This is a genomic window from Ruegeria sp. AA3, assembly GCF_056542905.1.
This window is the reverse complement of record NZ_JBQGAQ010000018.1, coordinates 1-57,671: the sequence shown is the minus strand read 5'-3', so window position 1 is coordinate 57,671 and position 57,671 is coordinate 1. Positions and strand designations below refer to the sequence as shown.

Here is a 57,671-nt window from a genome sequence, read left to right as displayed (position 1 = left end):
GGGCCCCGACAGCAACGGCCAGCGTGAGCTTATTTCGGGCAATACGCTGAGTCATAGTGCGTCAGGTGATCAAGATACCGACCATGGGGACGATGGGCATGATGGCCACGACACCGATGACGGGCAGGGAACCGGTGACAGCGGTGGACATGACGGTCATGATACTGATGACGGACAGGATTCTGGCGGGCATGATGGGCACGATAGCGGCGACCATGGTTCAGGCGGCGGCTCTGGCAGTCATGGTGGACACAGTGACGGATACATCCCGCCGCCAACGGATCCAAGCGAAGTTGACGCATACGTAGCAGCAGTCAAGGCGCTGCCAGACGCGCATGCCCATGGCGACAATGCCGGCATGGCTATGGGACACATGCAGCTTCTGGATCTTGTGGAGCGCGCCGAAGCTACGCATGTCGCAATTGGCGATGGCGATTGGTTCGATCCAGCCACGTGGCACAACGGAATTATACCGGAAGAGGGCGCCAAAGTTCTGATTCCAGAAGGCATCTCGGTTCTATATGACGGAGAAAGCGACGAATCCTTATTCTCGGTTCGTGTGGACGGAGAGTTGGCTTTTGCCACGGACGTGAACAGCAAAATCTTGCTGGACACGATGGTTGTTTCCCCAACAGGGCGGTTGGAAATCGGCACGGAAGAAAATCCGGTTGAGGCCGGAGTAGACGTACAGATTGTCATCGCCAACAACGGCGACATAAATACCAGCTGGGATCCGTCTTTGTTGTCTCGCGGTGTTCTTTCACACGGTGAGGTGGAGATTCACGGAGCCGAGAAAACAAGCTTCCTCAAAGTTTCTGACGCGCCGATGGCTGGCGACACGCAAATCAGCCTGGCAGAAATCCCAGAAGGCTGGGAGATCGGCGATACGATTGTGTTGAGCGGCACCCATAAACAGGGCTGGTATTGGGACAATGATGTTCGCGCAGTAATTCATCACGAAAGTGAAGACGAAGAGGTCGTTATTACTGCGATTGACGGCAACACTATTACCCTCGATCGCGCGCTGCAATACGATCACGATACACCCCGGGATGATTTGTCTGCTTATGTCGCGAATATGTCTCGCAATATCACATTCTCTAGCGAAGATGGCGAGGGAACCGAGGTGCACCATCGGGGACACGTGATGTTCATGCACTCGGATGATGTGGATGTACGCTATGCTGCTTTTGATGACCTGGGGCGGACAGATAAGTCGACACCTGCAGATGATGCCAGCGCTTTCGGCACGATAGAGCCCGATAGTAACGTCAAAGGACGCTATTCTTTCCACTTCCACAAAACCGGGACCGAAAATCAGGAAGATCCCGCCATAGCTATTGGCAATACGGTCAGTGGTTCGCCCGGCTGGGGGTTTGTACACCACTCAAGCCATGCCTATTTCACCAATAACGTCGCCTTTGATGTCTTTGGCGCAGCGTTCGCGGCCGAAGATGGCGATGAAACCGGAATATGGTCAAGCAATATGGCGATCAATTCGGAGGGCATAGGTTGGGGAAGTTGGACAGCAAAAGAGCTAACCGACGTCGCTCGGCACGATAATGGGCGCACAGGAGACGGTTTCTTCTTTGCTGGCAGGTTAGTTGAAGCATCTGAAAACGTAGCTGTAAACACTACACACGGATACGTTTGGATGCATCGATCTGCACAAACAGATCCTCTTAGTGACAACCTAGATCAATCAGAAATTGCTTATGGCAGTCAGACGATGGACGCTGATTCTGCGGTTGTTCAGGGATTTCATGACAACGAAGCTTTTGGAACCGAAGTCGGTCTAATGGTTATAAAATCGAACCCACACCAGAACCATGATGTACGAAATATCTTTGATGGGTTCCTAAATTGGGAAACAAGCAACGGGATCGAGGTACAATATACTTCACACTACACATTCCTAAATGCGGATTTGATCGGTACACAGAGTAGTGAGCCATTCAACAGAGTCCAGACAGGTTTTAAATTGGGTGGGAATGCTTTCGACATAGTTGCAAATGATTTAGACATTAGTGGCTTCAAAGATGGTATAAACCTTGAGCAGCCCTTCCACTTTGGATCTAATGGAAAAGATCACGATAATATTTTTATAGACCTGTCAATAAATGACACCGAAACAGATTTCATAGGTTTCAACTCAGACCATCACTCAATCCTCTCCTCGAACCAACTGAATGAGGGACGTATAAGCTTTATTATGACGGGCGACACCACCATTTCAGAAGGTGAATCCCTATATTTTAATGGCATCAAGACAGATTCTATAGGAAGCCGCGATCGCCAATTCGAGGGTGATATTCAAGAGCTTAATTGGCACCACGATATAGCGCCCTTTATTGCCAATGAAGGCTACTATAAAACGGAGTCCGGTCAAAATATTCTTCTAATCGAAGATTTTATTTCCGATCGCGCCACCGGGGAATTACATAAGTTTAGCCACGTTATCACTCTGGACATGACTGATGAGCAAATTCAAAACGCTTATTCTGTTAATTTTTGGGGCGGTGCCCAATACAACGGGATTATCTCTTTCGACGGGGTGGCGGCCAGTGCTCAAGATGATCAGTTTATTACGCAGTTTGGGCAAGATATTCTAATCGATGTTACAGCAAACGATTCCCACCCTGAAGACGATCTTTTTTACGTGGACGGCCTGTCCACAACACCCAACGGGAACGTATATCTTCAGGAAGATGGTCAACTGCTTTATCGCCCAAATCCAGATTTTTCTGGTACCGACAGCTTTGACTATTGGGTAACAGACGGCGATGGTCTGTTTTCTCAAGCAACTGTAACGATTGAAGTTCTAGACTTTTAGATACTCACCCAGATCGCGTTCTAACCCAGCCCAAAAACGCTTTATCCGGGCTTCTCAGCGGTTTACGGCCACTGCTGACCCACCAAGCCTGCCAGTCGCTTTCCAGAGCATAGATATCCCAGCCTGGTGCAAGACGTCGTGCTTGCTCCAGGGTTTCGGGTTTGAGGTGCAGCTTGCTTGCGGCATCCACCAGCACATCGCGGCGACTGACACGGATAATATCACCGGGCTCTTCTTCGAGGTGGTAGTCCGGCAAGTGATCGGCGGCGATCATATCCCGCACCATCTTACGGAACACCCGGCGCGGTGATGCTGATCCGGATTTCTTCAACAACGTCTCAACCGACACCCGCCACTCGGGCTGGCGGCCGCAATGCTTGCGGGCCAGTTCGTAGATCCGCCGCTCCAGCGGTTTGCGCAGGCGGAAGTAATCGCGGCTGAGTGTCAGGACCGATTTGGCCAGCACCGCCCGGAACAGCCAATCCGATAGCTTGACCGAAACACTGACCATCCGCCCTGCCCGCGTGTGGCGCACGATCTCCCAGCTTTCGATCAGGCCGAAGCCTGTGGTTGTCTCGACCCCGCCGGTCACCATGTTGGTGGTGATGCGCGTACCTGCGAGACGCTCGAACGCCTCGCGCAACCGTTTGTAGCCGTCACCGCTGGTTTCCCGGTTGGTCGCCACCAGCAGATCATGCGCTTTCAGATGCACGACCCGACTGACCGCCCGGCCTGCGTTGATCGCCGCCATCAGCTGGCTGATACAGAAAATCAGGATATCCTTATCGTGGATCGTCGCCAGCCCCCGAACAGACGGCGTGACGGTGATTTCCACCCCGTTATGCTCATAGTTCAGGATGCGTCGATCCGGGCGCGTGGAGAGCGAGAACATTGGATGCTCCATCGATCCCATGTCCGTTTTGGGCAGCGCATCGAAGATATCGCAGACAAAAAAATCCGCGGTCGGATACCGGTCCGGCATCAACCCTCCTGCGCCAGCGGGCACATTCCTACTCATGAAAAATCAATCAGAACTGAAGTGCTCCAGCTCATACCTCTGCCCCTGACCTGCCCGATTCTTTTTTCGTGGTTTTATTGGCGCTTACCCTAAAGTTATCCACAGGCCGGGTAAAGCGCCCGATCGTGGGATCAGAGTCGGTCTAACGTGGGATCAGAGTCACTTGATCGTGGGATCAGATTCACTTGGACACGAAGAGGAGCAATAAATATATTATTTTTCAAAGCTTTATGAAGAAGCCCTATGATCTGTAACTAATAAATAACCATATTTTAACTAAAAAAAATTTGGGCCTCTTCAAAACCAGCCATTTTCCATAAATACAGTCCTTTGATTTGCTTAGAAAATATCGGTTGATGTCGGTAGTTCTTCCATATGCTATGTTTTGTGTTACAATCGTGAAAACACAGCATATCGAGCAAAAGACACATGGCGATATCTTCGAAAGACAGGCTTCCACCCTATTTCAACATTGATCCAGACACTGCTCTTGCAGAGCTGGGGAGCCCCTCTACTACAGCCAGTTTTGCGGCTATTGCGAGTGCCTGCACTCAGGGGCGCGAAGACCTTGCAAGCCGAGGTCTCGAAGATGGAGAGGCGCGACAACTGCGTTTATTTTCCACTTGGGAAATCACCCGCTATCTGATCCCGGTTGCCGCACCCCATTTTCGCCGAGTCCTAAAGGCCAATCCGGATTTGCCACAGGGCCGATCGGAATCTGAAGGTGGAGCCAAATGGTTTACCCTGGATGAGGTGCTGCGGCTCCGCACTCATTTTGCGTCAGAAGGATCAAAGGCCAAAGAGTATCGCCCTTATCGACCCGAAGGATTGCCCGCCAAGCTGGTGTCTGTCGCCAATTTCAAAGGCGGCGTCGGCAAGACCTCGACTTGCGCACACCTGGCCATGTCGGCAGCCCTGGACGGCTACAAGGTGCTGGTAATCGATCTGGATAGTCAGGGATCAATGACGTCTATCTTTGGCGGCAAGGTCACGGATGAATGGCAAACTGTGTTTCCCCTACTGGCCCGCCACTATGCCGGATACCTGCGCCGAGAAAATCAGGGGCGCCTGGACCGGGGCGAGCCCCCCCACCCTATCGATGATACCCTGATGGAGGCGCTGGACACCCGCGCAAGCAGCCTAATCCAGAAAACCCACTGGCCCAATATCGATCTGATCGGGGCACAGTTGAACCTCTATTGGGCTGAGTTTCAGATCCCGGTCTGGCGGATGCAAGCCCGGGGTTGGAAACTGTGGGATGCACTGACCGAAACACTGGAGGCAGATGGTATTCTGGATGAATATGATCTGATCTTCATCGATACCCCTCCCGCGCTTGGTTATCTGACGATCAACGGCTTGGCTGCGGCCGATATTCTGCTGGTGCCTATGGGCGCCTCGTTCCTGGAGTTTGATTCCACAGGGCGGTTCTTCGACATGCTGCATTCCACCTTCCAATCGATCGAGGAGGGCGAAAACATGGCCGCCCGCGCGCTTGGCCGCGATGAGATGGCGTTTGAATGGGATGCGGTGCGCACGGTCATCACCCGCTATGACGGCACGCAACAGGCGGAACTGGCCGGGTTGATGCAATCTTATCTGGGCAGCGCCCTGTCGCCTCACCGGCAGGAATTCACCGCACTGATCGGTCAGGCCGGAGAGCAGGTGAACGGCATCTATGAGGCCGATTACCGCGATTTCAACCGCGAGACCTATGCCCGCGGGCGAGAAACCTTTGATGAGACCTATGCTGCCTTCAAGCGGCTGGTGCTGGGCGTCTGGCGGCGTGAGGAGTTGGCGTTGCAGGCCGCAAATCAGCCCGAGGTGGCGGAATGAGCCCCCTGCCCGGCCGATGTTTCGCGCGCGAAACGCTTTCTGTGGCTCTGCAAACCACGCGGTGCACCGTACGTTGCAGTAACGGGATTGAGCAGAACAGAGGCTATCACGGGCAGATGAGGAGGATTTGACATGGCAAAACGCAAACGGCTGACCCCCGCCCGTGCCAATTATCTGCCTGAAGAGGCAGCGGGCGCGACACTCGAGACAAAATCCATGTTCCCACCAGTGCTCTCTGCGCCGCCTATTGCGCAGGTTGCTGGCGACACGGCACTGCAGGCCGCCGTGGACGACCTGAGCTCTGAGATCCGCACGGCCCGTGCTGAAGGACGTTTGATACAGCAAATACCGCTGACCGCCATCGAGGAAACCTATCTGGTGCGTGATCGGATCGTGGTGGACGGGGATGAGATGTCAGCACTGGTGGAAAGCTTGCGCGCCCGAGGCCAGCAAACCCCGATCGAGGTGGTCAAGCTGGCCGAGGACCGGTTCGGCCTGATCTCTGGCTGGCGCCGCCTGACCGCGCTAAAGGCGCTGTATGCGGAAACGGGTGATGAGCGTTTTGCGACTGTACAGGCGTTGCTCAGACGTCCCGAGAATGCCTCGGATGCCTATCTGTCGATGGTCGAGGAGAACGAGATCCGTGTTGGGCTGTCTTATTACGAGCGGGCGCGGATCGCAGCGCGCGCGGCCGAGCAGGGGGTTTATCCAGACGAGGCCTCGGCTCTGCGCGGGTTATTCTCGACCGCCAGCCGTGCCAAAAGATCAAAAATAGGGTCTTTTATTGTGATCTACCACGCGCTTGATGCAGACCTGCGATTTGCTGCGGCAATACCCGAACGGTTGGGACTGGCCCTATCCAAAGCTCTCAAGGAAAATCTGAATCTGGGTGATCGTATTTCGCAGAGTTTGAGAAATAATCCCCCCAAAAATGCGGATGCCGAAGCAAGGGTGCTCGCTGATCTGATTGTCAGAGACGGGCGTGATAAGTCGCCTCGGAAGCCTGTCGCGGAGAACGGTGCAGAGCCAGATGAGATAGTGGGTGGCATCCGAGTTCAGCAGACAGATCAGGGGCAGAAACTGGTGTTGAGCGGCCCTGACATAGATGCCAAATTCATAGATCGACTGAAGCTGTGGCTGAAATCTCAGGCCGATTGATGTTTCGCGCGCGAAACACTGTGCGATTCAGGCTTAAAAGTTGGTTCCTGGCTCCGAGGGCTTGCGGTTGCGTTGCCTTAGAGGAAAGCTGAAACACATACTCTACATTCCTGCGTCCGAAACAAATCATGGAGTGCGTCGCCAGCTGGCTGAGGCGCGCTGGAGCGAGAATGCCGAGTTTGACAATTTCAGATCGCAACAGCCTTTCCAAATGAATGTGGCTTGCGGTTATCGTCGCGTTCACCCCAACAGATCTGTGGCTGGATTCTCTGCAATATCGACGTCATCGTAGTATTTCTGTGCCTGGGCCAGGGAGCGGTGCAGAGACAGGCGCATGGCGGCCTGGATCGGGGCACCGTCCAGCGCGGCCTGAGTCAGAAAGCCTGAGCGCAGCCCGTGGGGCGAGGCGAAGCCCTCGGGCAACCCCGCCAACCGAAGGCGATGTTTGACGATCTGCGCGATTGCGTCCGGGCTGAGGCGGCGTTTCAGTACCCGGTCTGCTTTCGAGACGGGGCGAAAGAGGGGGCCATCTTTGATCTCGCTCACCTCGATCCAATGCACTAGCGCCTGGGCCGCGCGGCCCTTGAGCACCAGCCGGGGCGTCTCGCCCTTAGTTGTGGTCTTGGTCTCCAGCAGGGAAATCCAGACCACGCCGGTCTTTTCAAACTCTTTGAGGCTGACATCCTCGCGCATCAACCCAGTGATCTCAGAGCGCCGGCGCCCGCCGCTGGCCCAGCCCAGCATCAGGAGCGCCCGGTCGCGGCAATCCCGGCGCGAGCCGCGACAGGTGTCCAGCAGCTGCTCCAACACATGGCGGGTGATCGGATGGGCAGATTTCGGGGCAGGTGGCCGGGCAGCGGCGCGGCGGGCCTTGGCTCGGGCCTGTTTCACCTGAGGGCTGGCAAACGGGCTGGCGAGGTTCTTCATCCGGTGAAAGGCCAGCCACGAGGCGATGCGCCGGTCCAGCGTCGACGGGGCCGGGCAGGCGAGGGACTTGCGCAGCCTTTGTGCGATCAGTGCCTCCGCAGCCTGACGCGCGCGGTCCTCGTGCGGGGCGTCGTTTAGATCGCGGGCATGATCGAGGATGAAGGCCAGCGCCGTGGCTTCAGTTTCGGGCCACCGCAACGCCAGATCGAACCGCGCGGACTTCCAAGCCGTGATGTAGAGCAGATCGCGCTCATAAGCCCGCAGCGTATTGGCGGGCGTGCCACGCACATAAAGATCAGTGAGTGCTTCCTGATCCTCTGCTGAGAGGGCAGGGGAGGGGGCGGGGAGGTATGGCGCTAAGGCGGTCATCGCGCCATTCTACGCCGGTTTTTCGCAAAAATCAATTATACATGATAAGCGATACTTATCGTTATAATAAGCAAAAAATAATTCTAAGAAAGTAGTGAGTAATAAGCTTCAATTTTGCGCATTACATGGACCTGTTGCAAATTTTCTTACTGATCGAAAAGTTGACACCGACCCGTGGCTCATACCGCCAGTTCCGCAAATTGACGAAGTCGGATCCTGCGGGTGAATGACTTTCGGTAAAATCAGTCGAAAGTCAGTTCATGATTTCCTTCAAAGGCGCTCTATATCCGAAGGATGTGATCCTGTTCGCGGTGTTCTTCTGTGTCCGATACGGCGTGTCATACCGGGACTTAGAAGAAATCATGGCCGAGCGCGGTGTTTCAGTGGACCACACCATGCTAAACCGATGGGTAACACGGTATTCTGGGCAATCGCTGAGGTAGCACGTCGCTGCAAAGGGTCATGTGATCGTTCGTGGAGAATGGACGAAACTTACATCAAAGTTAAAGGTGCGTGGGTCTATCTCTACCGAGCGGTCGATAAACACGGCAAGATCCTTGATTTCATGCTTTCACGGCGCAGAAACAAACCAGCTGCCACCAAGTTCTTCGCCAGGATGTTGGAGATCAATGGATTGCCGAGGAAGATTGTGATCGACAAGAGCGGTGCCAATACCGCTGGCATCAAGGCCATAAACAAAATGCTCAAAGGCTTTGGCTGCCCGATCCCAAATGAGATGGTGAGGCGGAAATTCCTAAACAACATCATTGAGCAAGATCACAGACTTATCAAACGCCGGATCCGACCAATGCTCGGCTTCAAATCGTTTGAATCTGCTTCCGCTACGCTGGATGGGATTGAAGTGGCGCAGATGATCCGAAAGGGTCAGTTAGGACTCGGATTCTGTCCGTTCAAACAGTTTGCGGAACTAGCCATCTAAACACAGCAAGTATAGGGCCGCATTCAGACTTCAGAAAAGAATGCGGCAAAGCCGGTTGCACCTCTGATCGTTCTATTCGTCTTGAATAGCCTCCCTGCATTCATTCGATTGGGTAATTGCGCGCAGTTTGTTGTAAGAACCGTCTGAGATTGGGCTATCGCCCGCCAGCGCCCGATACCATCATCTCGATGGATCACAGGCCGATGATGCACTGACAATCAACCTGGACCAGTCAGATGAGGCTGCTCACTATATCATATCTAATTTACCGTATAGAGGTAATTTTACACAGCTACAAAGTATTGCTGCGTATATCTTTTTAGGAATGGTCTTAACAGTCTTCTAGCCTCCCGCTTATACGCGCGCACTGGGTCAGCCGTACATTGAACCGTAGTTGTACTAACTCTCTTGAACCCAGCTTCCTGCGCGATTTTTTCCTGTGTTTCAGGCGTAAAGGCATTTATGTGACCAAGGGGGTTAATAAGCCTGTAATCAACTAAGTTTTTTATGTCATTAACTTCTGGGCAATTGGGTGTTTCTAGAACTAGAATACCACCCACTTTCACAAACTGTCTGATTTCTCTAAGAATCTCTAGAGGGTGCGATAAATGCTCTAGCACTTCGAACAGAACAGCAGCATGAAAATAACCATGTGCATATTCTTCTTTCACTTGACTTAAGTTACCTAGAAAATCTATTAACTTCGTTTTATTGCGTGCGGCGGAAAACTCAACACCTACACACTCAAAACCAAAGTTGGCCGCGGTTGAAAGAAATCTTCCTTCCCCACAACCGAAATCTAATATTCTGATCGGATCTTCATTGCGTAAATTCCTTGTAAGGCGTTCAATCTGAAGAATTCTTTCTACTGCATGTATACCTTTTTCAAAATCGGACTGAAACCCAAAATTTCCTAATTTACGTGCATGCTCATCAATTGCTTCACTTGATATCCATCGACTATAATATATGTTATTCCACTCTTCGTTGAGTACGTTCTTGTGAAATTTTTGCCCGCAATCCTTACACTGCACGAAACACCAAGAACCATCCTGCAGATGCGGTATAGGATCTTCTCCAAAAGGATCGTCTGACAAAAAATCGAAAAGCGGCTTATCTGTGAATTTCCCTTCCGACAGCTTTACGACATTATGAGAGTCGCAAGTAATGCATCGATCTCTTACTTCAAACTCTGCTTGTCTAATATTGTTCATTCAGCCCTACCTCCCACCTTTACACGGGATACACCTCAGTCCCCCAAAAGCAAACCGTTTGCTTGGTCGATCTCACCGACGCCTGATCTGACTTCTAGCCCCAGACGCCATCATGAAGCAGGTTCACCTGATTTCATAGTGAATCAAGGCCCCGGCGAACAACAAACCTAAAGTCCTTGACAATAACGCGATAAGAGAGCCGTTTTAGGCTCTAGACCCATTAAATCTGCTCGTAGTTAGCCAGAATAGATTGCTCATGATACACCTCCAAAACTCAGGGGCTTGAATCATGCAACCAAGATAGTCGCAACAGATTTACTGGGCCTAGAGCCTAGTTAAATTCAAACACTATATAGTATTGTTTTTTCGAATAACTCTCCTGATTCCTCCCAAGTATAGCTTGCGGCGGCTTTGTAAGCAGTATCGGACATTTTCATCCAATCAATATCGGAAAGACGAAGGATATTACAAATGCATTTTGCCATTGAGCGGTAATCCTCTACATCCACCACATATCCATTTTCACCATCAACAATTAGATCTGGGGCACAACCTGTCCGCGTTGCGACAACTGGGCTACGACAAGCCATTGCCTCAAGGATAGGCAAACCGAAACCTTCGGAACGACTGCCCATTACAAACACGTCGCACATTGCATAAATATCCTTTATATGCATTTGCTTTGGTCTTAAGAAAAACTTGGTTCCTTGAGGTAAAGTTAATCCTTTTTGAATGGGAACAGCAGAAAACACTATAACCTGCAAATTTGGAAACAATTTTTTAACTTTTTCAATTGCCTTCAGTGTAATATCCACACCTTTTATTGGCGTGGTGCCATACATAAATCCAATTGTCGGTTGCTTTTGTTTTGAACGCGCATGCGCATTGAACACACTATGGTCAACGCTATTAGGAACAATACTAACATTCGAGTCGTTGTAGCAATCGGACATTATATCTGAGAGCCAGCTGCTTACGGTGATTTTTCTTAACGGCAAATGATAGCTTCCAGAGCTGATATGCGCAGGTAAAAAATCATGTTTCTCGTAACCTTGCACAAAATAGAATTTTTTTCCTTTTTCCTCGGGAAAATCCGCTACCATAAATGCTGTTTCCCACCAAGTCGCAATGACAATATCTGCGTCTGGGACGTCCTTCGCCAAAATGACTTCGGAATCTTTTACAATCTTTAACGGCGCATTCATATTATCATAATGAGATGATGAAACTTCTTTAGGTATAGGCTCCCCACTCAACAAGGCCTTAACTTTTCTTTTTGCTGAAATAGGCTTCGAACATCCGGCCACAACTAGTACATCATGCCCTTTGGAAAGCAAATAATCTGCATAAATTGCAATAACCCTTATTCCGCCACTGAGACTGGGCGGAGGGCTAATGAACGTAATTTTTTTAGTCACTACCATATTTATTCCATTCAGATATGATGCGTTTTCCCATCTCACATCGCAAACAAAGATCGGGACGGGTCTTTATTTACTTCAGGTGCTCATCTTAGGTCGCCTTAGTATTTGAAGCGGAGTATTTTGTGGGTTCATGTTGCTCTATTTTGACTCGAGTCCCAAGTCCTATCGGTGTCATGGAGAGTCCTTGGGTTTGCGTTGATGGTTCACGCGGTCAGTTTATTTATTGTTCTTTGTTCGGTAAATTCCTTGAGTATTATGTTTTAGGCCTGCTGCAGACCCCAATTGATGAATTGAGGGACCGTTAGCATGGTGAGTATAGAATTTTGGAAATTGATCAGAATCAGAAATTTGTTCTCTTACCAGAGTACCAATCCATTTGATGATAAAGAACATAATTTGGCTATCGCCGGTGACTAGATCGAACTGATCTTCGACCTATCAAACGACGATTTTAGGTGAAAGGATCCGTATAGTATCCCAACTTTTGCTTTAAAATCGCCCAAAGAAACGGTGGCTCGTGCACTACGTATCGATAAAATCGAGCACGAGGTTCTTTAAGCAGGCGGTAGAGCCATTCGAACCCCCATTCAGTGATCCAGTTTGGTGGGCGTTGAAAAGTGCCGCTTTCATAGTCAATTGTGCCACCAAGTGGCAGCCATAGCTTTACCCCCGGCATCTGATCTTTGTATGTCATGATGAACTTTTCCTGCCGCGCTCCTGCTAATCCCACAAGACACACGGTGGCACCGCTGTCATTAATTGCTGCAATCATACGCTGAATCTCAGCCGGGTTCTTGTCGAAGTCAAATGCTGGACTATCGGTCCCAACAATCATCTTACGACCAATTTTGGAATTTATGTTATTAGCAGCTAACTCGGCGATACCGGGTTTACCACCACACAAGAAGACAGTCACTGAGGGATCGTTAGCATATCGAGTATAGAATTTTGGGAAATAGTCAGAGCCAGAAACTCGCTCCCTCACCGGAGCACCAAGCCATTTGGTGGCAAAATACATAATCTGGCTATCGCAGGTGACTAGATCGAACTGATCTAACAAGTCGTAAAACTCTCGGTCTGTCTGTAGCTTCATGATCATGTCTACATGCAACGTCAGCATCACCCCCTCGCGGAAATGCTCCACTATATCATCCATAGCAACATCATGGACCCAAGCATTAAGTATGGGTACTTTGCGGCCAGTGTTTAGTGTCGAACTGCCTTGTGGTAGAGAAGCGGTTTTAACCATATTCATTAACTATTCCACTATTCTGAATTTAAGTTTTTAGGGGAAGGGGTCCATTTGAATAGCGTAGAATTTCTTGTGTATTCCAGCGTGAAGTACATCCCCCTGTCAGACTACGTTTTTGATCATCCACCATTGTTATTCTTGATGACAGAATAGCAGATTGCTGCAGTCAGATGCTAAGCGTGTACTGTTTTCGGCAATAGATAAAGTCTAGTCGTCATTTCTTATTCTAAGATGCTACGCTCCAAACAACATCAACTAAAATACTTATCGACCAACGATTTCGTACTTTGGATGTTGCTGCGCGATGAAGCGCCAAAGACCAGACTTTCAACCCCAGGCAATTCGCTCAACCAGTGGATTGCTTCATCAGCTGGAATTGCACCCGAAGCATAAACCGACATTGCCACTGCACGCACCCGTCCTGATTCCAACATATCTAGATAGGCATCAAAACCTCCTGACATACGAAAGCCGATCTTGTTGATATTGGAACAGATGATGGGGCGTTCGATCCCTTCTGCCTCGAGAGCTTTCAGAAGCATGGGAAGATTCATGGTGATATACGCTGGCTCTGCCTTGTACTTCTCACGAATGTATTCATCGAACAGCTTGAAAGCTCGAGTGAACCCCATGCCAAGCAGCAGATCTGTGAACACATTCTGAATGAACACAACCGGCGTGCGAAGACCGCTAAACATCTTCATTTCCATATCGATTAAGACCTTGGCTATCCCATCGACATCCTTAGTCGCCAATGCTTTACCACCAGCCAGCGCTGCCGACATTAGTCCATCTTTTGGCATAAATTCTCGTAGCGCACCGACCATGCCGTGTTCGGTCACCGCGTTTGCATATTTATGGGCGTAGGGCATGCAAGGATAAAAAGTGAAGTTACTGTACCGGTCGGGCCTATCCTTCACTCGTTTCGCTATGTCTGAAACTCGGTCATGGGTAGTGCACATAAAGGTTTGGATACCCACATCATAAGCGGTATCCAACACATCCATGACCGCGTCAGTGGTTTGGAACCGTATCGCCTGAGCGCGCGCTTTTTCTTCCGACATATGATTTATACCGAAGAACTGGTTGTCGCCAAAAATCAACCGATCCATTATATGCGAACCTCAAAAACAGTCTGTGGATCAAACAAATCTAATTTTTCCCAAACCATCGGCGTTTACGTACAAGCTCGGGAGTTCGAGCGCGATTTGTGCCTACCGTTACACCAGTCTTGGCGTTTTCGATGATCATTGCCATAGTACGGTCAGTTTCAACAGCCGTAGTAAAGCTGTTCTGCTCTGCAGTACTGGCGCCCTGCTTAATGGCTTGAACGAAGCGGTCGATCTGGGCCGAATACTCCTCACCACGTAGATAAAACCACTGCTCCTGCGTCAGTTCAGTGGTGTATTTCACCGTCCAGCCTGCGTCATAATCCTTTAGTTCATCTATCGGTTGGCGCAGATAAGCTTGGCATTCTTGACGGTCCGCATAAAGCCGTCCATTAGTGCCGATCAGGCTAATCTTGGTCGACATCTTGCGATGGCTTTCGTCAGACCAGTTCACAGAGAGCTGCGCTGTAGGTCCGTCGCCCCATCGTAGGGTCGAGAACACCTCATCATCAGTACTCTCCGAGAAAATCTGCCCTAGATGCGAGCCCATCACTTGATCTGGCATACCAAAAAACCAATTCAGCAAATTAATGGGATGGGCGGCATAATCGTAGAGACACCCTCCTCCTTCCGTCTTTTTCGTGCGCCAAGTTGCACGTTTGGACCGCAGCACCACTGGACCATAAGCTTCGGCGAGTACGTGAGTGATACGCCCGATAGCTTCGGCAGCGATCAGTCGCTGCATTTCTTGAAAGGCTCCAACATAGCGGTAGTGATAACCCACCTGCGCTACCAGTCCTTTTTCAGCAGCCAGATCACTCAACCGCTGGCTATCAGCCCAATCCAAGCAGAACGGCTTTTCGCAGAATACATGCAAACCCTTATTGAGCGCGGCCTCAACCATCGGGGTGTGAAGACGTGACGGAGTTGCTATGATAACAGCGTCAAGAGCCGTTTCCATCAGCAGTTCATCATAGCTTTTCCAGATAGGCGTAGAAATATTTTTACCAAGCACATCAACCATAAACCCCGCGCCGTCGCAGGCAAAGGCTTCAACATCGGGATGGGCATTCAAAATTGAAAAATGGCTCAATCCCATTTTCCCCAACCCTACAACAGCTACTCTCACCTTCTGCACAATGCTTCCTTCAACCCCATGGGTGTAACAACTATTTATACAATGCTATGCGTATTTTAAAGTAAAGCTGGTTCAACCTGATTTCGAATATTTTAGTTGAGTAGAAAAAAGCGCGGTAAAGCACCTCAAGTTGTGTAAATCCATCCCATCTAATTAAGAATGTCATTTAATAGACACGAGTCTGGGTGGTCATCGAAAAAATGGATAGCTGGTGGCTAATTTTTTTGACTTTGGAAATATTTCTAACATTTTTTTGTAGTCTTCGCAGAAACGCTGTTCTAGGTCATTTTGTACTAAATCAGATATCGTGGGTCTAGTGGTCATCTTTCTAGCATCTTTTATCTTATGCCTAATAAACTGGGGAATAAGTGTTTTACGCAGTGCAATCGCAATAGGGTGGTCAATTAAAATTTCATGCATAGGCAGGCGTCTATATCGTTCTGCTGATACATTTTCGTGAGAAGTTTCTGGTCTCCAAATTGGTTTTTGGCGGGTGCCGAGAAATAAGCAAATCTCTTCCAATACGCTTTGAGGATCTTCTGACATTGCCTCCAGATTAGTTATGTAGATGTTGTCAATTCCATAAGTTGAGATGTAAGGAGCGATTTGCTGAGCATAGCAGCTATAACTGATTAACTCTGGATGTTTTATGAGAGCATCTTCGATATTTCCTCGCATTACTCCCATAGTCCATTCGTGTATGTAGTGCGAGACCAATCGAGTTATAGGGTTGCGAATAATATAGACTATTTTTACATCTGCTAAGGCTTCGTTCATCCGCGGTATGCAGCTTGGATAAGTTGGCAGCTTAGCATAATGGGTGCTGCCTTCGCCCTTTTTGTCGCCAGGTTGGGCGCCAGAAAATAGCGTTTCGTACCAATCTAGGCCCCTCGCATAGGATGGGTCATCAGAAAAAAAGTTCAATTCGTCTGTCGTAGGCATATAGATGCCTGGTTGCTGGGCGAGTTGAACGGCTAATGTGCTCGTCCCACACTTCATTGCCCCTATAATTACAAAATCCGGCAAGCTCATTTTTTAGTGGCCTTCAAATGTCTACTCATTATGGTCGGTAGGGTATTGATCCAAATATCAAACACCTCTGATTGATTGGCCTTAGGAACAGACCTGCCTGTCAACCATCGTAGGTGCGCGATGACACGACCTAACATCCAGCATAAATTAGCTAAGAAAGGGCCCAAGGGGCCATAAGTCTGCTGAAAATATCTTGTACGTGAAGCGTAATAGTATCTGGGAAGTCGCATGTATTCATTTTGTCTTTTTTTGACGGGGCCGCTCCCACCGCGGAAATGAACCGCTGTCGCATCCGGGACTTGAACAATGGGCCACCCGGATTGCCGCCCGCTCCAGCAATAAGCAACATCCTCAAAATAAAGGAAGTAGCCTTCATCCATAAGGCCGATTTGGTGGATCATTTTGCCATTAACCAGAATACAAGCAAAACTGGCCCAATCAACCTGGTCTGGTTCAGGTGGCATTGAAAGTGGTACATCGTAATTTTTTAGGAGGTTTGTTACGGGCCCGCTTGCGGCTCCCCTAATCAATTCACTCAAGGGACTGTGAAAACGAAAGCAGCTAGTTTGCTGCCGCCCATCATCGAACTCGAGCCGAGGAGCAAAAAAGCCAGCATCGGGACTTACGCTGACCGCAGTCGACATAGCTTTGAAAAAACCTGGTCTGATGACCGCATCAGAATTTAAAATAAGGTAATATTCAGCGTCATAAGATCGTATTGCTTGATTATGCCCAGCGGAGAATCCTGAATTGGTATCAGACTCGATTAGTTTTATTGGGGTGAGTGGTTCCAGGCTTTTGATCCAAGCAGACAGCAAATTTACCGATCCATCGTCGGAATAATTATCCACGATCACTATTTGGCTGATAGGTAATTCTATGTCTGCAAGAACAGATTGTGCGCATTGAATAGTAAGCTCAGGTGTGCGGAAATTGATAATGCTAACAACAACTTTTAGCTTGTCGGGAAGCGTTGAGAAATGAGTCATGCGGGTTTTACCAGATACATAGAGCCTTGAATCTTTGGGATGGAAAAACTAATCTTTTAGCCCGCGTAAAAGTCCTTCAAGTTGGTCTACCAATCTTTCCGCGTAGTGATTTTGAATGACGTGCTGGTAACCACGTTTTGCTTGTGCTTCTGCTTTAGCTGGGTTCTCCAGAAAAAAGTTTATAGCGCTTCTGACAGCTTCGACATCCCCAGGGGGGACCGGAGTTATTAGGTTTGCCTCGGCGAGTTCGGTGGCTAGCCCGTTAGTTTTGGTCATAATAACTGGTCTCTTACATGCCATAGCCTCCATCAGGGCTGTTAGACCAGCCTGATAGTGATTGTCGTGCATAGTAAGTACGACAATGTCAGAGTCATTATACAACTGCCTCAATTCCTGCCAGTCATAGTGATTAGCCTGCATATTATCAGGCATGACATCTGGGAAAGTTCTGCTGTTGATGGTTGCATTTGGGGAAACAGCGCAAATTCTAATGTCAACATCCATATCGCTGGCGGCCGCTGCTAGAGTGCGATAATCCCGTTGCTCTAGTCCGCAACTGCTTATAATCGGACGCTTTTTAGGGGTGGTAGATGGCGGAATGGGTCTAAAAAAATGCGTATCGGTTTGCTCTTCCGTGAGGTGCACTTTCTCTTTGGGGATACCCAACTGTCCCGTAAGGATGTCTCTTTTGTAGCTAGTATTGGTGATGAAGCAATCGATGCTGCTGCGCAATCTCCCTTGGTTTAGCATGAAGCGCACACGCGGACTATCCGGATGATGCATGTAAACAGCTATTTGGGGTCGTTCGGATTTCCCACGGAACGAATACGCAATTGGAAAGCCACCATCCTCACCCACGGCATAAACTATATCTTCGGGCGAGAAGAGATGGTTGGCCTGCCTACCCAAGGCCCATAGCGCAGCTGTTCCGACGCCAGGAAATTTTGCGTGAAATTGATCGGCCAAGTTGATTGATAGGCCTTCCGGTTGATGCACGGTGGCCCCCAATGCATCACGCAATGTGGTTACCGTATGTCGAGGGGATTTATCCTCGCGAGCATTTCGTTCGAATGCATCGAGATCAAATGGTCGGCTTAAGACAATATGAAAGGAACCGTTATTGTGAAGCATTATCAAAATTTGCGCCGTGTGTGGCGCTCGTCTTAAGGGTTGGTCAAATTCATCTTCGTTTATGCTTATAGACAGATCCAAATGCGTCAACTCTAGAATGAAAGTGTCGCTAAAACCGAGTTTGGGTGCATGTCTTATTCTTTGCACCAAAGTTGAAGCCTGTGCTACCTACCCAAAAGCTTTGAAGACAGTATGGTCGTAGCTTTATGCTATGTTGACTTCCCACGGACCCCGAAAATAAAAATAGGTGATTAGACATCAGGAAGTTTCAAGATTGTAATCGGCCTCGTAGCTAGAGGCCTCTTAGTAAATAGTGACGGCATGGATATGGCATCTGAGGACGATACTGCGGAAGACCGTGGTGAAGCGTTATGTGGCCCAGAACTTATAAAGATAAGGGGTTTGAGGGCTGTCGTATGTGAAGATTTTCAGACACATCGGCGTGAGCTCACAATGCCAGGTTTTCAGACTTTGTTCGTACATCGTATCGGAGTATGGGCGACAACTCTGCCCCGCTTAGTTCGGCTACCATTTGATATTTTCTATGCATTAGGGTTCAGATTCTGTAGAGCATTTTATGGCATTGAGCTACAGCGATCCGTGAAGATCGGGCGCCGGTTTTTAATAGGCCACCAGCATGGAATTATCGTCCATGCGTTCGCGACATTTGGAGATGACTGCACTATTCGGCAGGGGGTTACCTTCGGCGTAGCGGACAAATGGGAGCCCGGGGTTGGGCCTGTTATTGGAAACAATGTAAGCTTTTCCCCCGGTTGTATCGTCATAGGAAACGTTCGAATTGGGAGCAATGTACAAGTTGGACCTAATTGCGTGGTCTCGACAGATGTACCTTCAGATCGGATATTGTTTGTTCCACCTCCCAGGTCCTTTCCCCGGGAAACGGAAAAAGTTAGAATGGAGATTGCTAGTGACGAAAGTTAATTACGATTTGGCCCTCCAAGCCCTCAAGGCTGCAGTCGCCGAAATAAACCTGTCGAGAACTGAAGAAGCACGTATTTCAGAAGAGGCTGACGCAGTTCTTTTCGGGGACGGCTCGCCACTGGATAGTATTGGTCTTGTACAAGTTGTCTTGGCCGCTGAAGCACATTTGGCTGACGCTTCAGGATGCGATCTTGTTTTGGCATCCGAGGCCGCAATGTCGCGCAAGCGCAGCCCGTACCGGTCACTGCATCTTTTGGCTGAATACGCTGTTGAAGTCGCTGATAGTGAAGGTTTGGCATGAGCACTTCCGAGAAAAGAGTCATCGTAATTACGGGTACGCGTAAAGGTATCGGGAAATATTTGGCTGAAGTTTTCTTAGACCGTGGTTGGTTAGTGATCGGATGCTCTCGTGGGGAAAGCAGCATATCCCATGATGCATATTCTCACTATGAGTTAGACGTTTCCGATGAAAGCGCGGTTATTAGCATGTTTCGGAAAGTGGCCCGCGCACACGGGCGGCTTGATGCCTTGCTAAACAATGCGGGTATTGCGTCGATGAACCATGCGATGCTGACCCCGGGAAAGACAATGACAGGCGTGTTCCAAACCAATGTATTTGGGACGTTTCTTTTCTGCCGCGAGGCCGCAAAACTGATGACCCGAAGCAAAGCGGGGCGCATCGTTAATTTTGCTACAGTTGCAACGCCTCTCAAGCTTGAAGGTGAGGCTGTCTATGCAGCTTCCAAAGCGGCCGTTGTATCGTTGACCGAGGTTTTGGCGCGAGAGTTCGCGCCCTTCAATATTACAGTGAATGCTGTGGGGCCTACTCCTGTACCCACTGATTTAGTAGGTGCCGTCTCGGAAGCAAAGATGACTCAGCTTATCGCCCGTCAAGCAATTCAACGTTACGGAACGATGGAAGATGTGCTCAATGTTTGTGACTTCTTTATCCAGCCAGAATCTGAGTTCATTACCGGGCAAACCATCTACTTAGGTGGGGTTTAACAGATATGTCCGGAGTGAATTTACTGCTGGACCGTTTTCGCAGCGCAGCAGAAAGTCCAGCTATCATCGACCCGGATGGGAACACCATAGAATATGGTGTCCTTCTCGATATTATCGCGAAATGTTGTCGGAAATTGGAAGAGCATGGCGTTGAACCGGGGACTGCTGTGCAGCTCCGGGGCGATTTTAATATTCTATCTATTGCCTGGATGTTCGCCCTGTGGCGCAAGGGATGTATTGTCGCACCTCTCGCTCCGAGCTCGGTCGAAATGAGTCAAAAGTTTGCTCAAATAGGAGATGTTTCCTGGGTTTTAGACGCTGAAGCAGATCATTTGCGTCCAGCTGCTGGTAACTCAAGTCATGAACTATTCTCTAAGATACGAGATCGAGGAACTTCGGGGCTTATTATTTTCTCTTCAGGAACGACAGGTGCTCCCAAAGGAGCAGTTCATGATGTTGCGCAATTGATCAGAAAATTTGAAAAGCCGGGGAAAGCCCTGAGAACAATGGGGTTCCTGCTATTCGATCATATTTCCGGTATTGATACTATTCTGTACACACTTGCAAACTGCGGTACTCTGGTCTGTCTCCCGGGGCGCGATACAAAAAATGTTTGCCAAACTATTGAAAGCCACAGAGTAGAAGTGTTGCCCACAGCTCCTTCGTTTCTGAATATGCTGCTAATATCAGGTGAGAGTGACAAGTTCGACCTAAGCAGCATAAAGATTATCACCTATGGCGGCGAGATGATGCCGCAAAACCTTTTGGAACGAATTGCACAGGCCTTTCCAAATGCATCCATTATTCAAAAATATGGTACATCTGAACTGGGTGCTTTGCGGTCAAAAAGCACTAATAACAAATCGAGATGGATTGAGTTTGATACAGCAGATACAGAATGGCGCATACGCGATGATCTGTTGGAAATCAAAACGCAAACCGCCATGCTCGGTTATCTAAACGCCCCATCACCCTTTACAGCGGATGGTTGGTACCAAACTGGTGATCGCATTGAAGTCCAGGGAACGTGTTTAAGGTTTCTGGGGCGTGACGGTGATCTAATCAGTGTAGGGGGTCAAAAAGTCTATCCTGCAGAAATAGAGAATGCATTGCAGGAGATACCTTTCGTTGACGACGCTGTGGTATTTGGGAAACCTCATCCAATGTTGGGATCGATAATCTGTGCGCGCTTAAGAATAAAAAACACCAATGAAGATGAAGTAAATATACGCGCGCGAATACGACAAGCATTATCAAGTAGGTTGGAATCATATAAAATACCTCAAAAAATAGAGCTTAAAAACGAAAACTTCTCTACAGAAAGATTCAAGAAGATACGGAGTTAGACGACCACGCAACAGTCATATTCTGTTCAAAGTGTGATCTAGGAGTATTCATGAAAGTAGTCATTTTTGCTGGCGGTTATGGCACTCGCATAAGTGAAGAAACCGTTACTCTCCCAAAGCCTTTAGTTGAAATCGGTGGAATGCCGATCCTATGGCATATTATGAAGATTTACGCAGCGCATGGCTTAAATGACTTCGTAATTTGTTGTGGCTACAAAGGGCATTTAATCAAAAAATACTTCCTCGATCTTTTCCACCGCTCGAGCGATCTAACCATAGATCTTTCTACGAATTCTATTGAAGTGCACAGAGCTGCGAGTGAACCTTGGAAGGTGACTCTAGCAGATACTGGTTTAAATACGATGACGGGTGGTCGACTGAAGCGGGTCCGCGACTATCTTGATGATGAGCCTTTCTGCCTCACATATGGGGATGGCGTTTCCGACATCAATATTAAAGCACTCATACAGTTTCATAAGGAAACCGGCACATTGGCGACGGTGACGGCAGTTCATCAGCCCGGTCGTTTTGGGGCTCTGGATATATCGAATGACGGAGATATTATAAAGGGCTTCCGAGAAAAGAGCACGGTTGACGGACACCTCATAAATGGCGGCTTCTTTGTCTGCGAGCCAAGTGTGATCGATTACATCGACGGCGATGCCACCGTGTGGGAAGAAGAACCTCTGAGACAGCTTGTCGCTGACAGCCAGCTTGCCGTTTATCGCCATGGGGGCTTTTGGCAAAATATGGACACTCTACGTGACAAGCACGTTTTGCAAGATATGTGGGATAGTAATCCGCCTTGGCGTACTTGGGATGAGTGATCCTACGACGAAGACAGCGCAGCCTGATCCGGGCTTCTGGCGAGGCAAGAAAGTCCTTTTGACAGGCCAGACGGGTTTCAAGGGTGCTTGGGCAGCGGTTTGGCTGACGCAAATGGGGGCAAAGGTGACCGGCATTGGGCTGGCGCCCGAGACGCCGTCGCTTTTTGACCTGACCAAAACCGCAGACCAGATCGACAGCCAGATTGCCGATATTCGTGACGCGGATGCGATGGAACAGATTGTGGCTGCGGCCCAACCGGATTTGGTTCTGCACATGGCAGCTCAAGCTTTGGTGTTGCGCTCTATTCAGGACCCCGACTTGACCTGGTCGACCAATGTTACCGGCACGGGTCGGTTGCTTGATGCGCTTCGCAAGGCCGCACCAGAGGCACCGGTCCTGGTTGTGACCTCGGACAAGGTCTATGAGAACAACAACAGCGGGCGAGCCTTTCGGGAAGAGGATCGTCTGGGTGGCAAAGATCCTTACTCAGCCTCGAAAGCCGCATGCGAGCTACTCGTCGCCAGTCATCGCACAACCTATTACGAGCCGATGGGCACACCACTGGCCACGGTCCGGGGCGGCAATGTGATAGGCGGCGGGGATTTCTCCGAAAATAGGTTGATCCCGGACATCATTCGGGCAGCCGAGGCCGGAGAAGAACTGGTCTTGCGCCATCCGCATGCGACACGACCCTGGCAGCATGTGCTGGATTGTCTGGCCGGTTACCTTGTTTATCTTGAGGCGCTGGCCATGGAGGGCGAAACACCGCGCTGTCTGAACATCGGACCGAATGCAACGGCTGGTGCGGTCAGCGTCGCCGAGGCCTCTGATATTCTGCAAGGGCTTCTGGGAAGCGGTTGCTGGCGACACGAACCAGCCCCGGGCTCCATCGAAGCTTTGACGCTGAGCATTGATCCCGCCCGGGCCGCTGCCACGCTTGGCTGGCAGTCGCACCTGCAAGGTCGTGCTGCACTGGAATGGACGGCCGAATGGTACGCAGGCTGGCGGAATGGGGCTGATCCTCTGGGATTGACGATACAGCAGATCGAAAGGTTTGTGGCCTAGAGCCTTTCGCCTTTAACTTGAGGCATATCCCGCAGCCTTGAAGTAGTTCCAGCATTCGTTGGGGTCGTAGAGATCACAAATGGCTCCGATAGCTTGGAAGACATCGGAGAAGGTTCTGGCACCGGTCCGGCGCAGGTGGGCTTTGAGCTTGGAGAAAGCTTGCTCGATAGGGTTCAGATCAGGTGAGTACGGTGGCAAATACAGGAACCAACAACCGTGTTCGTGGAGGGCCTTGGCGGCCTCCTTGTTCCGGTGCGTGGCCAGGTTGTCCAGAATGACGACGGTGCCCGGTTCGATCTCGGGCACCAACACCTCGCGGATGAATGCGGCGAAGGCGGGCCCATCCATTGCACCCTTGATGACCCAAGGTGCGATCAGCGCGTCCCGTGTCAGCCCCGCGATCAACGTCTGCGTCCCCCAACTGCCGAATGGTGCGTCCATGGTCAGCCGGCGTCCTCGCGGGGCTCTGCCACGCAGACGGGTGAGGTTTGTTTTCACGGCCGTTTCATCAATGAAGACAACGCGTTCGGGTAAAGCGGCGATGGCGGGAAGCCGATGCTTGAACCAGTCGGCGCGTTGCTGTCTTACTTTGGCGCGGCGGCGTTCGGTGGCGACCAACGACTTTTTTTGTACGTAAATCCGAGCCGAGACAGGAGATTGGCGATGGACGAATGGTGTACCTTCACACCCTCCGCCTCGGCCAGCGCGTCGCGTAATTCGAACAGGGTGATGTCGGGGTCCTGCGCGATCAGCTCTTCGAAAAACGCCCGGTGCGGGGCCAGCTTGCCCCGACCGCGCGGGCGCCCCTGAGGCGCAGGTTCGGCATGCCCCTTGATCCTGACTTGCCGTGCCCAACGGGCACCTGTGGCCGGCGAGAGCTTCAGGCGCAACGCCGCCGCGCGCCCGCTTAACCCTTCCTCGACGTATCGCTGAAACCGAACTCGCAACTCCGAAGGCAAAGGTGCTGACATGATCCATCCTCCCAAACAGAATGATTCACATTTCGCCCAAAAGGGGAATCCCAAACGATTCAGGTTTCAACCGAAAGGCTTTAGTTTGGTTCAGCCCGGGAACAGTCGATCCTGTTCGCGGCGCAGGCTGTCAATCAGGCGTCCCCCGGGCACTTCGACATCGGCCCATGTTACGACGCTGTCTTTGGTCACGTCGCGGATCAGTTTGCAATCCTTGGCCAGCCCGATCGGTAAAAGCCCTTCGGCGCGCGCCTCTGGCGCGTTCTCGGCTAAGCCATAGGTTTGGAATCCGCCCAGCCCGTCAATGAGATCACCCGCCTTGAGGTCTGTCTTGGCCGTTGTCACGACTTCGACCCGGATGGGGCCATCCGTGGCCAGCACCGTATCCTGAAACAACACCGCGCGAGCCACGGAAAGCGGCACTTCGAAATGGCACAGGTGATAGGGCGTATAGAAGGAATAAAGCGGGCCTTTGCCCAGCTTGTAGAGGTCGAGGAAGTGTTTCTGTTTCGGATCGTCTAGCGTGCCGAAGACAAAAACTCCGGGTGCGGGCAAGGCGCCTACCACATAGTCCACCACTCCACCGCGCGCTATCAGGTCGTCCACATCGTAAGTAGCTGTCAATTCGTCCACGTGACTCTTATGGGTTCGCCCGACCATGCCGCGCTGTGCCACACTCATGCCTGTGGCATTGGCAACAATAGCCTGTTCAAAGCTGATCTTCGTGCCGTCGGCGAAACTGGTGACCATATAGGGATCCTGCCCCCATTGTTCGGCAAACCCCTTTTGCGTTTCCGGGGTGCGATAGGGATCGTGCAGCCCCTTGATGTTTCCACAGACCATCGGTTTGAGCCCGATTGCGCAGACATGGCGATACAGGTTCATCTGCACACCGGGTTGATCGCCGTCCGAGACCGAGTAGATCACACCTGCTGCCTTAGCACGGTGGCGCATCAAGGGTCCAAGGGTAGCGTCCAGCTCGGCGCTGAGGGTTACAAAGTGTTTACCTTCGGAGAAAGTGTTTAGGGCCACACGCGCACCGAAATCAATGGCGCCTGTACATTCCAGAATGGCATCGACCTGTCCCGAAGCACATAGAAGCGCGTAGTCCTCGGTGACGGTTGGCCGACCTGCTTCGATCAGCATTTCAAGTGCGTCAAGGCTGTTTGCGGCCTCGATCTGGTCGTCGTCATATCCGGCTTCGAGATAGGCGCGCCGTGCGGTGTCCAAGGTACGGTTTGCCACGGCCACAAGACGCATGCCCGGAACCGAGTTGATGATCTGATTAGCTACACCGCGCCCCATGGCGCCTGCACCGACCAGGCCCACGCGGACCGGTTGGCCAGCCTCTTCGCGGGATTTCAATGCCGTGTCGAGAATGATCATGTGCTAGCCTTCCGCATTGATCAGAGGCCAGTTGGCGTCTTTTTCGGACACCTCGGTGACGGGTCCAGGCCAGTCAATCCCAAGTGCGGGATCATCATAGCGCAAACCGCTTTCAAGCTTGGGGGTGTAGAATTCATCGACCAGATAGTTGGCCATCGTTCCCGGCTGAAGCGTCAGAAATCCGTGGGCAAATCCCTTCGGGACATAAAGCGCGCGCCCGTTGTCCGCCGTTAATTCGACGCCGATATGTTGGAGATAGGTCGGGCTATCGGGGCGGTTGTCGACAATGACGTCGTAAAGTGCCCCGGCCACGCAGCGCACCAGCTTTGCTTCCTGCCTTGGTGCATACTGAAAATGCATCCCGCGCAGTGTGCCAGTGGTTTCGTTGTGGCTGAGGTTAGACTGGCGGATGTCCATGGTAATGCCGTGCTCCTGCATCTCGTTGCTGCAAAACGCGCGGGCAAAAAAACCGCGGTTGTCGCCGTGGCGCGCAAGATCGATGATAAAGGCGCCTTGCAGGTTGGTTTTTGTGAAGATCATGAATATGCCATTTCGTTGGCCCGATCAGAAGAGCGTGTCAGGTTGGAAAAGAGGCAGGGCTTGAGTGCAGAGCAACACAGATGGATGCAAGTGATCATTTACGCTCCGTCTCAGATCAATGCGTGCTGGAGGTTTAGTTTCCAGATCAAAAGCATCGGTTACAGTCACGTAGTTTCCCTGCTATGAAGCTAATTTATCTTATAAAAACCGCCCTCGCTTGCAATATCTGAGCACCAGTTTGTTTGATCTGTTGCAGTTGGGTTCCTCAGGACGATTTTAGCATCTTCGATCCGACAGGCGTACTCTTCTGTTGAGTCCGCTCCGATGCGGACGAGCATTGCCTGTTACGCTGTATTGTTGTCGAGTTTCAGATGACCGTTCTCTAAGTAAGGTTACGCTTTGAGCCTCCGGCCAGGGGCATATCGGATGGCTTGGACCGCAAGCCCATATCCCGAGAAACGAATTCGCTGCCATTGTTCACCCATATCGTCACCAGGAAGCCGATCTGCCGACATGCTCGATCCAGTGTGGCAACAACATCTTCGCTTTTATAACTAACCCTATGGTAGATGATGGGAGCGGCGCGCGCGAGTGTATCGCCTGCGGTCAAAACACGTAGTTTGCGACCCGTCCAAACCGGTCATGGATAAAATCCATTGCTAACACATCATTGGGCCTCATGGCTTCCGAGCGATTTCCCCTCAGAGTTTGCGCTTGATGACGCCCTGTAACATCTTCCAATTTAGGCAAGCACCGCATGTAGGATAGTAACATCCCAGCATGGTTCTTTGTCCAGTTGAAATATATCGCTGAGCTGTTCCGGCCTCCTGGTGCATTTCTGTAACCATTTTAGCTTCTTCAACCTACTTCAACACAAACGCCTTTTGCGCGTCCATGAATTTTGCTGTATTAATTGCGGTCATTCCTTCTCTGTATTTAGTTGTCAATACAGGCTTGTATTGGTGCCTGTCTTCCAAAAAAACCTGCATCACAACTCTAGCAACAACTCCAGATATGCTCCATATGTAGACTTGGAGAACAGCTTCGCACGTTCGGCAAGGTCGGAATCGTCAATCCAGCCGTTTTGCCACGCGATTTCTTCAGGGCATCCGGTCTGCACCCCTTGCCTAGCCGTCAAAGTGCGAACAAAATTACCTGCATCCAGTAGCGAACCATGCGTGCCAGTATCCAGCCAGGCAAAGCCGCGTCCCATGGTTTGAACGTTCAGAAGATTTTCGTTCAGATACATCTCAAGTAGTGATATGATTTCCAGCTCGCCACGCCCGGACGGTTGGACTTGGCTTGCGCGAGCCGGTGCATCGCCGTCGAGGTAATAAAGGCCAGTCACGGCATAGTTTGAAGGCGGCACTTTGGGTTTCTCAATGAAGCCATGCACTTTCTGATCGTCAAAATCGACCACGCCATAGCGTTGGGGGTTGGCTACGCGATAAGCAAATACTGTTCCGCCGCTTTTCTGTTTATCAGCCTCCTGAAGCAAATCAGGAAGGCCGTGCCCGAAGAAGATATTATCCCCCAGGATCATTGCTGACGGGGCACCGGCCAGAAAATCCTCGGCCAATGTATAAGCCTGCGCCAAACCATCGGGGGAAGGCTGCATGATCCATGTCAGCGACAGCCCATATTGACTGCCATCCCCCAGCAGGCGCTGGAATTGATCCTGATCCTGCGGAGTGGTGATGATCGCGATCTCACGGATATTGGATAACATCAGCACGCTGAGTGGATAGAAGATCATCGGCTTGTCATAGATCGGCAATAACTGTTTCGAGACCGCCATCGTGATCGGATACAGCCGCGTGCCGGAACCGCCAGCAAGAATAATGCCTTTGCGTTGCATGATCTATCCTTCCAAAGCAGGGCTATCTGTGACCTTCAGCTCGGTCAGCACCTGGGCTAGGCCTGCTTTCCAGTCAGGCCGCCCAAGTCCGTAAATGTTATTGAGGCGCGCGCACTCCAGCCTAGAATTTAGTGGTCTGGGGGCCGGGGTCGGGTAATCGGTTGTCGGAATATCGGTGATCTGAACTGTCAGACCAGCCTGCGAGACAATTTCGCGTGCGAAACCTGCCCAACTGATCTCGGGTGCGCCGGAATAGTGAAACAGCCCACCTTCGGCCTGCCGACCAGTCTTGGCTATGGCTAGCAGCGTGTCGGCTATATCGGCCGCCGGAGTTGGTCCCCCAATCTGATCCGCCACAACGATCAGCTTGTCTCGGGTCTCGGTCAGCCTCAGGATGGTTTTGACAAAGTTTTGCCCGTGGGTTGAAAACACCCAGCTTGTCCGCAAGATTGCGTGCCATCCCCCGGCTTGCGCAATCTGGTGCTCTCCTTCCAACTTGGTTTGACCATAAACGCCGAGCGGACCGGTTAGGTCTTGTGGGGTTCGGGGCATGTTCCCTGTCCCGTCAAAAACATAGTCGGTCGAGATATGCAGGAAGGGCAAATCCCGCTCCGCGGCGGCGCGCGCCATGGCACCCGGCGTATCGCCATTGATTACCCGGGCCAACGCGGGTTCATCTTCGGCCTTATCAACTGCCGTGTAGGCGGCGGCATTGATAATCACATCCGCATCCGTGTTTCGGATCACGTCAACGCAGCTTTGTGGATCGGACAGGTCCGCTTGGGACCGATCCAGCGCCTCGATTATGACGCCATGTGCCGATGCTCGCCGGCGCAGTTCCGTGGCGACTTGCCCACTATGGCCGAAGACCAGTGCCTTCATCCGGCCACCCCAAGCCGCTCTCCGACACCGCTGCGGTCCTGCAGAGCAGCCAGCCATGCGCCATTGTCCAGATACCACTGAACCGTTTGCTCCAGCCCGGTTTCAGGTGTGTAAGAAGGCCGCCAGTTCAACTCTTCCCGGATGCGGGTCGGATCGATGGCATAGCGACGATCATGGCCGGGGCGGTCAGTGACAAAACGGATCAGATCGGCATAGGGCGTTTTGCCCGGCTTCAACCAGTCGAGGATCGAGCAGAGCATTTTAACCAGATCGAGATTGGTCATCTCGTTCTCGCCGCCGATATTGTAGCTGCGGCCCAGCTTGCCCTGTTCCAGCACCAGCAGCAGCGCTTCGGCATGGTCTTCGACATGCAGCCAGTCGCGGATGTTGTCGCCAGCCCCGTAGATCGGGATGGGTTTGCCGGACAGCGCATTCAGGATCACAACCGGGATGAGTTTTTCCGGAAACTGGTAGGGGCCATAGTTGTTCGAACAATTGGTCAGAACCACCGGCAGACCGTAGGTTTCATGCCAGGCCCTGACCAGATGATCCGACCCCGCTTTCGAGGCCGAATAAGGCGAATTGGGCTGATAGGGGCTGTCTTCGGTGAAAAAGCCCGTCTCACCCAGAGATCCAAAGACCTCATCGGTCGAGATGTGATGGAAGCGAAAACTCTTGGGTCGTCCAGCGTCGATCCAGTAGGCGCGGGCGGCGTCCAGCAGAACGTAGGTTCCGGTCACATTGGTGTCGATAAAGGCCGCAGGACCATCGATCGAACGGTCAACATGGCTTTCAGCAGCCAGGTGCATAATCGCATCAGGCCGGTGCTTGTCGAGGATCGCGGCCATCGCGCCCGCATCCCGGATATCGGCCTGTTCAAAAGCATAGCCCGGCGCATCCGCGACCGAGGCAACATTGTCCAGACAGGCTGCATAGGTAAGGGCGTCGACATTGACGACCGAATGACCGTCGGCAATTGCGTGACGGATCACGGCTGAGCCAATGAAACCCGCACCTCCTGTCACCAGAATTTTCACTATGCGCCCTCAATCGTAAACGGGGTCTCTATGTCTCGTAAAAACGGAGCTGCTTTATCTTTATCCGACAATTTCGGTTCCGCCATATCCAGCGGCCAATTAATTCCAATATCGGGATCATCCCACCGAATGGCACCTTCTGTTTCCGGCGCATAGGTGTCAGAGCATTTATAGATGATCTCGGTGTTGGGTTCCAATGTCATGAAACCGTGCGCGAAACCTGCCGGGATCAACAACATCCGGCCGTTTTCAAAGCTGAGCTCTTCTCCGACCCATTGCCCGAAGGTGGGCGAGCCTTTGCGGATGTCTACAGCAACGTCGAAAAGGTGCCCACGTCCGCAACGCACTAGCTTGGCCTGCGCCCGTGGTGGGGCCTGAAAATGCAGGCCTCGTACGGTGCCGACTGAGTTTGTAAGTGAGTGGTTGTCTTGAATAAATGTATGGTTAATTCCCACGTTTGCGAATCTGTCCAAATTATATGTTTCCTCAAAGAACCCACGATGATCACCAAAACGTATTGGCGTAATCAATTTAAGGCCTTGGATATTAAGAGATTTTACTTCCATGTTCAAAAAATAGGACCTTGAATTGAGCTCCCCCGATTCACTAGATTTCTATACTGCTTCGGATTCGTCATTGGAACAATCTGCGAATAGAGAACATATCCTACCGCCCCTAGCAGCACGTAGCCCTTTTTGCCTTTGTTTAATACTTGGAATATCACGGCCCCGTGGCTGGCTCATTTAAGCTGAGGGTAGTGTTGCAGCTTTTAAATAAATACTATGGCCCCATAGTCATTGCGTTACCAATCATGGGCGCCAGGCAAATTCCCGGCCAATTTGAAAGAATGCTAGAGGGCTCGTAGCACGACCGAGACCGTCCTCATCTCTCACACGGTAGTTGAGGCCGGCATTTATGACCCATTCAGACTCTAACTCGTAGCTATAAACCGCATTCAAATCTGTGCGTTCAACACGTGGATCGACCTCCGTATCGTCACTAAGCACTTGGGTTGCACCAAGCCCAAAACGCGAAGAAGGGCCTAGGCCCCAAATATAGCCAATGTCCAAAATGTACTCATCACGAAATACATCATCATCCGTTATGACTACATCTCGATCGAAGAAAACTCGCAATTCATTTTCCCCAAACTCATTCACGTATCTCAAAGATCCAATCGGTTCGGTTTTTCCACCATCCGTATGCGCGACACCCAAACTGGCTGAAAAATTGGCGCCGAGGACATCCATACTACGACCAACGCGGAACGAGTTAAGTCGACCAGCCAGCGCTAGTTCACTCTCGAGATCGAATGTCGCCACCCCATTGGGCATATCATATTCGGCACCAACCCTACCGAACAGGCCAGACGTGGTTTGGTCTCCAGCGATCTGTCTGCGCTCGTCGATATCTACATATCCAAGTGCAAAATCTAAGCTAGTACGTGAGTTGATTGCTTGAGATATTCCAAAGAGTATATCTTTGGTTTTGCGGTCTGTCTTATCCTGATCGTCCTCGTCAAATTGTTCAGCACTAACGTCAATGGTTGCTGTTGTAACGGGTGATAGAACAAAGCTAACACCCGCCCCACCGCTAACGGTGCTTTCATCAGTAAGATCCGGGTTTGTCTGATCTACATAACTGATGTCTTGAGTATCTATACGGAAGTAATAATTGACTAAATCTTGTCGGCCAAAATCCATCTGGAATGTAAGGTTGTATTCTCTTCGTGTCCCCTCACCGGTCAGATCATCGAAGTCCGATGGCAAATCAATTACACCGTCATCATCAACAAAATCACGTAATGACCGAAGAAAACCAATGTCATAGCTAGAGAAATCAGCACCAAAGTCTAGCCCTGCATTGGCACCATCACGAATATAACCAAAGTTAAAGATGGAGTCCCCAATATCAAAATCGCTGTCTTCATTGGGTAGGTTCGTCCAGCGCAATGCAGTGACGGCGTCCAAACTCAAGCTTTGAATAGGCGTCTCACTGGACAACCCAAAGGACAAGATCGTCGATGCGACTGTTCCGTGCCCTTCCTCGGGAACATCAAGCCCAAGATTGCGGCCGGTCTCTATTCGCTCCGCGATACCAAATGCCATCTGAGCCCCACCTGGGTCTAGGTCAACACCTTGGGCTTCAATGCGACTCCCTGAATTGACAATAGTACATGCAACAACACAATACAGTGCTGTTTTTAGAACGTTTTTTTGTTTCACTGCCCTGCCCCTTTCGGGGTTATTCGAACAAACGCCGCTGCGGGATTACAATCACATCACCGTCGGCTAGCTTTGTCGATCCCCCTGATCCTGTGCCGTCCAACATCGCGTCGTAGTTAAACTTGTATACGGTTTCTTTGCCCGCGCTGTCTGTACGACGAAGCATTATCCGTTTTGTAGCTGCAAATCTAGAAAATCCACCCATTTCGCCAAAGAATTGCAGGAGTGTTGTACCGCGCACAGGGGCGTGCCTGCCCGGCGCCCCAGCTTCGCCAATGACATATACATCAATTGTGCGCTGAGGTAGCGGCTCGCGCGGAATATTAAGTGCGCCTAGAGATACAAATACATTGGGGGGGGAGGCAAAGTTCGGAGACAATAGCTGAGCCAGTTCATTACTGACTTGCTCAACACTTCGACCACCTGCTCGCAAAGACCCTGCGAGTGGCACATTGATACGACCGTCCGGGCGCACCAAAACATCACGATTCAGGCTTTCATCCTCGAGAACTTCGATACGTAGCGTATCCCCCGATTGAATGCGGTAACCTTGCGCTTCAGCCGGCAGTGTTGCAGCGCCAATGATGACTGAAACGAACAGCGCCAAAATAGATTTCATATCCAAACTCTTTCATGCTAACTTGAGCAACTCCTAGCTGTCTACCAGGTGCCCATTAACCCTTTACCAGTGTATTCTGCCCTGATTTTGATGAAAATTCCACGCTTTCTTCCCTGCATCTCAAAATTCATCTGTCTTTGCTAGGCTTGGTCAGTCTGACCCTAGAACGACACGCCTGACTGTTCTCATCCAAGACATGATTACGCCATATTTACGCTTTTGGTTCGTACCATTGTCTCAATAGCATTCTGGCTAGGCATATCTTTGGGAACAAAGTGCACAATAATTGCCGGGCTGACTCTACTTGGGATGACCTTAGGAACGGTTTGGGGTGTTGCCGCGTTGAAATCGGGTGCCCCCATTGGCAATTGCCATTACGATCTAGGCCATAGCAGGCAGCCTTTGGACTTTGGAGGCTATTGTAATTTTATCACTACATATCACTTGGACTGATGCTCATCAGGCTGAGCAAGTGACGGCGCAGCGTATAAATTCGGCACAATCCTAACCGCCCAGACAGATTCAATCGTTTGATGAGAGGGAATTCAGCAACTCTTGAGTTCTATTGAATTGTGAGAGTTCTTGATTTTCAAACAGTTCAGATGCACGTGTTAGTGCCTCTCGCGCATTCTGCGTCTGACCCAAGGCCATATAGGTTTCCCCTAGATGATAATGCACCAACGGATTGTTTGGCAGGCCGGCAGCGGCTTGTTTTAGGTAGTCTAGCGCTTCCGAGTGATTGCCGCGCCGAAATGCAATCCAACCGTAAGTATCTTGAAAGGCTGGTATATCTGAACCACGCAACCGCCGCGCAACTGTGTATGCGTGCGACAGGCTTTCCTCATCGTTGCGATGTGTCGTGATTAGACTGGCCAAATTATTGGCAATAATTTGATTGCTGGAATTTTCGGCATAAAGAATTTCATAGAGATCAATAGCGCCATCGAAGTTTTGCAGACGTTCCAATTGTTCAGCTCTAAGAAATTTCGGCAACACCATTGTGGGGTGCGCTTCGATTGCCGCTGTAAGCAAGGCTGTTAAGTCATCTTCACGCTCTTGCTGAGTTAGAATCTGGTTGAGTTGGCGTAGAAATCGGGGGTCTTCAGGAAACTCTTCCAGCAAGCTACGATAGGCCTCTTCAGCCTGATGGTTTTTCCCTTCAACCACATGAATACCTGCACGTAAGAAACGTAGGTCAGGGTTTTGGGAATCTTGCTTCAGCCGCTCGTCCAGCATACCCCGCGCGGTATCGACCTTGTCTTCCCGAACGAGCGTGCTGATCAGCTTAGCCAAAGCCGTAATGTTGCTCTCATCTGTTGATGACAGCTCTTCAAGAAATGCGATCGCATCCTCTGGGCGGCGTTGCCGTAAGAGTTGCACCGCTTCAATCCGATCGGCAGCAGCTGTCGCATTCAAAGTCCCTTGCGCCCGAAGCTGCCATACAAGGCGTGTAACCTGATCCCAATTCTGCTGCCTGAGTTGGATATCTGCCATCGCCATGAGCAGATCGATGTTGGTTGGGGTGACTTTGAGTGCATCCGTTAAAACGGCTTTAGCGACATCCAAACGATTATCTTGGGTAAGGAAATTGACATAGCGCAAAGATTCCTTCGATGCGCGCCCCGACGCCTCGACCGCAAGCGAGTACCGTTCCCCCGCTAGTTCGCGGGCTCCTGCACGCTCATGCGCTTGCCCCATAAGAGTCATAATATCCGGGTCACGTGGAGCACCTGCTTGTGCCGTGCGTAAGGTCAAGATCGCGTCCTCGGGGCGATCATCTTCGATCTCCCAAGTGGCGCGCATTTTCAAAGCTTCTACATGGCCTTGGGTATTGGTCAGAATCTCATCGACCAGTGCTTTTGCTTCGTCAATATTCCCTGCGCTGACCAACATACGCGCCAGATTTACCTTTAGGTTTGCGGATTCCTCCGATGCTTCGGCGCCTTCCAATATATCCTTCATGGTCGCAATTGCCGCGTCAGTGTCTCCTTCCTCAAAGTCCAGCGCCGCGCGTGTCGCCAAATAGGTATTATCTGTTGAATCCTCTGCGATCAGCCGATCAAGTTCAGCGCGCGCATTTTCAGAGCTTTGTGTGCGCCGGAGAAAATCTACAACGCGCAGATTTTCGACCGGACCCGCTTCTGGAGCATTAGCAAGCTTACGCAAAAATGCTTCTGCCCCTGCCATGTCATCTTGTTCAAAATACCAGGCCAGCAGCATGTTGCGTGCTTGGAGGTCATCCGGAAACCGCTCAACCATGTCCTGAAGAGCAAGACCAACCATCGCCATATCTTCCTGAGACATCAGCAACTCTAGTCTGATTGCATAAAAATTAAATTCGTCAGGCAGATGCGACAACGCTATTTCGATGTTTTCCAGCGCAAGTTCAGTATCTCCGCGGGTCACCGCGTGATCAACTACCAGCCGCCAAGCCAATTGATCCGAGGGATCTTTATCCAGCTTAGCCTTCGCTGCATCCAGCGGAGCGTCAAGGGCCAACATATCACCAGCTTGTATAGCCTCTCGGTAATCGAGAACTGTGTTCAAGAAGGCAACTTCTTCATTGTCTGGGGCTAAGTCACGAGCTGCGCGCCCATGGCGGAACGCTTCTTCCCAAGCATTTAGTTCGAGTGATATGCGCGTTAAAGGAATGTGTGCTTCCAAACGATTTGGATCCTGTTCGACAACTCGCAAATACTGACTTATCGCTTCCTGGAATTCGCTCTTCTCCTCCAAGGTTTGAGCGTAGAGAAGTCTGCCATCTTTATGTTCAACATTAAACTTAATCACATTGCGCAACTCGACCAACGCGCGATCAACATCGCCGTCTTCCAAAAGTTCGAGTGCAGATTGATAATGTCGCTCGGCTCGTTCTTTAGAATCCTCACATCCCACAAGGAACAAAAAAGTACAGATCGCAAGGAACGGCAAAGAAGGCAGGCGGTGCAGCATTACAATCTTTCCGGCAGGGTAACCCTGTCGATTTATTTTGTGTCAATACTATTGGCTAATAACTGGCTTAGTATCCGGTGCCGCGCAACACAACCCCGGCAGTGGCGAACAAAACTCCCAGATCCGTTTTAAGAGATAGTTGCTCGGAATAAGTAGAATCAAATTCAGCGCGACTGGCGAAGCTGCTATCATTGCGCTCGGAGACCTGCCACAAACCAGTAATCCCTGGGCGCAACTCGTAATATGCAGTACCAGGATATAACTCCTGTTGGTCGGGCAGCATTGGGCGCGGACCAACAAGGCTCATGTCGCCTTTAAATACGTTGAATAACTGGGGTAGCTCATCCAGAGATGTTTTCCGCAGTATGCGGCCAAAAACTGTAATGCGCGGGTCTTTTTTGAGCTTTTGCGTCTCATCCCACTCTTTACGTGCTGCTGGGTTGCTGGCCAGATAGTTTTCCAACTGAGAGCAGGCATTTGGCACCATGCTACGTAGCTTCCACATCATGAAAAGCTTGCCATTTCGACCAACGCGCAGTTGGGCATAGAATGGATTAGCTCCATCTCGTGCCACCAAAATAGCCAGTCCAAGAATGAGCGGCAGGGCAATCGGCAATGCCATGATAACAAATGCGACATCCAGGCTGCGCTTCAAAACTCGCCTATAGACCTGAACTGGATCAGAAGCGTTCAGGCCTCTGTCATGAACGGCACATATGGGCTGGGATTTATTTGGAATATCTGTGTACTGAACAGTCATAACTCGACGACTTCACTCTTCAACCATCAACAAAGACCTGATTATGGTCTTACTCTTTTAAACAAGCCTCACAAAGGAGGTCTATATCATCACACACGCTGCTAATATGAATTATGTCACAATAATGCTTGGCAGCCTTCTTCTGGACACGATCTTAACACTATTTTAAGTCCTAGCTCAAACATGCAAATGTAAAAACTGTCAAAAGTGAAGGCAGAATCGATCCAATAGCCAGATGAAGTAGAATTGTTTCCATTTCGAGGCCAATCGTGGGCTGTGCAGAGGGCTGAATGCCTACTAAGTGCGCACATTCACTATAATAGCGGCTAGTATTGTTTCCAAACTGGCGAAAAAATTTTCTTATAGAGTCAGTTGTTTCACAGAATTCCGATCGATGACTCGTTAGATTGACTCACCTAGCAATGGTTTCGGCGCACTAAGAGAGGGAAATATAATAAAAATAACAATAGCTTATAATATTTTCCACATTGAAGAGAATCGCTGCTATCCTATCTGACGTCTGCCGCCCTCCCCAAGAGTGCGATTTTTAGGAATGTACTTTGTGAAACTCCTATAGCTCTATAGATTCGTGCGCGTCTTGTTGGGCATGCTCCTGACAAACATATGGAGCCACTTCACGCAGAGAAGGAGCAACGTTCGTACAGCTGATGTATCTGGATCAATGCATATGCAGGCCCTAGATCGATGGCGCTACTTGGCCGAAAGGAAGCTCGGATTGATGAGACAAAACCGTCCTGCAGCTCCGGGGCAACTGCTGCTGCGCCGTCAGTGGAGTTTGACCAATACACGTACGCCTTTAAACAATGACGGACCTGAAATAGAGGAGCGCTCATCTTCTTTGGCACCTCAAAAAGATGAGGCAGAAACTAAAAAAGCAGCGGCGCCAGTACATATAAATGAGCCTGAAGATTTGAATATTAATCCAGTACATACCCCGAACCATGTCGACACGAGCAGTTCGCTTGACATTTACACAGCACATTTTGGGCTGACAGAACGACCCTTTTCACTGCTACCGGACCCGGATTTCTTATTTTGGTCCCAAGCCCACCTACAGGCCTATACGATGCTTGAATACGGCATCCTGACACGCGCACCGATCACTTTGATCACAGGTGAAGTTGGCGCAGGAAAGACAACTCTACTACACCATTTGCTAAAATCCGTTGGCGATGATGTGAAAATAGGCCTGATTTCCAATGCGCATGGTGATCGGGGAGAATTATTGCGCTGGGTTCTCATGGCTCTGGGGCAGCCGGCTCCGGCTGATGCCACCTATGTTGATTTGTTTGCGGCTTTCCAAAAGCACCTTATTGATGAGTATGCCAAGGGACACCGGGTCATTCTCATCTTTGACGAGGCACAAAATTTGAGTGCTGAATCTTTGGAAGAACTCAGAATGTTTACGAATATCAACTCGAACAAAGACGAATTGCTGCAATTGGTTTTGGTGGGGCAGCCCGAGCTAAAGGAAATCGTCCGCCGACCGGAAATGCGGCAGTTCGCTCAACGCGTCGCATCGAGTTTTCATCTGAGGGCAATGGATATGAAAACCGTTCGAAAATATGTAGGTCATCGACTAGAGATTGCAGGTGCAGAACGTAACTTCTTTAGCCCCGCTGCAACAGAATTGATCTATGAAGCCACGGCTGGCGTGCCACGTCTAGTTAACCAGCTTTGCGATCTATCGATGGTCTATGCTTTCACTCGAGGGCGCCAGGGTGTTGTAAGGCATACAGTAGAAATGGTCTTGAGCGATGGGGCCTTTTTCGCCGCCAGTTTACCTCGAGACGAAGATGGTAAAACACAATGATGAGTGAAGTTCGGTTTTACCTGTCCTTGTTCTTAAGGCGGTTACACTATTTCGTATTGATTATTTTGGCCTGTACTGCTGCCGGAGTATTTCTCGCCATTAAGTTGCCTCCAGTTTACAAAGCGAAGGCACAACTAGTCGTGGAGTCCCCACAAATTCCTGGAGAGCTTGCCTCATCCACAGTGCAGGCAAGTATTGTGGAAATCCTTGAAGTAACACAGCAGCGTTTGCTCACCCGTGCCAATCTTTTGGATTTGGCGAGGCGATTCAATGTCTACGCAAGCTCTCCTGACATGACGCCGGATGCCATTGTAGATGATATGCGATCAAGGGTTGAGATACAGCTTCCTTTTAATTCGTTTTTTGTAACGGTTTCCTTCGCTGCCCCAACCGGTGAGATGTCTGCGCAAGTCACCAACGAATTGGTTACACAAATCCTGCAGGAAAACGTAGCCATGCGCACGAATGTCACCGGGCAGACATTGGATTTTTTTGTAAAAGAGGTTGCTCGCCTAGACATCGAATTGGGCGATCAAGGCGCTAAAATCTTAGAATTCAAGGAAGCGCATAAGGAGGCTTTACCTGATAGCCTTGATTATCGTCGCAATCGGCAGTCCTCCCTCCAGGAAAGGCTTTTGCAGCTAGACCGGGAGCTGTCTGGACTACGTGATAGGCGGGCGCGATTGGTTGAGATTTACGAGCGTACCGGCCGCTCAGATTTGGCTGGCGAGAGCCTGTCTCCGGAGCAGCGACGCCTGCGTCAACTAGAAGATGAGAGGGCGTCAGCCCTAGTAATTTACTCTGCGGGTCATCCTCGTATTAGATCTCTGGATGGCCAGATTGCTGCACTAAAAGCCGAAAATATTAGACTTGGCTTAGGAACTGAAACAGCTCCGAACTTCACTGCCTTTGAACTGCAAATCTCCGATATTGATGGTCAGATTGAATTCATCGAAGAGCAAAAGACAATAATTAACGGTGAATTAGACGCACTAGCAGCGTCTATCGAAGCCACACCTACCAATGCAATCACATTGGGAACACTGGAACGTGACTACGAGAACCTGCGCCTCCAATATACTCAGGCGACTGCTAGCCTAGCGGAAGCGCGCACAGGTGACCAAATTGAAGCCCAATCCCGCGGTCAACGTATTACTGTGACTGAACAGGCCGCGGTTCCCAGCAACCCTGCTGAGCCTAATAGAAAACTGATTGCTATGGCAGGGACTGCAGGGGGGATTGCTCTGTCATTTGGACTATTTCTGGTACTGGAAGTTCTTAATAATACCATTCGTCGGCCTATTGATCTAACGGCTCGACTTGGCGTCCCCGCCTTTGGAACAGTTCCTTATATCCAGACCACTCGAGAGATATTCACTCGCCGCATGATGATCGTTGCGAGTTTAGTCATCCCGATTGCCGGGATAGGCATCGGTCTCTATCTCATCGATCAATATTATCTTCCACTCGATCTTTTCTTTGAGCAGGTAGCCGAAAAGCTTGGTGTTGAAGCTCTACTTGACCGTTTCAGTCTCGGCTAATGGGAAATACACTATGGAACGCATTCAATCCGCTATTCAGAAAGCTCGCGAAGTTCGGCAGAATTCGGATGCTTTTACCAATGCTACAACTCATCCCTCCCCAACAAACAATGCGGCAACAGACCAACCTGCCAAGGTCACTCCGAATGCAGCTGTCAATCAACTATGGGAGAATCTGAAGCAGCTTCAGCTGAGACCAAAGCAACTGCACCGGGCACGTATTGTGGCCGATCAAGCCGGAGATGCATCCGCGCCGTTTGATCTGCTGCGGACCCGGATGATGCATCAATTGCAGGCCAACAATTGGCGTAGGGTTGCAATTACCTCACCGGGGTCTGCCTGCGGGAAGACAACTTTGTGTTTGAACCTTGCATTTAGTTTTGCTCGGCAGCGCGATTTGAAAACGATGGTGCTCGACCTAGATATGCGTCGACCGAGTATTGACAAGATACTGCAACAAAAAGGAAAAAGGTGTTTCGCAAGTGCGCTTGAACAGGACAGTGCACCGGAAGAGCACATGTTCTGCTACAAGCAAAAACTGGCTTTTGCTACTAACAGTAGACCGGCTGCAAATCCAGCAGAACTCTTACAGGATAAAGGGGCGGCCCATGTAATTGATCGCTTGGAGGAACTTTATCAGCCCGATGTGATGCTGTTCGATACACCACCAATGTTGGCTTGTGATGACACCTATGCTTTTCTTGATCAGATCGATTGTGTTTTTTTGATTGCCGAGGCTGGGAGTACAACTTCCGAAGAGCTAGAGAAATGCGAACACGAGATTAAAACGCGCAGTAATTTTATTGGTGTAGTGCTTAACAAATGTCGCTTTCTAGATAAAATGGACAGTTATGTTTACTGAGACCCCGATCCATCGATTCCATACATTTCCAGAACTGGGTGCCCTGTAGGGTTTTTCATTATCTGGTATTCAACACCCTTACCAAATATCGGTTTACCGTCACCGTTAAACCTTATGGTTTCTCCATCATTAGTATCACGCTGCCAACCAATTAACTGCCCCTCTTGCGTGTATTCAAACGTATCGTGCCATGGAGCGGACCAATGCAATAATGGATCATAAGGTACAGCTCTTGTTTGCGCATCGTAATCCACTGTTTGCAAACGCATCACATCACGTTCATCTGGCGCGTATACTCTGCTCTGATGCGTGGGAAAACTAATAGATAAAATTGCGGGGGCGCTGAATTGAACTCCGTTCCAAGCAATCACTCCGACGTCAACCCGAGATGTCCGGCGCACCTGGCGTGGAGTAATTGGAAAGGGATCATGCCATGCAACTTCAATTGTGGCTTCCTGGCCATCTTCAGTGGGGGAAATTTTTGTTTTTTTCGCATCGCCACGCAGCAGAATCCAGAAAAACTGCAGCTCACGATGGTTTGGGTCTATTGTGTCGCTTACTGAAAGCGTAATTTGTTTTCTATGTTCTTGCCCGCGCCAGATTCGAGCTATTGCCGATGGTGTCGTGAATAGCTTCTCGGTTAGGCCTATTACATCAGCCTCTGAGCCAAAATCTTCGGACAAAACTTTCATCCGAATCATTGGCGGAATATCCTCCGGCGCAATTGAGACAGCTAACTCAATCATTCGTTCTGGAGATAATCGCTCTGCGTCAAAAACAGTGGGATGGGCAGAACCTGATTTATAGGCATTCACCCCATATAACCCTTTTTGTGTCCGACGCAGTATCATCTGCAATGTAGGAGCAATAAGCTTTCTAGCCTCAAGGCGGGCGCGGGTTTCCGGAGTAAACGCTGCGAGGGTCATGGCTAAGGCACGCAGAAAGACCTGATCCGACCCGGATGATCCCTGCGAAGTAACAGTGTAGGGCCAGTTCGCGGGATAGAGATCAATCTCATCATGATCCTGATGTTCTGGGTAAACATACAAATGATTGTTAGCGTAACCTCGAAATAATCGGGCGGGCGACAACGGAGTTGTCATAGCCAGGCGGGAAAGACTGCGCGGGGCCTCTCCATCTATGATCGCGGTAGAAGAGTTACCGAGCGTTGGGACGGGGAACAAAATCTCTCCAGCAAGCCCGTAATCTGCTCCAGCCTCACGTAGTTCTGGAGCATAGTCCAGCAGCGTAATTTGCCTGAACAAGTCTGGCGGCAACATTGAATGTGCTCTATCTCGGTTATCATATAAAACACCATCTAGCCCTGAAATCTGACCAAGTGCATCCAGCCGCCTTAACAGTCTCGCGTCAGCCCCTTTGGTAGATGGTGAGACAATCGGCTGAGTTGAAGCATTCTCACCCAGCTCCAGTTTTGGGACGACCCAGCCATACAGCCCAACGCGCACCATATTGCTTGGGAGCAACTGCACGGTCTCAGCACTGACTGCCCCGAAAGCCACGAAGGCATTAAGAATAAAGACAATGCGAAAAATCATAACAACAGATTAGACTGAAAACTGTATCTTTCAATCGATGTCAGTAGGAACGGGACTACACGGCGCCAGCGTTCTTAATCCGAGTATCATTACGATATGGGGTCGTTCTACAACTGGGCCGTAATAATCGAAGATCAAAGGAGGGAATTTAATATTTTTCAAAACTGAACCGCCTTAAATAATTCATGATAGCTTGCAATGTGCAGAAACTCTGCGCATCACATAAAAATGCATAAAGTTGGCGATTGAAACCGTATTGATGAGCCTCTTAAAGAAGACAACAAGCCGAGACACTTCACCTAATAATGTGGATTCCGCTAAGGTTCTTACTGTTATCATTCCCGCCCACAATGAAGAGGCTTATATCGAAGCTTGCCTTGAGGCTCTTCTAAGGCAAGACGAGGCTGCCGGACCAGCCATTGTTATCGTCGCTATGAATGCCTGCACAGACCGAACAGAAGAAATTGCCCGTAGTTGTGAAGCAAAGTTTACAGCCCGAGGTTGGGTATTGAAATTACTGAAAATTAAATCGCCAGGAAAGTTGAACGCACTTAATGAGGCGGAGCGATTGGTGTCAGGCAACATGTGGGTTTATCTGGATGCGGATGTCATCTGCGACAGTGAATTGCTGGGTCAACTACGCAGTGCATTGAACAGACCTGAACCCATCTACGCGACGGGCACTATGCGAGTCATGGCAGCAAAGAGCTTAGTTACGCGCGCTTATGCAGACCTATGGGTGCGATTGCCTTTTGTACAAAGCGGGGCAGTTGGAGCCGGACTTTTTAGTGTCAATGAAGCAGGTCGAAAAAGGTGGGAGCAATTCCCAGATATCATCTCCGACGACACTTTTGTGCGTTTGAACTTTGCTCCACATGAACGCATTGAAGTACAAGCCTGCTATCACTGGCCACTGGTAGAAGGGTTTTTAAATCTCATCAAAGTGCGCCGCCGACAAGATTCTGGAGTGGCAGAAATCACCCGCCTTTATCCTGAACTAGAAAAAAACAACGATAAACGCAAACCAACTAGGTTAGAATTAATAAAGATCTTTAGAGCGGCACCATTCAGCTTCGCTATTTATGCAATCGTTCTTCTTGCTGCCAGGCTGCGCACTAGCAACCATGAATGGACAAGAGGGCGATAAACAGGATTGAATAATAGTGATACAATCAGCTTACCAAGGCGATTCACCTTTGGTTGTTAGTGATTGCTCGGCAGTGTACTCCACCACTAGCGGAGCGATGACTTCGTTCACCGCCATACGAATGAAAACAGAGATTCTAGACGCTGAACCCCGTCCATTAACCGCTAAAGCCACCGCGCAGATAGACGAAAGACTAATGATACATTATTAACCAAAATGGGCCACATAAGTAGGGCATAATAGTTTTCTTGTGTTTGCCCGCTAATCAAGAAGATTCAGAGCTCAAGGGACTTTTTAATTAAACAAGAGATTGACCAAATGGATGAAAAAAGCATGTGCAACTCGGCATCTGCAGCTTATCAAAAATACCGTAAGACACGGTTTTTTCTCAATTTGAATGGTTTGCGATTTATTTGTATTGTAATGGTACTATGGCACCATGCTCCTCTAGCAGACAAAAGTCATATTCAGTTCTTGAATCGTGGATTTATGGGGGTCGACTTTTTTTTTGTTTTATCGGGATTCCTGATCACAACTCTATTACTCCGAGAGGCGCACGAGATAGGGCGCTTCTCAATACGATCATTCTATTTGCGCCGCGCCTTAAGAATACTGCCAGTCTATGTATTTGTCGTTTCTATGGTGGCAACCTACTATATTATGGTGCAGGGGCGTGTTGAGTATCTAGAAATACTGCCATTCTACTATCTCTTTTTGTCTAACTTTCTAACGGATCATATACCAACATTATCAATTACATGGTCTTTATCTGTTGAAGAGCAGTTCTACTTGTTATGGCCGGTGTTGCTGCTATTTTTATCTTCAACGGGACGAATAGTATTTTTATTTGTATTAATACTTGTAAATGTGTTTATATCAGCGGGATTAATACCAACCTCTCCGAAGTCCATAGGGCCACTTCTTTTTAAGCTACCCAATTCAACGTATGCGCCGATTTTAATGGGCTCTCTTCTGGCTATTTCGCTTGATCGGACTGGATCTTTTTTATTTGCATGGAGGTTGATTGGTAGTAGGTATGCTGCTCTGGTTCTTTTTATTTTTCTCATCATTGCATTCCAAACCACTCCAGTAGATCTACTGGGATGGCCGAACCTTCTAATCCACACAATTATGACAGCCACGCTTGCAGCTTTGGTTGTACGTCCAGATACAGCTCTTACCCCTTTTTTGGAGTTTCGCCCGGTGGCTCGAATAGGTGAGATCAGTTATGGAATTTATCTATACCATTTAATTGGGTTGGACCTTTGGCACCGTCTCACTGCGACTCTATGGTTCAACGACGGTTGGGTGATGTTCCTTGGCTATTCAGCAATATCTGTAGTGTTAGCTGAAATAAGTTTCAGGACCTTGGAGGCATGGTTTAGGCGTTTTCGTCCTGCACCCCCTCAACGCGCACTGAATTAGAATCCCGGTAGAGTGTGCGACATAAGCACTCCTTAGAAGTGCTTTAAGGCCGAATATTGCAGGACTGTAAATTTGTAACACAACTACCTTATCCTGCCATACTTCCCAGCCATACTTCCCAGGGGGAATAGTAATAGATAGAGTCGCAGGGGCCCACACCACCACAAATCGCACGCACATCGCCGCACCCGAGCGTTCCAGAGTGGCTTCATCCGAGTAGCGCCTCAGAGTCATCTTCTGTTCCCCATTTCAAGGCCAAAGCAGTAGCCTAGCTTTAAGGAGCGAAAGCAACCAAACAAAAGAGCATAGCTTAACAATCCACTAGAAATAGCGAAGAATGAGAGCAGGAATATCCGAGAAAACACAAGGCTTATCACAAAGAAGGAACAACAAATAATTGCGCAGACATGTAAGTCCGGTCACCGAGAAAGACACATCTAGCTAGATGACCTTATGAGCAATATACACCCAAACTGACTTAATAGCTAAACAATCAACAAAACCTGAATGACCTCTCTAACGACAAGTCAGAAGGAGAAACTGCAGCAATGCCAAACATATTTTCTTATTTTGTGTTAATAATTTGGCCCGTTGTGACGTTGATATTATTTCGTGCAACGGATGTGCCTCGTACAGTAGCTATATCCATCGTCGCAGGGTATTTAATTTTACCACATGGCGTGGGAATTGACTTTCCTCTATTGCCGGTGCTCAGCAAGGATACAATTCCAGCCTTAACCACAGCGGCTGTATGCTTTTATTATAAGTATAAAGAAAAAAGATACGCTCCAATAGGAGTGAAGAAGTTTCCAGATAAATCAAGCAAAGAACAATACAAAAAGCACCCCATTTACAACATATTCGTAATTCTTGTTTTTCTGACTTTGTTCCTGCCATTATTCACGACCCTAACAAATGGGAGCTTCTTGATATATGGCGGTAAATATATTCCCGCTATGCATATATATGATTATTTCTCTGTCTTTCTTGAAACCTTTATTATATTGCTCCCATTTATCTTGGGGTTTTACTTCCTTTCAAATCCTGAAAGCCATCGCATGCTTTTGAAGACGCTCGCAATATCTGGCTTTGCATACAGTTTCCTCGCGTTATTTGAAATCAGAATGAGTCCACAGCTGAACACATGGATTTACGGTTTCTTTCCTCATTCATTCCTTCAACATGTGCGAGGTGACGGATACCGTCCAATTGTTTTTCTTCAACATGGTTTGTGGCTAGGGATATTTCTTTCAATGGCAACAATTTCTGGGGTTATGTTTATTAGAGGCGTGCCCAGATCATCAAAGACTATTTTAATTGGGTTTGTGTTTTTGATATGGATGCTTGCTGTATTAGTTCTAGGAAAGTCACTTGGGGCGTTGATTATTACTCTCATTCTTCTGCCATTCGCAGTATTTTCAGGGTTTAGAGGGCAGATCTTAATTTCCACCCTAGTTGCGGCGCTTGTACTTTCCTACCCAGCATTGCGGGGCGCTGGTGTTATACCAACGCTTGAAATTACCGAGGCGGCTCGCACCATTAACCCGCTCAGAGCGGAATCCCTTAACTTTAGGCTTCGTAACGAGGACATTCTGCTCGAAAAAGCCAATCAGAAACCACTATTCGGCTGGGGTATTTGGGGTCGAAGCCTTGTATATGACCCGGAAAGTGGTCAAAGGATTAGCATAATCGATGGTACCTGGATCATATTGATTGGTACGTTTGGCTGGTTCGGATACATAACCAGATTTGGTCTATTAACGTTACCAATTTTCGCTCTTTTAAGGCGAAAACACAGTAAGGTTCTTGACCAAGCAGCTTTGGGATTGTGTTTGGTCTTAACAGCAAATCTGATTGATTTGCTTCCGAATGCAACACTTACTCCCATTACCTGGTTGATTGGCGGAGCGATTGCTGGATATACGGCTCTTCGTCCTGAAAGAACCGCGCTTACTGACGCTAAGCCTTCTAAGGTAGAACTAAACTCACCAAAGGCCCGTCCAGAACAGCCCATCAATACTCGAAAATCTAGAAAATGATACTCAAACTAAAGGTATTTGGGGTTACCTCGGGAAAACGGAAACAATGAGAGTGACCCAGCCCCTTGATTCAGGTCGGGTGTGGGGGGCTGCTGAGATTGGCGAACCGGCGGGTATCAGGCCACCAATTGATGTGTGTGGCCTCTAAATGTTGCAGTCAATCCGCCAGGTTTCAATGATTTTGCGCGCTTCAGCGAGATTCCCAAAGATGTGTGCGTAGGCATTCGCCCCGCAGCCTGACGTTGAACGCCTCCACAAAGGCATTCTGCATGGGTTTTCGAGACGCGATGTAATGCCAGCCGGTGCCCGTTCCCGAGCTCCGTCGTAAATAATGTGACCCCAAAACAATTTACAATCTCAAATAATCCAAACCAGAAGTAGCGATAACCTCGAGCCTAACGGATTATGATCTCAAGCCGCTACAGATAGATAAAAATATCGTAAAGCTAAGATGATTTATTATTCAGAAGCCATGAGTATATGGATTTAGCGATGAGAGAGAGAAAATTTAACCATAGATGATAAGAGTAAGGGTTTTGTTTAATTGCATTAATCAAACATCTATTCGCAACTAGATACTTTCCTTTATCGAAGTTGCGCCAAGCATCTGCTTGCAGATATCCAATAGTTTGATCTCGAACAGAGTTGTTCCTTGGAGTGCTCTTATTTTCGCAACTATGATCATCTATGCTTATAACTTTACCACATTGCAAATCGTCTTTTCCATGTGCTCGACGCTGTAAAGCAAATTTATGGGCCATCTGATCAAAAAAATCTAACCGAAATGATGGATCTTTATGCGTTATAGAATCATCGTGTAGCCTATACTTATAGGCTAATTTCGGTTCATGCCAAACTCTACCAGTTTCCGCCAAACGGAACTGCATGTCTACATCTTCAGCAGTTTTGAACCAAGGGCGCGCCCCACCTATTTTTTGTATTGAATCCTTACGTACTAACCATGTGCAAAAGTGGGTAATTGCCTTTCCGTGCAACAGACTTTCAGTTACGTCTCGTGCGTCCCCTTCACAGGCCAGATTTGAGATGTGTTTACCACTTTTCGTTATCGCCGCGAAGGCTGCCGAAACGGCCACATAGTCAGGATTGTTTTCCAGCCAATTATATTGCCATCGAGCCCGGTCAGGTGTGAATAGATCATCGGCATCACATCTAGCCACATACTTGGAGGTCGCTGCTTCAAACCCAATGTTTAAAGAATACGAGATGCCAGGACGTTCATTAAATAGCAACTCAACTCTCGGATCCTCAAAGCTTTCGACCATATCTTGAGTAGCATCAGTCGACGCATTGTTAATAACGATAACCTGGCTGACGTGCTCATTCTGAAGCACAGATTCTAGCGCTTCTCCAATAGTTTTTACAGCGTTGAGGGCCGGAATGACGACGCTAATTTTCCCTTCATCTCGCACGCATTTCCACCTCCGGAATACCTAGCTCAATCATAATTTAGAAAACGACGATGAGTTTTTCTATCTTTCCTCGTGATGTGCCATCTTTCGAAAATCTTCGTCACTTTGAATAAGCTCTTGGTAAGTCCCTGTTGCAGCTATCCTACCAGAACGCATAACAAAAATCCGATCGCATTTTTTTATAGTACTTAATCGGTGTGCGATCATAATAATTGTTTTACTGTGACCAATATTATCAATTGATTCAATTATCGCACGCTCGGTCACATTATCAAGCGCAGACGTTGCCTCATCAAGAACCAGAAGAGCCGGATCGTAGTATAACGCTCGGGCAATCCCGATTCTTTGACGCTGCCCACCCGACAATCGTACTCCACGCTCACCAACGACTGTTTTGTATCCGTCAGAAAGTTCTGTCACTATAAAGTCGTGTAGCGCAGCGATCCGTGCTGCGCGCTCAACTGCCTTCATATCTATTTTGTCGTGAGGCAATCCAAACGCTATATTTTCAGCAATGGTATTATCAGTAAGGTAAATGGTCTGAGGTACATATCCTATCATTCGACGCCATGTCTTTAAATTCTCTGAAACAAGGCGCTCACCGTCGATAAGTATTTTCCCACCATTGGGAGTCAACAGGCCAAGTATTAAGTCAATTAAGGTAGTCTTTCCCGCTCCTGTCCCCCCGACGATCCCAACTGTAGTATGAGCTTCTATTGAAATATTAATTTTTTCCAAAGCTGGCTTATTGGCTTCATGATACGTGAATGAAGTATTCACAAGGTCAAAAGCTTTGTTCAAAGTTAATGAATTAGACGGGGTTTTGTCTTGAAGCGCGTATTCTGGAATTCCCTTTGAAACGCCCCGGTACTCATCAACCACCAAATTCAGTACCGCCTCGCCACTACGGAGACTTGCAAAAGCTAAATAGCTCTGTTGCATCACTGGTAGGAGCCGCATTGCAGCAAAGGCGAAAGCACCCAATATTGGGATTGCTTCAGTAATATTGCCTCCGGTTTTATAGGCCATGAAAAGTAGCGCGCAAAGAAGCAATGTAATAACAACCGCTTCCATGAAAAACCTAGGGATTTGGCTAATTGCCTGAGTATTTGATCCTATTCTTGCGTAATTTAGTGCAGCTCTTTCGAATCTAGAGATAAAACTAGATTCTAACCCTAGCATCTTCAGCTCTTTGATCCCTCCCGTCGCTTCTTGGATAAGTCGATATCGCACACTGTCCATCTCGAGAGCTTCTTTTCCTAGACGGGTTAATAGCCCACGAAGAAAAAAATAAACTCCTCCATATCCACCACCCACTAAAACAACAGAAGTAATTGTGATTATGGGGTCCACAAAAAAGAGGAATGCGAGTATCACAATAACTGTAAATAGATTTGCTACGAGTTGCAAAGAGGGGATCAAGACTTGGTATACCAGTTGTGAAACATCGCTCAGGATGTTTTTACTAATTTCCGAACTGTTTCGCTGCAAAAACCAAGAGTATGGTTGCTGAAGTATAGCTGTCAAAAGCCGACTGGAAATTGCATAGCCACGCATCATACCAAATCTAATCATTGCGTAGCTTCCACCAGCTTTAAAAACTTGTGAAATCGTAAGCACGCCTAGAACAATTAAGGTTAAGAAAATTTGAAAGGAAAAAATTGTTGCAAAACCGAGCTTGTTAAAAAGCCAACCTCCCCAATGATTGCCCAGAATGCTATCGGGTTCAGCGAATACGTTGAGTAATATGAGTACAGCAGATATTCCAAAAAGTTCGGCGCAAGACATCAGCACCATAATTCCACCAAGCAGCAGATAGCGCTTGCGTTCCCTGCCACTCAGCAAACTGAACACTTTTCGATATATTTTTATCATGTCGGATTAGCCAAGCTATCTGCGTTTTTTGAAGTGAGATGGAGTTAGAGGTACTTTGTAAAAATGGTTTTTTGGAGACTCAGTAACGTTCTGTCAAAAGAAGTTACCTACATTTAGCGTTGTGCTACGAAGACTATCTAACAAACGTTGGTCGGCGGTCGCTTCGTCTTCGTCTTGTCCAATTGGTGTGATCAACCGCACAATGCCACTGTCGGTTCTATCATTCGTTACTTTACCAATCATTAGCTGAAGCTGCGCCAAAAACCCGGAAGCTATGCGTTCACCCTGCTGCTCATACCAATAATAAACCAGCATGCGTTCCAAGCCCTTCTGTATGATCGCCCGGTTCGCTTGGAAGTTGGTGGCGCCCTCTGAAACCTCAATCTGCTCAAGCCACGCAATCTCCCATCCTGCTCCTGGCAGGCACACTTCAGGGGAATGCACGCCCCCTGTGTTCTGATCTTTATACCAAGCCATAAAGAGATCTACAGGCGCTGTTTCTCCTGGCTTGCTCAGCACAACAGAATGATAGTCGTTCGCCGCAAGAATGCGCTCTACATCTGGCTCTAAGGCGCGAGGAGTACTTGCTGTCCATTCTCCCAACTGAGTTGGAAAGATCGCGAAAGGATCCCGGTCAACGTGTGGTGGCTCTCGCTCAGGCACCACCTCCCAGACCACTGTCAGCACCACCAACAGAACCGCCCCCCCGACTAAGGCGCTTGATGGGACAACGTGACGGATACGCTTGGCCTGATCCCACAGACCATCTGTTTCCAAATCCAAGGCCTCAACCAGAGACAGCCGCTCCCGACGTGTGCGCACCAAAATCCAGGCGATGGCAAACAAAATCAGAACACAGCTCAGGAAAATCACCCAGCCTTCGAAGAAGTGCGAAAACCCTTCAACATAGCTCAAGCCATAGGAATTCACGATAAGGCCGGCTACCGCGATCCGGATTGAGTTCATCAGAATGGTGATTGGAACAGCTGATACAAGCAGAACGGCTTTGTGCCAGGTTGGTCCTTTGTAGAGAACTGCAAAAATGTAGGAAAAGCTCAGGATCGGGAAAAGATAACGCAGGCCCGAGCAAGCTTCTGCAACGTGCAAGCGATACACACCCAAATCAATGATATTCCCATCAAGAAAAACGGGTACCCTGAGTACATCCAGAAACCATACGCCAAGCTCGGATGAAATCAGCTGCAACCATGTCGAGACACCATAATACAGTGCGGCAGGAAGTGGGAGCATATAGACAAGATGCAAAACCGGTGGCCAGAACTGTAAGCCAGCAACCCAGCCAAAACTGATCAACAAAATAGCCCCGACCCATAAGATCAATCCATAGGCCACAATATCGGCAATGCCGATCAGCTTTCCTCCGGCTCCTAACAGCAACGCAACCAACAACAGCCAGAACCCCGGGCCCCGATCGGTTACGGGTGTCAGGTCAATCGGAACGCCCTTGAGTTGACGAAGAAATAGCAAGGCCGAAAGGACCGGGATCAGAGGGCCATGGCTGTATTCCGGTAGCTGCCAAACACGGAAGAGCTCTTCTATCCCCTCTTGAAAGAAAAACAGCGCCCCTAGCGTCAAAAGGCCCAGCCAGAACAATCCCTGGAAAGACCAACCTGCTTTGCCCTGTGCGGCCGTAAATGTCATTTTATCCAAGGCTGACATGCCAAACTCATACTACACGATTTACAGACACCATATCTTCAGTCCTGAAGCACGGATACGCAACAAAAAAGCGGCAGCTCAATCAGAGCTGCCGCCTGTTTTGTTCTTTAGTTCAGTTTCAGGCCAGCATCTGCTTCCGTCGACGCATGACGCCAAAACCTGCCAGACCACCGATCAGCAGCAATGCCGAAGCCGGAAGTGGGATAGGTGCAACCGTGAACTTTTTCACAGCGAACGCATCAAACTTCCCATCGGCCTTGACCTCAAAGGAAGTCGCCCAAACACCACCGAAATCATACGGGTTGTCTGAGTTTTCGTTCGCTACTTTGGTGCCGTCGACATAAATATCCCAGTCTGTACCCGGAATAAAAGGCTTAAAGGTCACCGAAATTAGGCGAACAGCCTGCTCAAACGTAAACAATAGAGAATCTTTACCGTTGAATCCATCGACGGCATCAATTTCCCAGAAACGGTCATTGTTCACACCAATGCCAGTATTGAAGATTGTAGATTCGATGACCGGCGTTCCTCTGGTTGAGTTAGCGGTTACAGCCCCAACCACACCGTCCTTGTCTAGGATAGCAGTTTGCATACCCAGCTGACCGTTGAGGTCTCCGCCGCCAGGCCCAGTGAAGTTAAATGTTACTGCCTGTGCGCCTGTAGCAAATAAAAAAACAACCGAAACGGCTGTCAGGATTTTTTTAAGCATGGTCCCCCACTCCTAACAAATTCCAAATAATTAACGCGAGATTAACCAGTTGTTCATCTCTCGTTCATCTTAACGGATAGTGGAGGCCGATACCAAACGTTAACTTTTGGGTGGAGGTGAAAAAGTGTCACAATTTTGGCGGGCAGAATCCCTAATTGGAAACAAAGCCCGCCAAAATACAGTTATTGATAGGAGTCTTGGCGACAATGACCGCCGACTCTCCGTTATCTACAAGATTAAAAGATCAGGAGATTCGCTTACGCCGCATCAGTCCGAACCCTGCCAGACCACCGAGCAGCAGCAAGGATGAGGCTGGCAGCGGAATTGGGGCGACCGTGAAGTTATAGGCAAGGAATTCGTCATCCTTCTCCATCGCTCTGATCGAGAAAGACGTCGCGATGACATCCCCAAAGGAATATTTCCAATTGCCACTGTAGCTTGCTTCTACCAGACTACCATCAACTTCGATGTACGCATGATCGTTATACGTTGAGGAATCCGGTCCGGAATTAAAGTTCGCTAATCCCACAGAGATCAGTCGCACAGCTGAATCAAAGGTGAAAGTCAGCCAATCACTATAGTAACGACCATCAATCTCCCCGCCACGCGCCGGGTCATCGCCACCGCCAGCATATGCGACGTCATTGGGCCCATTCTGAACACCAAGGCCGTAAGTATTCGTGGTAATAATGGGATAGCCCGATGTGTAATAGGTAGAGTGCGCTGTTATCGTGCCCGAGACGCCTTCTTTATTGAATGTTGCCGTATCCCCGGTGACGGTCGCATCACCACCGCCAGAACCGTATAGATTTACGGTCACTGCCTGCGCACCTGTCGCTGCTAGTACCGCCACAGACAAAATAGCCAAAAAAATTTTCATGCCCGAACCTTTCACACAACCAAGCACAAGTTAACCAAACTCCTTTTCTCGTAACACGCTGACGAGTTGTGGTCATCATGATTTTGACACAATTGACGAAAAGCTGTGGCATCGCAATCACAGGTATCAATTATGGAAACAGTTTGGCTTTGGTATCAAAATTGACTCTGTTTCTGAAATTTTACGATTCGACCCGATCTAGCCGACTTGAGCAAGACATCGCCTACCAACGGCTGTGCCTTGCCCATTTTCTGACCCACTTGGTTTATATCTGGTTGGCGCCGCATTCAGGCTTTAAATTAGCGCACAATGCAGGCTCACACTCGTCGGAAATCGGGGAAAAACAGAATGATTGGGGCACTTTTGTGCGGCATATTCGCGGGAGTGCTCGCGAGCCTTTTAGCTTTATTCGCAGGGTATGACATTGGGGCCGCCCTGATTTTGTATACCGGCGCAGGAATTGCGGGCACCCTTTTGGTTCCAGTCGTTCGGTTTACTTGATCTCGCTAGAAGATAAGCACAGCATCGATATCTTAGGTGGTTCGCTCGGCGCCTATGGATAAAATTGGATTTGCTGCACCTCTGCCAGTGTGGGCCCAAGTACCAGGAAATTACGGTTCATCAATATGAACTGATTTGAAAAGGCCCAATATAGTGGCAGCATTTGTGGAGATGTTGTGATCTCGTTTCACACGCTCGCGACCTTCATTTCCTAAAGTGACCAGTTCCTTTTCCGATGCCATCATATTCTGCTTCATCACCGAAACTATATGATCCACAGATCCCGCAGGGATGATCCATCCGCACTTCTCATCGACCAGTTCAGGAATACCCGCGATATATGTAGAGATTGCCGGCCGCCCTAAAGCCAGGGCTTCCATGATGACAACGGGAAGACCCTCGGCAAAGCTCGGCAACAAAAGCGCCCGGGAGGTTCCGAGTAGCTTTCGTACCTTTGCGTTGTCACACCATCCTTCCAAGATCACATTTTTCTGCACACCATGGCGTGTGATTGCTGCTTCAACATCAGCTCGACTCTCTCCATCACCAACCAAAATAACGCTTAGATCAGGATATTCAGGCACAAGGCGTGCAACCGCTTCCACAATCAGAACCTGCGCTTTTTGCGGACAAAGGCGCCCGACACAAACAAAGGGCGCTCTCTTGTCGAACGGAGATTCGCTGCGGGGAAACTCCTCAATGTTAACACCACAACGTACAATGTGCAGCTTGTCCCAGCATTCCATTCCTGCGGCGCGGGCAAGCTGAACTCGGCAGTAATTTGAGATCGCAAGAACAAACCTTGCTTCGTCAACTTTCATTGCCAATGAAGCTCTGCCCCAATCAACGAACTCGTCCGGGCCGTGCGCGGTAAAACTGTAGCTAGGTCCACCCAGACGAGCACACAACATCGCGACTGCGGCAGAATTGGTCGAAAAATGCGTATGTAAGTGGGTTATACCATCTTTTGACGTTTGGCGCTTCAGCGAAACAGCCTCAAGTAAATAGGCGACATGTGCGACGAACCTGTGACCAGCATTACGGTAGAGTTTGGAACAACCAGCCAGCGCCCGGCACATCCCAATCGGATTAGCGAGCGCCTCCAAGAAAAAGTCCTTAAATAATGCAGGGAGGCGACCAATGAGCAAATAGGAGGTTTTTTCCTGCTCTGCTCGGTCTTGTTCATCAACGAGGTGCTCGTCCCAAGGCCGTATAGCATATCGCATAACGTTGATGCCGAGCGCCTCGATCGCTTGAATTTCACGACGGATAAATGTGGCGCTCGTCATCGGGTAAATGTTCATTAAATAACCAAACCGCATCGGCCTTGCCCCTCAATCGAAAAATTTAAATGCTTTACCCTTAAGCGCAAGAAATGACGGCTATTCAATAGCCTTGAATAAAAATAAAATCATTGAATTAGTTTGATTCTGATCAACTGAGTACACAAAAAAATTACCGAAACTTTAAGGACTTTTCAAATCACACGCAAAAATGCGTATAAGGCTGGATCATTTATACTCAATCAGATTAGCAGTTTTACCCGATAGTCTGCGCCAATAGTATTCCATGACACCTTGAGCCTCGGCAAAATTTCCCAATGTCAGGAAGAACCCGCGTTCCCAACTCGATCTTTGTCCTATACCCTCTCGCCACGCCAGACGTGAAACCTGCAATGGGTAAACGGCGGCAAGCAGCAAAGCCCACGGGGTGATGGTTGCTGCCAGCAACAAGATAGCCATTGGCGCAAAGAACCCCCATTTCAAAATACGCTGCATCGCAGATACACTGTGTCGCTCTGGCGGTCCCCCATGCAGGGCTGCCCCTTCAGCAAAGGCATGCCCGCTGCGTCGGGCGCGCTTCCACCACTGGCTGAACCGTGTCATGGCCGCATCGTGCAGGGTCATTTCAGCATCCAGCCGCCAGACTTCCCAACCTTGAGCACGGATGCGTACGCAAAGCTCTGGTTCTTCTCCTGCAATCATTGTGTCGCGAAAACCTTCGACCCGCTTGAACACATCTGCCCGCATCATGGCATCGCCGCCGCAGGCTTTGGTCTGGCCAACAGGCGTATTCCATTCCCAATCGCAGAGACGGTTATAGGCGCTTGCATCGGGAAACTGCTCACGTCGGCGTCCACAAACGACAGCTGCCTTTGGGTGATCATGCAGAAACGCTTCCGCCGTGCTAAACCAGTTTGGATCAAATTCACAATCCCCATCTATGAATTGAATAAATACCAGATCACGGTTCTCACTCATGACCTGAAACCCTGCGTTGCGCGCGCGTGCTGCTGTAAATGGAATAGACATATCCAGCTCAACTACAGTTACGCCAGATTCAGTGGCCAATGCCGTACTATTATCCGTAGAGCCGGAATCAACGTAAACAACTCTTTCAATATGTGTCGGAATAGAGCGCAGACATTGTACCAGGCGATCCCCTTCATTCCGGCCAATGACCACAACGCCGACAGCTGGTTTGTGAATCATCATGTCCCCTTTCCACAAAATCACGATCATACAAACCAGCATGATTGCGCCAAGCAACAAGAAGAATGAGCCACAAATTGCTACCAGGCTTTTTTAGCCTTGCTACAAAACCGATGTAGACAGTTTTTCGCTTACGGCACGCAAGGCTCTCGCTGTTTTTTGCCTATTTAAGCATATCTTAAGCCCTTTCGATTGAATTGTGTCTGGGTTTCGAACAATTCATCAATTGATGGCGGACTAAACACTCAACTCACAAACAGTGGCCTTCAAGCTACTGCACAACTCAATGAAGTCTGAAATTACGGTGAAAAAAGCGCCTATCGCGCTTGCCCTTAAGCTTGGCGGTTTTCCGCCAAGACATAATTTTGCCGCAACTAAGTCTCGCTGAGGCCGTCAACGAGAAACAATAACCGCATAACCGCGGGATTAGTGGAGAACGGGCAGTATCATGAGCCTTTATGCAGAATACTTCGCGCTGACATCTGGGGTGTCGAGCCTGAGTGAGATCGACTTTTTCGCTGATCCCAACATGACCGGCATGGTATCCGAGCTGGACACCTACCGCAGCAATGGGTCTTTGTGGGAGGGCGGTCCGTCCGATGATTTTGCGGCCCGTTACACAGGCAATCTGAATGTTGCCGAGGCTGGTACCTACACGCTGTTTCTAACCTCGGATGATGGCTCGGCGCTTTATATTGATGGCCAGTTAGTGCTGGGTAATGACGGTTTGCACGCAACTCGCGAAGAAAGCGTCACACTGGATCTGTCCGCTGGTGCGCATGAGATCGAGGTGCGCTATTTCGAACGCGGCGGTGCAGTGACGCTGCAGCTGGAATGGGAAGGCCCCGACAGCAACGGCCAGCGCGAGGTCATCTCGGGCGAGGCGTTCAGCCACGGCGATATGAGTGATGATC

The 57,671-nt window shown here is 49.3% G+C and carries 47 protein-coding genes (1 of these 47 running past the window's edge); 17 read left to right on the top strand and 30 right to left on the bottom strand.

Translation table 11 applies throughout. From position 1 onward, the window contains the following. Nucleotides 1–2,833, top strand: partial view of a PA14 domain-containing protein gene (locus ACR0JR_RS21125; RefSeq protein WP_480457983.1) — the 3' portion only. Its footprint begins 395 nt before the window's first position; the window shows 2,833 of its 3,228 coding nt (coding positions 396–3,228); the start codon falls outside the window, past its left edge; it ends in the stop codon at nt 2,831–2,833. 4 nt (nt 2,834–2,837) lie between these two features. Here ACR0JR_RS21125 and ACR0JR_RS21120 read toward each other — a convergent pair whose 3' ends face one another. Continuing rightward, nucleotides 2,838–3,815 (bottom strand): replication initiator protein A, encoded by a 978-nt coding sequence (locus tag ACR0JR_RS21120; protein WP_480457981.1) that lies wholly within the window; start codon nt 3,813–3,815, stop codon nt 2,838–2,840. Between the two features lie 465 nt (nt 3,816–4,280). Between ACR0JR_RS21120 and ACR0JR_RS21115 the strand changes: the two genes are divergently transcribed. Both ACR0JR_RS21115 and ACR0JR_RS21110 read left to right on the top strand, forming a co-directional pair. Then, entirely contained in the window at nt 4,281–5,687 is a 1,407-nt protein-coding gene (locus ACR0JR_RS21115) for an AAA family ATPase (protein ID WP_480457979.1), read from the top strand. A gap of 132 nt (nt 5,688–5,819) precedes the next feature. Continuing rightward, nucleotides 5,820–6,845 (top strand): ParB/RepB/Spo0J family partition protein, encoded by a 1,026-nt coding sequence (locus ACR0JR_RS21110; RefSeq protein WP_480457977.1) that lies wholly within the window; start codon nt 5,820–5,822, stop codon nt 6,843–6,845. A gap of 240 nt (nt 6,846–7,085) precedes the next feature. Here ACR0JR_RS21110 and ACR0JR_RS21105 read toward each other — a convergent pair whose 3' ends face one another. Continuing rightward, on the bottom strand, nt 7,086–8,141 hold the full coding sequence (locus ACR0JR_RS21105) for a tyrosine-type recombinase/integrase (RefSeq protein ID WP_480457975.1): 1,056 nt from the start codon (nt 8,139–8,141) through the stop codon (nt 7,086–7,088). Nucleotides 8,142–8,401: 260 nt separating this feature from the next. Between ACR0JR_RS21105 and ACR0JR_RS21100 the strand changes: the two genes are divergently transcribed. Beyond that, nucleotides 8,402–9,081, top strand: a protein-coding gene (locus tag ACR0JR_RS21100) for an IS6 family transposase (protein WP_480457974.1) whose coding sequence is annotated in 2 segments (ribosomal slippage) — nt 8,402–8,567 and nt 8,567–9,081 — 681 coding nt in all. Because the reading frame shifts where the segments join, the coding sequence is not laid out codon by codon here. A 284-nt stretch (nt 9,082–9,365) separates the two neighbouring features. On the opposite strand, the gene ACR0JR_RS21095 is transcribed toward ACR0JR_RS21100, so the two are convergent. The 8 genes from ACR0JR_RS21095 to ACR0JR_RS21060 form a co-directional block, all read right to left on the bottom strand. Then, nucleotides 9,366–10,295 (bottom strand): class I SAM-dependent methyltransferase, encoded by a 930-nt coding sequence (locus ACR0JR_RS21095; protein ID WP_480457972.1) that lies wholly within the window; start codon nt 10,293–10,295, stop codon nt 9,366–9,368. A gap of 341 nt (nt 10,296–10,636) precedes the next feature. Beyond that, complete coding sequence (locus ACR0JR_RS21090) at nt 10,637–11,719, bottom strand: glycosyltransferase family 4 protein (RefSeq protein ID WP_480457971.1); 1,083 nt, start codon at nt 11,717–11,719, stop codon at nt 10,637–10,639. Between the two features lie 451 nt (nt 11,720–12,170). Then, nucleotides 12,171–12,974 carry a WecB/TagA/CpsF family glycosyltransferase gene (locus ACR0JR_RS21085; protein WP_480457969.1) on the bottom strand — a complete coding sequence of 268 codons (804 nt, stop codon included), beginning with the start codon at nt 12,972–12,974 and terminating at the stop codon, nt 12,171–12,173. A 248-nt stretch (nt 12,975–13,222) separates the two neighbouring features. Beyond that, nucleotides 13,223–14,083, bottom strand: coding sequence for a hypothetical protein (locus ACR0JR_RS21080; protein WP_480457967.1), 861 nt, complete (start codon nt 14,081–14,083; stop codon nt 13,223–13,225). Nucleotides 14,084–14,123: 40 nt separating this feature from the next. Next, the gene (locus ACR0JR_RS21075; RefSeq protein ID WP_480457992.1) at nt 14,124–15,209 is read right to left on the bottom strand and encodes a Gfo/Idh/MocA family protein; all 1,086 of its coding nucleotides are present in this window, start codon (nt 15,207–15,209) and stop codon (nt 14,124–14,126) included. Between the two features lie 198 nt (nt 15,210–15,407). Next, nucleotides 15,408–16,250, bottom strand: coding sequence for a sulfotransferase domain-containing protein (locus ACR0JR_RS21070; protein WP_480457965.1), 843 nt, complete (start codon nt 16,248–16,250; stop codon nt 15,408–15,410). Continuing rightward, complete coding sequence (locus ACR0JR_RS21065) at nt 16,247–17,239, bottom strand: glycosyltransferase family 2 protein (RefSeq protein WP_480457963.1); 993 nt, start codon at nt 17,237–17,239, stop codon at nt 16,247–16,249. Before ACR0JR_RS21065 ends, ACR0JR_RS21070 begins: the two co-directional genes overlap by 4 nt. A 48-nt stretch (nt 17,240–17,287) precedes the next feature. Further along, the gene (locus tag ACR0JR_RS21060) at nt 17,288–18,370 is read right to left on the bottom strand and encodes a glycosyltransferase family 4 protein (protein WP_480457961.1); all 1,083 of its coding nucleotides are present in this window, start codon (nt 18,368–18,370) and stop codon (nt 17,288–17,290) included. A 321-nt stretch (nt 18,371–18,691) separates the two neighbouring features. Here ACR0JR_RS21060 and ACR0JR_RS21055 point away from each other — a divergent pair, with 321 nt between their 5' ends. The 6 genes from ACR0JR_RS21055 to rfbG are packed head-to-tail and all read left to right on the top strand — an operon-like array spanning nt 18,692 to nt 23,556. After that, nucleotides 18,692–19,312, top strand: coding sequence for a serine acetyltransferase (locus ACR0JR_RS21055; protein WP_480457960.1), 621 nt, complete (start codon nt 18,692–18,694; stop codon nt 19,310–19,312). Continuing rightward, entirely contained in the window at nt 19,299–19,613 is a 315-nt protein-coding gene (locus ACR0JR_RS21050) for a hypothetical protein (protein ID WP_480457959.1), read from the top strand. Before ACR0JR_RS21055 ends, ACR0JR_RS21050 begins: the two co-directional genes overlap by 14 nt. Continuing rightward, complete coding sequence (locus ACR0JR_RS21045; protein WP_480457958.1) at nt 19,610–20,317, top strand: SDR family NAD(P)-dependent oxidoreductase; 708 nt, start codon at nt 19,610–19,612, stop codon at nt 20,315–20,317. Before ACR0JR_RS21050 ends, ACR0JR_RS21045 begins: the two co-directional genes overlap by 4 nt. A gap of 5 nt (nt 20,318–20,322) precedes the next feature. Further along, a complete protein-coding gene (locus tag ACR0JR_RS21040; protein ID WP_480457956.1) occupies nt 20,323–21,663 on the top strand; it encodes an ANL family adenylate-forming protein in 1,341 nt (446 codons plus the stop codon). A gap of 50 nt (nt 21,664–21,713) precedes the next feature. Beyond that, on the top strand, nt 21,714–22,490 hold the full coding sequence (gene rfbF / locus ACR0JR_RS21035; RefSeq protein WP_480457955.1) for a glucose-1-phosphate cytidylyltransferase: 777 nt from the start codon (nt 21,714–21,716) through the stop codon (nt 22,488–22,490). Then, complete coding sequence (gene rfbG / locus ACR0JR_RS21030) at nt 22,483–23,556, top strand: CDP-glucose 4,6-dehydratase (protein ID WP_480457954.1); 1,074 nt, start codon at nt 22,483–22,485, stop codon at nt 23,554–23,556. The genes rfbF and rfbG overlap by 8 nt, the downstream gene beginning before the upstream one ends. A gap of 12 nt (nt 23,557–23,568) precedes the next feature. Here the strand turns inward: rfbG and ACR0JR_RS21025 are convergent. From ACR0JR_RS21025 to ACR0JR_RS20975, 11 genes are all read right to left on the bottom strand, one after another. Continuing rightward, nucleotides 23,569–24,527, bottom strand: a protein-coding gene (locus ACR0JR_RS21025; protein WP_480457953.1) for an IS630 family transposase whose coding sequence is annotated in 2 segments (ribosomal slippage) — nt 23,569–24,183 and nt 24,186–24,527 — 957 coding nt in all. Because the reading frame shifts where the segments join, the coding sequence is not laid out codon by codon here. A 90-nt stretch (nt 24,528–24,617) separates the two neighbouring features. Then, on the bottom strand, nt 24,618–25,913 hold the full coding sequence (locus ACR0JR_RS21020; protein ID WP_480457951.1) for an NAD(P)H-dependent oxidoreductase: 1,296 nt from the start codon (nt 25,911–25,913) through the stop codon (nt 24,618–24,620). A 3-nt stretch (nt 25,914–25,916) separates the two neighbouring features. Next, on the bottom strand, nt 25,917–26,453 hold the full coding sequence (gene rfbC, locus ACR0JR_RS21015; protein WP_480457950.1) for a dTDP-4-dehydrorhamnose 3,5-epimerase: 537 nt from the start codon (nt 26,451–26,453) through the stop codon (nt 25,917–25,919). Between the two features lie 988 nt (nt 26,454–27,441). Then, nucleotides 27,442–28,311 (bottom strand): glucose-1-phosphate thymidylyltransferase RfbA, encoded by an 870-nt coding sequence (gene rfbA / locus ACR0JR_RS21010; RefSeq protein ID WP_480457949.1) that lies wholly within the window; start codon nt 28,309–28,311, stop codon nt 27,442–27,444. Between the two features lie 3 nt (nt 28,312–28,314). Then, on the bottom strand, nt 28,315–29,193 hold the full coding sequence (rfbD, locus tag ACR0JR_RS21005) for a dTDP-4-dehydrorhamnose reductase (protein ID WP_480457947.1): 879 nt from the start codon (nt 29,191–29,193) through the stop codon (nt 28,315–28,317). After that, nucleotides 29,190–30,230: a dTDP-glucose 4,6-dehydratase gene (gene rfbB / locus ACR0JR_RS21000; protein WP_480457945.1), complete on the bottom strand. Its 1,041-nt coding sequence runs from the start codon at nt 30,228–30,230 to the stop codon at nt 29,190–29,192. The genes rfbD and rfbB overlap by 4 nt, the downstream gene beginning before the upstream one ends. Further along, on the bottom strand, nt 30,230–30,796 hold the full coding sequence (rfbC, locus tag ACR0JR_RS20995) for a dTDP-4-dehydrorhamnose 3,5-epimerase (protein WP_480457988.1): 567 nt from the start codon (nt 30,794–30,796) through the stop codon (nt 30,230–30,232). Before rfbC (ACR0JR_RS20995) ends, rfbB begins: the two co-directional genes overlap by 1 nt. Before the next feature lie 243 nt (nt 30,797–31,039). After that, the gene (locus ACR0JR_RS20990) at nt 31,040–32,455 is read right to left on the bottom strand and encodes a hypothetical protein (protein WP_480457943.1); all 1,416 of its coding nucleotides are present in this window, start codon (nt 32,453–32,455) and stop codon (nt 31,040–31,042) included. 19 nt (nt 32,456–32,474) lie between these two features. Further along, a complete protein-coding gene (locus ACR0JR_RS20985; protein WP_480457942.1) occupies nt 32,475–33,074 on the bottom strand; it encodes a polysaccharide biosynthesis/export family protein in 600 nt (199 codons plus the stop codon). A 522-nt stretch (nt 33,075–33,596) separates the two neighbouring features. Further along, a complete protein-coding gene (locus ACR0JR_RS20980) occupies nt 33,597–36,026 on the bottom strand; it encodes a tetratricopeptide repeat protein (RefSeq protein ID WP_480457941.1) in 2,430 nt (809 codons plus the stop codon). A 67-nt stretch (nt 36,027–36,093) separates the two neighbouring features. Further along, nucleotides 36,094–36,786 (bottom strand): sugar transferase, encoded by a 693-nt coding sequence (locus tag ACR0JR_RS20975; protein WP_480457939.1) that lies wholly within the window; start codon nt 36,784–36,786, stop codon nt 36,094–36,096. Nucleotides 36,787–37,525: 739 nt separating this feature from the next. On the opposite strand from ACR0JR_RS20975, the gene ACR0JR_RS20970 reads away from it, so the two are divergent. The 3 genes from ACR0JR_RS20970 to ACR0JR_RS20960 are packed head-to-tail and all read left to right on the top strand — an operon-like array spanning nt 37,526 to nt 41,023. Beyond that, a complete protein-coding gene (locus tag ACR0JR_RS20970) occupies nt 37,526–38,620 on the top strand; it encodes an ExeA family protein (RefSeq protein ID WP_480457937.1) in 1,095 nt (364 codons plus the stop codon). After that, entirely contained in the window at nt 38,620–40,161 is a 1,542-nt protein-coding gene (locus ACR0JR_RS20965; RefSeq protein ID WP_480457935.1) for a GumC family protein, read from the top strand. Before ACR0JR_RS20970 ends, ACR0JR_RS20965 begins: the two co-directional genes overlap by 1 nt. 13 nt (nt 40,162–40,174) lie before the next feature. Then, on the top strand, nt 40,175–41,023 hold the full coding sequence (locus ACR0JR_RS20960; RefSeq protein WP_480457933.1) for a CpsD/CapB family tyrosine-protein kinase: 849 nt from the start codon (nt 40,175–40,177) through the stop codon (nt 41,021–41,023). Here the strand turns inward: ACR0JR_RS20960 and ACR0JR_RS20955 are convergent. Next, nucleotides 41,017–42,579 carry a hypothetical protein gene (locus ACR0JR_RS20955; protein WP_480457932.1) on the bottom strand — a complete coding sequence of 521 codons (1,563 nt, stop codon included), beginning with the start codon at nt 42,577–42,579 and terminating at the stop codon, nt 41,017–41,019. The two genes, ACR0JR_RS20960 and ACR0JR_RS20955, sit on opposite strands and share 7 nt — an antisense overlap. 238 nt (nt 42,580–42,817) lie before the next feature. On the opposite strand from ACR0JR_RS20955, the gene ACR0JR_RS20950 reads away from it, so the two are divergent. The 3 genes from ACR0JR_RS20950 (at nt 42,818) to ACR0JR_RS20940 (ending at nt 47,190) form a co-directional block, all read left to right on the top strand. Next, complete coding sequence (locus ACR0JR_RS20950) at nt 42,818–43,726, top strand: glycosyltransferase family 2 protein (RefSeq protein ID WP_480457931.1); 909 nt, start codon at nt 42,818–42,820, stop codon at nt 43,724–43,726. A 318-nt stretch (nt 43,727–44,044) separates the two neighbouring features. Beyond that, complete coding sequence (locus ACR0JR_RS20945; protein ID WP_480457929.1) at nt 44,045–45,151, top strand: acyltransferase family protein; 1,107 nt, start codon at nt 44,045–44,047, stop codon at nt 45,149–45,151. A 548-nt stretch (nt 45,152–45,699) separates the two neighbouring features. Then, nucleotides 45,700–47,190, top strand: a complete 1,491-nt coding sequence (locus ACR0JR_RS20940) for a hypothetical protein (RefSeq protein WP_480457928.1) — start codon at nt 45,700–45,702, stop codon at nt 47,188–47,190. 190 nt (nt 47,191–47,380) lie between these two features. Here ACR0JR_RS20940 and ACR0JR_RS20935 read toward each other — a convergent pair whose 3' ends face one another. The 8 genes from ACR0JR_RS20935 to ACR0JR_RS20900 form a co-directional block, all read right to left on the bottom strand. Continuing rightward, a complete protein-coding gene (locus tag ACR0JR_RS20935) occupies nt 47,381–47,533 on the bottom strand; it encodes an integrase core domain-containing protein (protein ID WP_480457926.1) in 153 nt (50 codons plus the stop codon). Between the two features lie 103 nt (nt 47,534–47,636). Further along, on the bottom strand, nt 47,637–48,620 hold the full coding sequence (locus ACR0JR_RS20930; RefSeq protein WP_480457924.1) for a glycosyltransferase family 2 protein: 984 nt from the start codon (nt 48,618–48,620) through the stop codon (nt 47,637–47,639). Between the two features lie 60 nt (nt 48,621–48,680). Then, nucleotides 48,681–50,495, bottom strand: a complete 1,815-nt coding sequence (locus ACR0JR_RS20925) for an ABC transporter ATP-binding protein (protein WP_480457923.1) — start codon at nt 50,493–50,495, stop codon at nt 48,681–48,683. A 93-nt stretch (nt 50,496–50,588) separates the two neighbouring features. Continuing rightward, entirely contained in the window at nt 50,589–52,157 is a 1,569-nt protein-coding gene (gene xrtD, locus ACR0JR_RS20920) for a VPLPA-CTERM-specific exosortase XrtD (RefSeq protein WP_480457921.1), read from the bottom strand. Nucleotides 52,158–52,293: 136 nt separating this feature from the next. After that, nucleotides 52,294–52,884: a VPLPA-CTERM sorting domain-containing protein gene (locus ACR0JR_RS20915; RefSeq protein WP_480457920.1), complete on the bottom strand. Its 591-nt coding sequence runs from the start codon at nt 52,882–52,884 to the stop codon at nt 52,294–52,296. A gap of 244 nt (nt 52,885–53,128) precedes the next feature. Beyond that, complete coding sequence (locus ACR0JR_RS20910) at nt 53,129–53,764, bottom strand: VPLPA-CTERM sorting domain-containing protein (RefSeq protein ID WP_480457918.1); 636 nt, start codon at nt 53,762–53,764, stop codon at nt 53,129–53,131. Between the two features lie 611 nt (nt 53,765–54,375). Beyond that, a complete protein-coding gene (locus tag ACR0JR_RS20905; protein WP_480457916.1) occupies nt 54,376–55,587 on the bottom strand; it encodes a glycosyltransferase family 4 protein in 1,212 nt (403 codons plus the stop codon). Nucleotides 55,588–55,776: 189 nt separating this feature from the next. Then, entirely contained in the window at nt 55,777–56,760 is a 984-nt protein-coding gene (locus ACR0JR_RS20900; protein WP_480457914.1) for a glycosyltransferase family 2 protein, read from the bottom strand. Nucleotides 56,761–57,205: 445 nt separating this feature from the next. Here ACR0JR_RS20900 and ACR0JR_RS20895 point away from each other — a divergent pair. After that, nucleotides 57,206–57,671: PA14 domain-containing protein (locus tag ACR0JR_RS20895; protein WP_480457912.1), on the top strand; the 466-nt coding region annotated here is incomplete at its 3' end.

Bases quoted from the DNA above. Each gene is read 5' to 3' on its own strand.
- ACR0JR_RS21055 (WP_480457960.1), top strand. From the start codon at position 18,692: ATGGATATGGCATCTGAGGACGATACTGCGGAAGACCGTGGTGAAGCG.
- ACR0JR_RS20980 (WP_480457941.1), bottom strand. From the start codon at position 36,026: ATGCTGCACCGCCTGCCTTCTTTGCCGTTCCTTGCGATCTGTACTTTT.
- ACR0JR_RS20960 (WP_480457933.1), top strand. From the start codon at position 40,175: ATGGAACGCATTCAATCCGCTATTCAGAAAGCTCGCGAAGTTCGGCAG.
- ACR0JR_RS21065 (WP_480457963.1), bottom strand. From the start codon at position 17,239: ATGACTCATTTCTCAACGCTTCCCGACAAGCTAAAAGTTGTTGTTAGC.
- ACR0JR_RS21120 (WP_480457981.1), bottom strand. From the start codon at position 3,815: ATGCCGGACCGGTATCCGACCGCGGATTTTTTTGTCTGCGATATCTTC.
- ACR0JR_RS21080 (WP_480457967.1), bottom strand. From the start codon at position 14,083: ATGGATCGGTTGATTTTTGGCGACAACCAGTTCTTCGGTATAAATCAT.
- ACR0JR_RS21115 (WP_480457979.1), top strand. From the start codon at position 4,281: ATGGCGATATCTTCGAAAGACAGGCTTCCACCCTATTTCAACATTGAT.
- rfbF (WP_480457955.1), top strand. From the start codon at position 21,714: ATGAAAGTAGTCATTTTTGCTGGCGGTTATGGCACTCGCATAAGTGAA.
- ACR0JR_RS20900 (WP_480457914.1), bottom strand. From the start codon at position 56,760: ATGATGATTCACAAACCAGCTGTCGGCGTTGTGGTCATTGGCCGGAAT.
- ACR0JR_RS21105 (WP_480457975.1), bottom strand. From the start codon at position 8,141: ATGACCGCCTTAGCGCCATACCTCCCCGCCCCCTCCCCTGCCCTCTCA.
- ACR0JR_RS20910 (WP_480457918.1), bottom strand. From the start codon at position 53,764: ATGAAAATTTTTTTGGCTATTTTGTCTGTGGCGGTACTAGCAGCGACA.
- ACR0JR_RS20965 (WP_480457935.1), top strand. From the start codon at position 38,620: ATGAGTGAAGTTCGGTTTTACCTGTCCTTGTTCTTAAGGCGGTTACAC.
- rfbC (WP_480457988.1), bottom strand. From the start codon at position 30,796: ATGGAAGTAAAATCTCTTAATATCCAAGGCCTTAAATTGATTACGCCA.
- ACR0JR_RS21095 (WP_480457972.1), bottom strand. From the start codon at position 10,295: ATGAACAATATTAGACAAGCAGAGTTTGAAGTAAGAGATCGATGCATT.
- ACR0JR_RS21085 (WP_480457969.1), bottom strand. From the start codon at position 12,974: ATGAATATGGTTAAAACCGCTTCTCTACCACAAGGCAGTTCGACACTA.
- rfbA (WP_480457949.1), bottom strand. From the start codon at position 28,311: ATGCAACGCAAAGGCATTATTCTTGCTGGCGGTTCCGGCACGCGGCTG.
- ACR0JR_RS20975 (WP_480457939.1), bottom strand. From the start codon at position 36,786: ATGACTGTTCAGTACACAGATATTCCAAATAAATCCCAGCCCATATGT.
- ACR0JR_RS21045 (WP_480457958.1), top strand. From the start codon at position 19,610: ATGAGCACTTCCGAGAAAAGAGTCATCGTAATTACGGGTACGCGTAAA.
- rfbC (WP_480457950.1), bottom strand. From the start codon at position 26,453: ATGATCTTCACAAAAACCAACCTGCAAGGCGCCTTTATCATCGATCTT.
- ACR0JR_RS21110 (WP_480457977.1), top strand. From the start codon at position 5,820: ATGGCAAAACGCAAACGGCTGACCCCCGCCCGTGCCAATTATCTGCCT.
- ACR0JR_RS21090 (WP_480457971.1), bottom strand. From the start codon at position 11,719: ATGGTAGTGACTAAAAAAATTACGTTCATTAGCCCTCCGCCCAGTCTC.
- ACR0JR_RS20940 (WP_480457928.1), top strand. From the start codon at position 45,700: ATGCCAAACATATTTTCTTATTTTGTGTTAATAATTTGGCCCGTTGTG.
- xrtD (WP_480457921.1), bottom strand. From the start codon at position 52,157: ATGACATTTACGGCCGCACAGGGCAAAGCAGGTTGGTCTTTCCAGGGA.
- ACR0JR_RS20925 (WP_480457923.1), bottom strand. From the start codon at position 50,495: ATGATAAAAATATATCGAAAAGTGTTCAGTTTGCTGAGTGGCAGGGAA.
- rfbD (WP_480457947.1), bottom strand. From the start codon at position 29,193: ATGAAGGCACTGGTCTTCGGCCATAGTGGGCAAGTCGCCACGGAACTG.
- ACR0JR_RS20970 (WP_480457937.1), top strand. From the start codon at position 37,526: ATGAGACAAAACCGTCCTGCAGCTCCGGGGCAACTGCTGCTGCGCCGT.
- ACR0JR_RS20955 (WP_480457932.1), bottom strand. From the start codon at position 42,579: ATGATTTTTCGCATTGTCTTTATTCTTAATGCCTTCGTGGCTTTCGGG.
- ACR0JR_RS21060 (WP_480457961.1), bottom strand. From the start codon at position 18,370: ATGCTTCACAATAACGGTTCCTTTCATATTGTCTTAAGCCGACCATTT.
- ACR0JR_RS20915 (WP_480457920.1), bottom strand. From the start codon at position 52,884: ATGCTTAAAAAAATCCTGACAGCCGTTTCGGTTGTTTTTTTATTTGCT.
- ACR0JR_RS21070 (WP_480457965.1), bottom strand. From the start codon at position 16,250: ATGAGCTTGCCGGATTTTGTAATTATAGGGGCAATGAAGTGTGGGACG.
- rfbG (WP_480457954.1), top strand. From the start codon at position 22,483: ATGAGTGATCCTACGACGAAGACAGCGCAGCCTGATCCGGGCTTCTGG.
- ACR0JR_RS21020 (WP_480457951.1), bottom strand. From the start codon at position 25,913: ATGATCATTCTCGACACGGCATTGAAATCCCGCGAAGAGGCTGGCCAA.
- ACR0JR_RS20905 (WP_480457916.1), bottom strand. From the start codon at position 55,587: ATGCGGTTTGGTTATTTAATGAACATTTACCCGATGACGAGCGCCACA.
- ACR0JR_RS20945 (WP_480457929.1), top strand. From the start codon at position 44,045: ATGGATGAAAAAAGCATGTGCAACTCGGCATCTGCAGCTTATCAAAAA.
- ACR0JR_RS21040 (WP_480457956.1), top strand. From the start codon at position 20,323: ATGTCCGGAGTGAATTTACTGCTGGACCGTTTTCGCAGCGCAGCAGAA.
- ACR0JR_RS20985 (WP_480457942.1), bottom strand. From the start codon at position 33,074: ATGAAATCTATTTTGGCGCTGTTCGTTTCAGTCATCATTGGCGCTGCA.